This window comes from Halorarum salinum (assembly GCF_013402875.1).
Taxonomy (GTDB): Archaea; Halobacteriota; Halobacteria; order Halobacteriales; family Haloferacaceae; genus Halorarum; species Halorarum salinum.
Window position 1 is genome coordinate 345,800 of sequence record NZ_CP058579.1, and the last position, 56,196, is coordinate 401,995.

General features: G+C 69.4%; 51 protein-coding genes and 2 pseudogenes (1 of these 53 running past the window's edge). 17 read left to right on the top strand and 36 right to left on the bottom strand.

What is annotated here, in order from left to right; genetic code table 11:
* Positions 1–131, top strand: the 3' end of a protein-coding gene (locus tag HUG12_RS01585; RefSeq protein WP_179267095.1) for a hypothetical protein. 247 nt of this gene lie to the left of the window's left edge; the window shows 131 of its 378 coding nt (coding positions 248–378); its start codon lies off the left edge, out of view; it ends in the stop codon at positions 129–131.
* Positions 132–180: 49 nt separating this feature from the next.
* Here the strand turns inward: HUG12_RS01585 and HUG12_RS01590 are convergent, their stop codons facing one another.
* Positions 181–831, bottom strand: coding sequence for a helix-turn-helix domain-containing protein (locus HUG12_RS01590; protein ID WP_179267096.1), 651 nt, complete (start codon positions 829–831; stop codon positions 181–183).
* A 313-nt stretch (positions 832–1,144) separates the two neighbouring features.
* Between HUG12_RS01590 and dph5 the strand changes: the two genes are divergently transcribed.
* Positions 1,145–1,954 (top strand): diphthine synthase, encoded by an 810-nt coding sequence (dph5, locus tag HUG12_RS01595; RefSeq protein ID WP_179267097.1) that lies wholly within the window; start codon positions 1,145–1,147, stop codon positions 1,952–1,954.
* A 30-nt stretch (positions 1,955–1,984) separates the two neighbouring features.
* On the opposite strand, the gene artA is transcribed toward dph5, so the two are convergent.
* The 5 genes from artA to HUG12_RS01625 form a co-directional block, all read right to left on the bottom strand.
* Positions 1,985–3,019: an archaeosortase A gene (gene artA / locus HUG12_RS01600; protein ID WP_179267098.1), complete on the bottom strand. Its 1,035-nt coding sequence runs from the start codon at positions 3,017–3,019 to the stop codon at positions 1,985–1,987.
* A 263-nt stretch (positions 3,020–3,282) separates the two neighbouring features.
* The gene (locus HUG12_RS01605) at positions 3,283–5,853 is read right to left on the bottom strand and encodes a BGTF surface domain-containing protein (protein WP_179267099.1); all 2,571 of its coding nucleotides are present in this window, start codon (positions 5,851–5,853) and stop codon (positions 3,283–3,285) included.
* A gap of 375 nt (positions 5,854–6,228) precedes the next feature.
* The gene (glmU, locus tag HUG12_RS01615; protein WP_179267100.1) at positions 6,229–7,425 is read right to left on the bottom strand and encodes a bifunctional sugar-1-phosphate nucleotidylyltransferase/acetyltransferase; all 1,197 of its coding nucleotides are present in this window, start codon (positions 7,423–7,425) and stop codon (positions 6,229–6,231) included.
* A 184-nt stretch (positions 7,426–7,609) separates the two neighbouring features.
* Positions 7,610–7,864, bottom strand: coding sequence for a DUF2267 domain-containing protein (locus HUG12_RS01620; protein WP_218836444.1), 255 nt, complete (start codon positions 7,862–7,864; stop codon positions 7,610–7,612).
* Between the two features lie 42 nt (positions 7,865–7,906).
* A complete protein-coding gene (locus tag HUG12_RS01625; protein WP_179267101.1) occupies positions 7,907–8,116 on the bottom strand; it encodes a dodecin family protein in 210 nt (69 codons plus the stop codon).
* A gap of 218 nt (positions 8,117–8,334) precedes the next feature.
* Here HUG12_RS01625 and HUG12_RS01630 point away from each other — a divergent pair, with 218 nt between their 5' ends.
* On the top strand, positions 8,335–9,513 hold the full coding sequence (locus tag HUG12_RS01630; protein ID WP_179267102.1) for a M24 family metallopeptidase: 1,179 nt from the start codon (positions 8,335–8,337) through the stop codon (positions 9,511–9,513).
* A 103-nt stretch (positions 9,514–9,616) separates the two neighbouring features.
* Here the strand turns inward: HUG12_RS01630 and HUG12_RS01635 are convergent, their stop codons facing one another.
* A complete protein-coding gene (locus HUG12_RS01635; RefSeq protein ID WP_246308120.1) occupies positions 9,617–10,846 on the bottom strand; it encodes an ABC transporter substrate-binding protein in 1,230 nt (409 codons plus the stop codon).
* Positions 10,847–10,930: 84 nt separating this feature from the next.
* Positions 10,931–11,902, bottom strand: coding sequence for a D-2-hydroxyacid dehydrogenase (locus HUG12_RS01640; protein WP_179267103.1), 972 nt, complete (start codon positions 11,900–11,902; stop codon positions 10,931–10,933).
* A 126-nt stretch (positions 11,903–12,028) separates the two neighbouring features.
* Here HUG12_RS01640 and HUG12_RS01645 point away from each other — a divergent pair, with 126 nt between their 5' ends.
* Both HUG12_RS01645 and ilvA read left to right on the top strand, forming a co-directional pair.
* Positions 12,029–13,366, top strand: coding sequence for an amidohydrolase (locus tag HUG12_RS01645; protein ID WP_179267104.1), 1,338 nt, complete (start codon positions 12,029–12,031; stop codon positions 13,364–13,366).
* Positions 13,363–14,649 (top strand): threonine ammonia-lyase, encoded by a 1,287-nt coding sequence (gene ilvA, locus HUG12_RS01650; protein WP_179267105.1) that lies wholly within the window; start codon positions 13,363–13,365, stop codon positions 14,647–14,649. Before HUG12_RS01645 ends, ilvA begins: the two co-directional genes overlap by 4 nt.
* Positions 14,650–14,655: 6 nt before the next feature.
* Here the strand turns inward: ilvA and HUG12_RS01655 are convergent, their stop codons facing one another.
* The 4 genes from HUG12_RS01655 to HUG12_RS01670 form a co-directional block, all read right to left on the bottom strand.
* Positions 14,656–16,017 (bottom strand): aminotransferase class III-fold pyridoxal phosphate-dependent enzyme, encoded by a 1,362-nt coding sequence (locus HUG12_RS01655; protein ID WP_179267106.1) that lies wholly within the window; start codon positions 16,015–16,017, stop codon positions 14,656–14,658.
* Between the two features lie 72 nt (positions 16,018–16,089).
* The gene (locus HUG12_RS01660; RefSeq protein ID WP_179267107.1) at positions 16,090–17,742 is read right to left on the bottom strand and encodes a BCCT family transporter; all 1,653 of its coding nucleotides are present in this window, start codon (positions 17,740–17,742) and stop codon (positions 16,090–16,092) included.
* A gap of 373 nt (positions 17,743–18,115) precedes the next feature.
* The gene (locus HUG12_RS01665; protein ID WP_179267108.1) at positions 18,116–18,763 is read right to left on the bottom strand and encodes a hypothetical protein; all 648 of its coding nucleotides are present in this window, start codon (positions 18,761–18,763) and stop codon (positions 18,116–18,118) included.
* Positions 18,764–19,190: 427 nt separating this feature from the next.
* Positions 19,191–20,387: an FAD-dependent oxidoreductase gene (locus HUG12_RS01670; protein WP_179267109.1), complete on the bottom strand. Its 1,197-nt coding sequence runs from the start codon at positions 20,385–20,387 to the stop codon at positions 19,191–19,193.
* Positions 20,388–20,568: 181 nt separating this feature from the next.
* Between HUG12_RS01670 and HUG12_RS01675 the strand changes: the two genes are divergently transcribed.
* Positions 20,569–20,715: a hypothetical protein gene (locus tag HUG12_RS01675; protein ID WP_179267110.1), complete on the top strand. Its 147-nt coding sequence runs from the start codon at positions 20,569–20,571 to the stop codon at positions 20,713–20,715.
* 222 nt (positions 20,716–20,937) lie between these two features.
* The gene (locus HUG12_RS01680; RefSeq protein ID WP_179267111.1) at positions 20,938–21,618 is read left to right on the top strand and encodes a helix-turn-helix domain-containing protein; all 681 of its coding nucleotides are present in this window, start codon (positions 20,938–20,940) and stop codon (positions 21,616–21,618) included.
* A 233-nt stretch (positions 21,619–21,851) separates the two neighbouring features.
* On the opposite strand, the gene HUG12_RS01685 is transcribed toward HUG12_RS01680, so the two are convergent.
* From HUG12_RS01685 to HUG12_RS01710, 7 genes and pseudogenes are all read right to left on the bottom strand, one after another.
* Positions 21,852–22,751 carry a bile acid:sodium symporter gene (locus tag HUG12_RS01685; protein WP_179267112.1) on the bottom strand — a complete coding sequence of 300 codons (900 nt, stop codon included), beginning with the start codon at positions 22,749–22,751 and terminating at the stop codon, positions 21,852–21,854.
* 133 nt (positions 22,752–22,884) lie between these two features.
* The gene (locus tag HUG12_RS01690) at positions 22,885–24,165 is read right to left on the bottom strand and encodes an amidohydrolase (RefSeq protein ID WP_179270533.1); all 1,281 of its coding nucleotides are present in this window, start codon (positions 24,163–24,165) and stop codon (positions 22,885–22,887) included.
* Between the two features lie 143 nt (positions 24,166–24,308).
* On the bottom strand, positions 24,309–24,749 hold the full coding sequence (locus HUG12_RS01695) for a Rid family detoxifying hydrolase (RefSeq protein ID WP_179267113.1): 441 nt from the start codon (positions 24,747–24,749) through the stop codon (positions 24,309–24,311).
* Positions 24,746–26,128: an aspartate aminotransferase family protein gene (locus tag HUG12_RS01700; RefSeq protein ID WP_179267114.1), complete on the bottom strand. Its 1,383-nt coding sequence runs from the start codon at positions 26,126–26,128 to the stop codon at positions 24,746–24,748. Before HUG12_RS01700 ends, HUG12_RS01695 begins: the two co-directional genes overlap by 4 nt.
* Before the next feature lie 188 nt (positions 26,129–26,316).
* Positions 26,317–26,597, bottom strand: a pseudogene (locus HUG12_RS22160) (sensor histidine kinase); the annotation flags it as partial.
* 390 nt (positions 26,598–26,987) lie between these two features.
* A pseudogene (locus tag HUG12_RS22165) lies at positions 26,988–27,257 on the bottom strand (response regulator); the annotation flags it as partial.
* A gap of 108 nt (positions 27,258–27,365) precedes the next feature.
* On the bottom strand, positions 27,366–28,616 hold the full coding sequence (locus HUG12_RS01710) for an FG-GAP-like repeat-containing protein (protein WP_179267115.1): 1,251 nt from the start codon (positions 28,614–28,616) through the stop codon (positions 27,366–27,368).
* A 145-nt stretch (positions 28,617–28,761) separates the two neighbouring features.
* Between HUG12_RS01710 and HUG12_RS01715 the strand changes: the two genes are divergently transcribed.
* Positions 28,762–30,267 carry a hypothetical protein gene (locus HUG12_RS01715; protein ID WP_179267116.1) on the top strand — a complete coding sequence of 502 codons (1,506 nt, stop codon included), beginning with the start codon at positions 28,762–28,764 and terminating at the stop codon, positions 30,265–30,267.
* Positions 30,268–30,694: 427 nt separating this feature from the next.
* Here HUG12_RS01715 and HUG12_RS01720 read toward each other — a convergent pair whose 3' ends face one another.
* Together HUG12_RS01720 and HUG12_RS01725 are read right to left on the bottom strand one after the other, a co-directional pair.
* The gene (locus tag HUG12_RS01720) at positions 30,695–31,444 is read right to left on the bottom strand and encodes a VOC family protein (RefSeq protein ID WP_179267117.1); all 750 of its coding nucleotides are present in this window, start codon (positions 31,442–31,444) and stop codon (positions 30,695–30,697) included.
* A gap of 176 nt (positions 31,445–31,620) precedes the next feature.
* Positions 31,621–32,415, bottom strand: a complete 795-nt coding sequence (locus tag HUG12_RS01725; protein ID WP_246308122.1) for a maleate cis-trans isomerase family protein — start codon at positions 32,413–32,415, stop codon at positions 31,621–31,623.
* 111 nt (positions 32,416–32,526) lie between these two features.
* Here HUG12_RS01725 and HUG12_RS01730 point away from each other — a divergent pair, with 111 nt between their 5' ends.
* Entirely contained in the window at positions 32,527–33,459 is a 933-nt protein-coding gene (locus tag HUG12_RS01730) for a hypothetical protein (protein ID WP_179267118.1), read from the top strand.
* A gap of 51 nt (positions 33,460–33,510) precedes the next feature.
* Here the strand turns inward: HUG12_RS01730 and HUG12_RS01735 are convergent, their stop codons facing one another.
* Together HUG12_RS01735 and HUG12_RS01740 are read right to left on the bottom strand one after the other, a co-directional pair.
* Complete coding sequence (locus tag HUG12_RS01735; RefSeq protein WP_179267119.1) at positions 33,511–33,975, bottom strand: TIGR04206 family protein; 465 nt, start codon at positions 33,973–33,975, stop codon at positions 33,511–33,513.
* Positions 33,972–35,081, bottom strand: coding sequence for an OBG GTPase family GTP-binding protein (locus tag HUG12_RS01740; RefSeq protein WP_179267120.1), 1,110 nt, complete (start codon positions 35,079–35,081; stop codon positions 33,972–33,974). The genes HUG12_RS01735 and HUG12_RS01740 overlap by 4 nt, the downstream gene beginning before the upstream one ends.
* Positions 35,082–35,338: 257 nt before the next feature.
* On the opposite strand from HUG12_RS01740, the gene HUG12_RS01745 reads away from it, so the two are divergent.
* From HUG12_RS01745 to HUG12_RS01760, 4 genes are all read left to right on the top strand, one after another.
* Positions 35,339–35,542, top strand: coding sequence for a VNG_1110C family protein (locus HUG12_RS01745; RefSeq protein ID WP_179267121.1), 204 nt, complete (start codon positions 35,339–35,341; stop codon positions 35,540–35,542).
* A gap of 147 nt (positions 35,543–35,689) precedes the next feature.
* Positions 35,690–36,067: a DUF7541 family protein gene (locus HUG12_RS01750; RefSeq protein ID WP_179267122.1), complete on the top strand. Its 378-nt coding sequence runs from the start codon at positions 35,690–35,692 to the stop codon at positions 36,065–36,067.
* Between the two features lie 118 nt (positions 36,068–36,185).
* Positions 36,186–36,569 carry a DUF6684 family protein gene (locus tag HUG12_RS01755; protein WP_179267123.1) on the top strand — a complete coding sequence of 128 codons (384 nt, stop codon included), beginning with the start codon at positions 36,186–36,188 and terminating at the stop codon, positions 36,567–36,569.
* A 150-nt stretch (positions 36,570–36,719) separates the two neighbouring features.
* Positions 36,720–38,450 (top strand): cbb3-type cytochrome c oxidase subunit I, encoded by a 1,731-nt coding sequence (locus HUG12_RS01760; protein WP_179270535.1) that lies wholly within the window; start codon positions 36,720–36,722, stop codon positions 38,448–38,450.
* 305 nt (positions 38,451–38,755) lie between these two features.
* Here HUG12_RS01760 and HUG12_RS01765 read toward each other — a convergent pair whose 3' ends face one another.
* Entirely contained in the window at positions 38,756–39,310 is a 555-nt protein-coding gene (locus HUG12_RS01765) for a DUF7344 domain-containing protein (protein ID WP_179267124.1), read from the bottom strand.
* A gap of 245 nt (positions 39,311–39,555) precedes the next feature.
* Here HUG12_RS01765 and HUG12_RS01770 point away from each other — a divergent pair, with 245 nt between their 5' ends.
* A complete protein-coding gene (locus HUG12_RS01770; RefSeq protein WP_394354270.1) occupies positions 39,556–39,840 on the top strand; it encodes a DUF7520 family protein in 285 nt (94 codons plus the stop codon).
* An 87-nt stretch (positions 39,841–39,927) separates the two neighbouring features.
* A complete protein-coding gene (locus HUG12_RS01775; RefSeq protein ID WP_179267125.1) occupies positions 39,928–40,329 on the top strand; it encodes a universal stress protein in 402 nt (133 codons plus the stop codon).
* A 62-nt stretch (positions 40,330–40,391) separates the two neighbouring features.
* On the opposite strand, the gene HUG12_RS01780 is transcribed toward HUG12_RS01775, so the two are convergent.
* The 7 genes from HUG12_RS01780 to HUG12_RS01810 form a co-directional block, all read right to left on the bottom strand.
* Positions 40,392–41,084 (bottom strand): thioredoxin family protein, encoded by a 693-nt coding sequence (locus HUG12_RS01780; RefSeq protein WP_179267126.1) that lies wholly within the window; start codon positions 41,082–41,084, stop codon positions 40,392–40,394.
* On the bottom strand, positions 41,081–41,818 hold the full coding sequence (locus tag HUG12_RS01785; protein WP_179270537.1) for an ABC transporter ATP-binding protein: 738 nt from the start codon (positions 41,816–41,818) through the stop codon (positions 41,081–41,083). The genes HUG12_RS01780 and HUG12_RS01785 overlap by 4 nt, the downstream gene beginning before the upstream one ends.
* A gap of 65 nt (positions 41,819–41,883) precedes the next feature.
* Entirely contained in the window at positions 41,884–42,642 is a 759-nt protein-coding gene (locus HUG12_RS01790) for an ABC transporter ATP-binding protein (protein ID WP_179267127.1), read from the bottom strand.
* Complete coding sequence (locus HUG12_RS01795) at positions 42,642–43,742, bottom strand: branched-chain amino acid ABC transporter permease (protein ID WP_179267128.1); 1,101 nt, start codon at positions 43,740–43,742, stop codon at positions 42,642–42,644. The genes HUG12_RS01790 and HUG12_RS01795 overlap by 1 nt, the downstream gene beginning before the upstream one ends.
* A gap of 1 nt (position 43,743) precedes the next feature.
* Positions 43,744–44,715, bottom strand: a complete 972-nt coding sequence (locus HUG12_RS01800; RefSeq protein WP_179267129.1) for a branched-chain amino acid ABC transporter permease — start codon at positions 44,713–44,715, stop codon at positions 43,744–43,746.
* Positions 44,716–44,807: 92 nt separating this feature from the next.
* Positions 44,808–46,157: a substrate-binding protein gene (locus HUG12_RS01805; protein ID WP_179267130.1), complete on the bottom strand. Its 1,350-nt coding sequence runs from the start codon at positions 46,155–46,157 to the stop codon at positions 44,808–44,810.
* A gap of 325 nt (positions 46,158–46,482) precedes the next feature.
* Positions 46,483–47,157, bottom strand: a complete 675-nt coding sequence (locus tag HUG12_RS01810; RefSeq protein WP_179267131.1) for a haloacid dehalogenase type II — start codon at positions 47,155–47,157, stop codon at positions 46,483–46,485.
* Positions 47,158–47,253: 96 nt separating this feature from the next.
* On the opposite strand from HUG12_RS01810, the gene HUG12_RS01815 reads away from it, so the two are divergent.
* Positions 47,254–48,018 (top strand): GNAT family N-acetyltransferase, encoded by a 765-nt coding sequence (locus tag HUG12_RS01815; RefSeq protein ID WP_179267132.1) that lies wholly within the window; start codon positions 47,254–47,256, stop codon positions 48,016–48,018.
* Positions 48,019–48,123: 105 nt separating this feature from the next.
* Positions 48,124–48,933 (top strand): P-loop NTPase, encoded by an 810-nt coding sequence (locus HUG12_RS01820; RefSeq protein WP_179267133.1) that lies wholly within the window; start codon positions 48,124–48,126, stop codon positions 48,931–48,933.
* A 722-nt stretch (positions 48,934–49,655) separates the two neighbouring features.
* Here the strand turns inward: HUG12_RS01820 and HUG12_RS01825 are convergent.
* From HUG12_RS01825 to acs, 5 genes are all read right to left on the bottom strand, one after another.
* Positions 49,656–51,266, bottom strand: a complete 1,611-nt coding sequence (locus HUG12_RS01825; RefSeq protein ID WP_179267134.1) for a long-chain-fatty-acid--CoA ligase — start codon at positions 51,264–51,266, stop codon at positions 49,656–49,658.
* A gap of 154 nt (positions 51,267–51,420) precedes the next feature.
* Entirely contained in the window at positions 51,421–51,645 is a 225-nt protein-coding gene (locus HUG12_RS01830; RefSeq protein WP_179267135.1) for a hypothetical protein, read from the bottom strand.
* A 37-nt stretch (positions 51,646–51,682) separates the two neighbouring features.
* On the bottom strand, positions 51,683–53,359 hold the full coding sequence (locus HUG12_RS01835; RefSeq protein WP_179267136.1) for a VC_2705 family sodium/solute symporter: 1,677 nt from the start codon (positions 53,357–53,359) through the stop codon (positions 51,683–51,685).
* A complete protein-coding gene (locus tag HUG12_RS01840; RefSeq protein WP_179267137.1) occupies positions 53,356–53,793 on the bottom strand; it encodes a DUF4212 domain-containing protein in 438 nt (145 codons plus the stop codon). Before HUG12_RS01840 ends, HUG12_RS01835 begins: the two co-directional genes overlap by 4 nt.
* Positions 53,794–54,165: 372 nt before the next feature.
* Positions 54,166–56,163, bottom strand: coding sequence for an acetate--CoA ligase (acs, locus tag HUG12_RS01845; protein WP_179267138.1), 1,998 nt, complete (start codon positions 56,161–56,163; stop codon positions 54,166–54,168).
* Positions 56,164–56,196 lie beyond the last annotated feature (33 nt).

A 56,196-nucleotide genomic window follows, 5' to 3' on the forward strand; every position in this document is an offset into this window, starting at 1 on the left:
CGCTCGGCGTCGTCGCGGCGGCGATGAGCCGGCGGGGGGCCACCGTGGGGGAGACGCTCGAGGCGGTCCACGAGGCCCGGATGCGAGGGGCGCTGTACGAACCGCGCGACGACCACCTCGGCGCGGTCTAGCCAGTCGCCGCTTCGGCGCTCGGAACCGCGGCGGCCACCCCGGCGCTGGTCAGTCCTCGTCCTCGATCAGCATCGTCTCGACGAGTTCGGCGGACCCGCGTCGAATGCGCCCGCCGACGGCGGTCGGCGAGATGTCGAGCAGTTCCGCGACGTCCGACAGCGATGCCCCCCGCGGCTCGTCGAAGTAGCCCTCCTCGTAGGCAGTCACCAGCGCGGTCCGCTGGGCCGACGTGAGGTTGGTCGGCCGCCCCTCCGTCCACCCCTCCCGGCGGTACATCTGGGCCAGGTCGAACGAGATCCCCTCCTCCTCGCAGTACTCCCAGAGTTCGGCGAGCGTCTCCCGGTCGGGGAACTGGAGCCGGATCCGCCACCCGTGGGAGGTGCTCGTGGACTCGAGCGTCAGCCCGCCGAGTTCCACGGTCTTCGGCGAGACGAGTTTCGTCCCCGGGCCGTGACGCATCCGGTAGATCCGGGCGGAGTCGGACGAGGAGACGTGGCTCCACTCGCTCACCGTGTGGTCGTCCTCGAGCGCCGCGTCGAACGACTCGTCCGCGTCCTCGACGAGGAAGAAGAACATGCCCGTCCGCGGGTCGGTCGCCGACTGCGGGATGACCGTGATGGACGCCTCCGGGCAGGCGCGGATCGTCGGCGTCAGCGCGAGGTCGGGGTGGGAGACGTCGCCGACCGCGATGAGGCTCACGGCCGAACCCTCCCGCCACGGTCCGTCCCCGACGCGCGGCGCGCGCGAGCACCCGTCCCCGACGACCGCGCCGCGGGACGCCGTGAAACCGAACCCGACGCGCGATACCCTCGTTGAGACATACGAGTGTCATGGGAAACGGGCCATTTCAAGGTTCCCGCGATAGAGGTCGATTAACGGACGGGTTCGAGGCGCCGACGGCACGCCGCGGTTCCGAGCCGCCACGGCCGCTCGAAACGCCGCGCGCCGGTCGCGCTCGCCGGGGCGACCCGCAAACGAAACCGGGAAACGCCCCGCCGCCCCACAGCCGCCAATGCTCACCTTCGTCGGCCTCGGCCTCTACGACGAGCGCTCCGTCACCGTCGAGGGACGGGAGGCGCTCCGGGCGGCGGATCGGGTCTTCGCGGAGTTCTACACCAGCCGGCTGGTCGGCGCGAGCGTCGCCGACCTGGAGGCGTACCACGGCGTCGGGATCGAGGTGCGCGACCGGGCGGGCGTCGAGCGGGATCCCGAGCCGATCCTCGAGGCCGCCGAGTCCGCCGACGTCGCGTTCCTGACCGCCGGCGACACGATGATCTCGACGACCCACGTCGACCTCCGGATGCGGGCCGCCGAGCGCGGCGTCGACACGCGGGTGATCCACGGCGTCACCGCCCAGTCGGCCGCATCCTCGCTGACCGGCCTCCAGAACTATCGCTTCGGGAAGGCGGTAACGCTCCCGTTCCCGTACGCCCACGGCGCCGAGGGGCTCCCCGCGAGCGTCGTGGACGGCATCGAGGACAACCGCGAGCGGGGGCTCCACACGCTCGTGTATCTGGACATCAAGGTCGCCGGCTCCTCGCCCGCAGGGCCCGCCGAGGGCGAACCGGACGAGTTCATGACCGCGAGCGAGGCCGCGGGGATGCTCGCGGCCGACTGGGACCCCGACGCGATCGGCGTCGCGATCGCGCGCGCGGGCAGCCCGGACCCCGTCGTCGCCGCCGACACCCTCGCGACGCTCTCGGAGCGGGACTTCGGCGCGCCGCTGCACATGCTGGTGGTGCCGGGCGAGGTCCACCACCTCGAGGCCGACGCGCTGGCGACGCTCGCGGGCTGTCCGGCCGACGTCCTCCCGGAGTTCTGATCCGGTACGAAGCGGAGGGGAGCGGACGGGTTACAGCCGCCCCGACTCCGACCCGCCAGCGGGTTCGGCCGGCAGATCGACCGAGCCGTGGAGGTCGTACTCCTCGTCGGTGACGAGATACAGCACGTCCTCGACGACCGTCAGCAGTTCGGGGAGTTCCCTGACCACGAGGTAGGTGATGCCGACGAGCGCGACGACCGCGAGCACCTGGCTGATGACCCGGTCCGAGAGGAAAAAGGACACCATGTACGGGTCGGAGGAGCCGAACAGGAACAGCACCTCGTCGACGAACACCTGGAGGTACTGCTTCCCGAAGGCGATGCCGATGAACGTCGTGCGCAGCAGGTTCAGCGCCCAGATGGTCGGGATGGAGACGGCGAGCGCCCGGAGCTTTCGGGGGAGGGGGGCGCGCACGGCGGAGATGAGCCCCACGAAGATGGCCATGCTCCCCAGCCCGGTGCACGCGAGCACGATCTCGAAGACGAGTTCGTGGCCGCCCCCGGTCGTGAACCGGTAGGCGTTCGCGTAGCCGAGGACGGGCCCCTCCACGAGTTCGGGGTGGTAGCCGAGCAGTTCGATGAGCGCGCCGGTCTGGACGGTGACCGCCCGAATGAGCAGTTCCTTCGGGGCCGGGAACGTGGTCCCGAACAGCGAGACGGGCGGGACGGTCTCGAACGGGAGGTACACCAGCCCCATCCAGCCGACCGACCGGGAGAGGACGAACAGCGAGTCGCGACCCGTCAGGAGCAGTTTCGCGACCGACAGGCAGGCGGGCACGGCCGCCAGCGCGAGGATCCCCTCGACGTAGCTCTTCTGCTCGAACGCGAAGTGGGGGAACAGCACGAGCCAGAAGGCGGCGAACAGCGCCCACGCGCCGGCGACGACCGCGCGGCCCGTCCGCTCGTGGCCCGCCGGCAACCGACCCGAGCGGGCGGCCCACTCGACGCCGGCGCCGCCGAGGAACGCGAGCACGACGACCCAGGCGAACGCGTCGGTGTAGCCGTTGGGGGCCGCGAGGACGGCCTCGCGGGCGGGGGCGAACGCGCTCCCGACGGCGCTCTGCATGTGCGGGGGATGGCCCGGGTCCGGTAAAGCCCTTGTCCTGTCGGGCGGTTCGAGGGCGGCCGCGACGCGGCGGTGACGGCTTCAACGAGCGCGTTCAGCGGGGCTAAGTCGTGACTTCGACCGGTCGTCAGTAGGCGATCCGTAACGGAAACGGCTCGAGGGCGGTCCCGCCGCTCGCCGGTGGAGCGCGTCGAAAGAATGGGTCCGCAGTTCCGCGTGAAGCGGAAGCGGTGACCGGTTCCGCCGGTCAGTCGTGGTTCGCGTTAGTCGCGACGGACCGCGACGAGCGCGGCGCCGATCAGCGCGATGAGAGCCAGCACGGCCGTGAAGCCGGGCGTGGTCGTCTCGGTCGGCGTGTCGTCGCCACCGTTACCGTCGCCCTCGGTAGGCGTGGCGGTTTCCGTCGGCGTGCCGTCGTCGGTCGTCGGCGTGCCGTCGTCGGTCGTCGGCGTGCCGTCGTCCGTGCCCGGCGTGGACGTGCCGACAGACTCGACGATGTTGCCGTCGGCAGCGTCGATGTCAGCGAACGTGTTGCGGGCGCTCACTTCGAACGTGTCGCCAGCAGCGTTGTCGCTGAGGTCGAACGTACCCGAGAAGGTACCGTCAGCGTTGACGACGTTGTCGGAGGCGGTCTCGATGAACCGCGGCTCCGTGTCGTCAGTCGACTGGATCCGGATGCTGATCTCGCTACCGGGTGCGATGTTGGTCTCGCCCGTGACTTCAGCCTCTTCGGAGGCCGTCACGTTCGTCGGGTCCTCGAAGGAGCCCGTCGCCTCTTCGTAGGCGAACGAACTGTTCACCGATTCGAAGTCGTCCGAGTCAGCAGCGATACTGTTGCCGTCGCCTTCATCAACGTCGAGGAGTTTGGCGTCCTGGACGTCAAGCGTGGCGGTGAACTCGTCACCGGCCTCGAACTCGTCATCCGTGTCCTCGAACTCCACGTTGGAGTCCTCGGGGTTGAAGACGATGTAGTACTCGTCGTTCTCCCCGTCAGCGATGAGCGAGAACGCGCTCGTACTCTGGCTCACGTTGACTTCCTTCGCGTCCGCGTTGTTGCCGACAGTGCCCTCGGTCTGAACGATGCTCAGACCAAGCGAGTTGTCGTCACCCAGCGCGCTACGGAAGTCGCTGGTCGAGACGGAGCCATCGGTACCCGAGAGGAGGCCCTCGAGACCCGAGGCGGACACCTGCATGATGAGGGTGTCAGCGTTCCCATCTTCGTCACCAGCGACAAAGTCGGTCTCCGTGACGAGATCGTTCTCGAGTGCGCTCGAGAGTGCGCTGGCCTGCTCGTCGTCCTCGTTCAGGAGGTCGTCCGCGTTGTCCTCGCTCGCGCGCCAGAGGTTCATCTCGTCGGTCGAGCGCTCATCAAGCACGAGCGTGGCGAGGTCGGTTTCATCGTCCATCGCGTCGTCGACGTCAGCATCGCTGTTAGCTTCGGTCGGGCTGACGCGGATGTCGTAGTCACCGTCATCGAGGAGGTTGCCGTTCAAGGACTCTTCGCCCGTCACATTGACGGAGTCGTCGTCGCTCACAGCAGTGACGACGTTGTCAGAGTCCTGACCAGCCAGGTAGGTGTTGTACCGGACGGTCACTTCGCCGTCGGCGTCGTCGGAGTCACCGTCACCGTCGTCGACGGTGAAGTTCAGCTGGTAGTTGTCGTTCTCAAGGTCGCCGATGACGACCGTCCCAGTAGTAACTTCGTCGAGTTCGATAGTGAACTCGGCGATGTCACCCTGCTGCTGTTCAACCGTAGAGTTGACGATGGTGGCGTCACCCTCGCCGGCCTCGGTCACGTTGATCGTGTCCGTAGCCTCGGCGCTGGTGTCAGCCGACTCGAAGGTGAACTCGTATTCACCCGTGTCGATGTCGGTGTTGTTGAAGTCCGCTTCGTAGGTGCCGTCCGTGACACCCGCAAGCCGGACACTATCCTCGTCCTCGGTGGACACATCGTCGAAGCCAGTTTCCTGCTCGAACAGTGCCGCGAGGTCCTCCGCATCGAGGCCGTCAGCGGAGACGATGATGTCGTAGGACGCACGCGAGGAGTCGAACTCGACGTCGACCTGATCGTCGGACTGAACTTCGTCAGCCGCGAACTCAGCCGACCAGGTCTGGTCGGCAACCTCGAACGAAACCGTTCCGTCCTGGTTGTTACCCTGAAGTTCGTAGTTTCCGCTGTCGAGTTCCGAGGAGTCGAACTCAATGACGCCGTTGTCGTCGACGTTCAGCGACTCGACAGTCGTGGTGTCATCACCATCAACGCTCCGGAGGGTGACACTGTCGTTGCCGGTGAAGTCTTCGACAGCAACGGACTCGCCCCACAGGACCGACCCGTCGAGTTCGCTGATAGTCATGAACCGGTCAGCGTCGTACTCGTCCGAAGTCGAGTCGGTGACAGTCAGCGTTCCTGTGGTCTCAGCCCACCCGCTCTCGGTAACATCAGAATCGGCGGTGGGTTCATCCGCCTCACTCGTATTACCGTGAGCGGCGTAGACATTGTAGTCACCCTCAGAGAGGGAACTCACATCGACACCGTTGAAGTCGGTTGTCGTTGTGTTATCAGCAGCAGCGGAGGCGTAAATGTCCGTGCTACTGTTGTACGTACCGTCACCATCGACATCGATGACGTATGCTGCAGTTGCACTCGCCGTACTATCGTGGTCGACGGAGATATCCGTCGAGCCACCGTTGTTAAGATCCGCATCAGTTGCGGATACGCCGGTAGCGGCCGCAGCCGCCGACCCCGCAAACGCCACGGTCCCAGCGAAGACGCTGAAGACCATGAGCGCTGCAAGGAACAGCGCGCGTGCCTTGTCTGTATAGTCGTTTGTCATGATTGTCTGTTTTCGGTTGGCGACTTCTCCGTTCGCCCGTGCCTCCGACCGCCCGCGAGGCGGACTCGGCCTGGGATACTTGGTAGGGTCACCGTCGGGTAGGGGTAAGGGAATCATTCAACGCTCGTTATAAATGTCTTGTGGTGAAACGAGCGGCGGGACAACGCTTCACACACCCGATATCGGGCCGTTGAGCGCTTCTCGCCGATTCCTGCCGTAAGTACTTTGTGGGCGAGTCGGTTCGAACGTGGCGTTCGGATGCGAGCGAGATGGATACCACCCTACCGCGACGTAGGGGTACCTTACGAGTGCCGATCCGGCGGATAGCGGGCCGTCCGGTCGAGCGTCTCGACGGCGGCCGACCGTTCCGCGACGCTACCGATCCCGCAGCACCGACTCGCCGGGCGTCGTCGTCGCGCCAGTGCCGAGTTTCACGCCGGCGTTGAGGTTCGTGTCGATGGCGGTCTTGACGTCGTCGCCACAGACCACGCCGAACTTCCGGCGGCCCGTCGAGACCGCGCCGCCGTTCACTCGGAGCCGGACCGCCTCGCCGTCGTGGCGGAGGTTCGCCACCGTCGTCCCGGCGCCGAAGTTCACGTCCCGCCCGAGCAGGCTGTCCCCGACGTACGAGAGGTGTCCGGCCGTCGCGCCCGCCATGAGCACGCTGTTTTTCACCTCGACCGAGTGGCCCACCTTCGACCCTGACTCCAGCAGCGTCGACCCGCGGACGTAGGCGTTCGGCCCGACGTTCGCGCCCGACCGAACCAGCGCCGGCCCCTCGATCACCACGCCCGCGTCCACCGACGCGCCCTCCTCGACGACCACGGCGCCGCGCAGGTCGGCGTCCCCGTGGACCTCCCCGCGGACGTCGCGCTCCAGTTCGCTCAGCTTCCACTCGTTCGCCTCGAGCAGTTCCCAGGGCCGCCCGACGTCGAGCCAGCGGTCGAAGGGGACGGCACGAACGTCCGTCCGCTCGCACGCACGCGTGAGGACGTCGGTCAGTTCTAGCTCCCCGCGTTCGCTCTCCTCCACGTCGAGCCAGTCCTGGGCCGCGCCCGGGAAGACGTACGCCCCGGTGTTGATCAGGTCCGAGGGCGGGTCGGCCGGCTTCTCGGTGACGCCGGTCGCGACCGTCTCGTCCCCGCGCTCCTCGGTGTGGAGGACCCCGTAGTCCCCGGGGTTGTCGACGCGGTAGGAGCCGACCGCGGGCGCGACGTCGTACAGCGTCGAGAGCGACCGCTCGTCGTACAGCGCGTCGCCGTTCAGCACCGCGAACGGTCCCGGGTCGAGGCGCGGCGCCGCCGTCCGGACCGCGTCGGCCGTGCCGCGCTGCTCGGGCTGCTCGACGTACTCGACGGGCACGCCGCGGAACTCGTCCCCGAACTGCTCGCGCACCGGCGCCGCCTCGTAGCCGACGACGACGACCAGGCGGGAGGCCCCGGCCGCGACGGCGGCCGCGGCGGCGTGGGCCACCAGCGGCCGCCCCGCGACGGGGAGCATCGGCTTGGGCCGTTCCGCCGTCAGCGGTCGCATTCGGGTGCCTTCGCCCGCTGCGAGGAGCACTGTTTGCATGCACGCATGGCCGTGGCGAACCCCCTAAGCGGTTGCGGCCCCGGGCGGACCGCCCGACTGAGCCGGAGTCGCCGGCCGCGTCCCGCCGTCGTCGGTCACCCCTCGTTCGCGTCCACCGGCTCGAACAGCGGGTCGAACTCCTCGGGAATCTGACCCCGCACCCGGTTCATCTCGTTTCCCGGGGTCACCTCCCCACGAGCGCGAGCACGACCTTCGCGTGGTAGACCGCGTCCGAGCGCTCGACCTCCTCCCGCTCCGCCACGCGGTCCGCGATCTCGTCGAAGCCGAAGCGCTGGCCCGCCTCCCCGAGGAACCGGTCGACCTCCATGGGGAGGGGGCTCGCGAGGTCGTCGGCCGCCCCCTCGGTGGTCCGCTCGCCCAGCGTCGAGAGCGTGGCCCGGGCCGCCCGAACCGCCCGGCCCCCCTCCGCGAGTTCCAGCCGATGCTGGAGCTGCCCGACGAACTCGCTGGAGTTCGTCGATCAGGCCGACTCGTGGACGGGGAACGCTATCTCGACGGTCGCCTTGTACTCCGTGATCCCGCCGTCCTCGACGCTCGCGGTCCAGTCCTCCACCTCGACGCCGTGGATGTCGTCGACCGTCTCGCTCGCCTCCGCGACGGCCTGCCGGGCGGCGTCCTCCCACGATTCGTTCGACGTTCCGAGCACCTTGATGATTTTCACTACCGTCATCGTGCTGGGTGACGGCCCGGCGAGGCATTGGTATACAGTGCGTAGTGCGACTCCCAGCGGGGACGGGTCGGTTAGGCGTCGACGACGGCCACGTAGGGGCCCCCTACGGACGCGCCCGTCCGGCGACCCGGTCCGCGGCCCGATATACGGAATCCGTTCCCGATATACACGAAAAGTTTTATTCTCGCCCCCGCCGTCCTCGTACGCGACTCGGTATCATGCAACGCGACATCTTCGAGGCGAGCGAGTACGAGCGCCGGATCGAACGGACGCGCGAGCGGATGCACGAGCGGGACCTCGACGCCGTCGTCGTCTCCGACCCGGCGAACATGAACTACCTGTCGGGGTACGACGGCTGGTCGTTCTACGTCCACCAGGCGGTCGTGCTCACCGCGGAGGGCGACGAACCGGTGTGGGTCGGCCGCGAGATGGACGCGAACGGCGCGCGCGCGACGACCTGGCTCTCCGAGGAGAACATCAGGTCGTACAGCGACGACCACGTCCACTCGCCGCACGACCTCCACCCGATGGACTTCCTCGCGGACGTGCTGGCGGACCTCGACGTCGACGGCGGCCGGATCGGGCTGGAGATGGACGCGTACTACTTCACGGCGAAGTCCTACACCCGGCTCGGGTCGAACCTCCCCGAGGCGGAGTTTGAGGACACGACCCTGCTCGTGAACTGGGCACGGGTGAAGAAGTCGGAGCGCGAACTGGAGTACATGCGCGAGGCCGCCCGCATCTCCGAGGAGGCGATGGTCGCCGGACTGGACGCGATCGGGGCGGGGGTCCCCGAGTACGAGGCCGCCGCCACCATCTACGACGCGCTCATCACCGGCACCGACGGGTACGGCGGCGACTACCCCTCCATCGTCCCGCTGATGCCCTCCGGGGACCACACGGGGACGCCCCACCTCACCTGGACCGACCGGGAGTTCGAGGACGGCGACCCGGTGATCATCGAGCTGTCGGGCTGTCGACACCGGTACCACTCCCCGCTCGCGCGAACCACCTTCGTCGGCGACCCGCCGGCCGAGATCGAACGCACCGCCGACGTCGTCGTCGAGGGGATCGAGGCCGCGCTCGACGCCGCCGAACCGGGCGTCACCTGCGAGGCCGTCGAGAAGGCGTGGCGCGACACCATCGCGAAGTACGACGTCGAGAAGGAGGACCGCATCGGCTACTCGATGGGGCTGGGCTACCCGCCGGACTGGGGCGAACACACCGCGAGCATCCGGCCGGGCGACGGGACGGTGCTCGAGGAGGACATGACGTTCCACATGATCCCCGGCATCTGGGGCGACGACTTCGGGGTCGAGATCAGCGAGACGTTCCACGTCACCGCCGACGGCGCGGAGACGCTCGCGGAGTTCCCCCGTCGGCTGTTCACGGCGTAGCCCCGCGTGGCCCCGCGCCGAGGCGGGCCGGGGCCCGCCCGAAGCGTCCGTAGCGGCCCCGCCCGGATCGGACCGGCAAGGCGGACACGGCGGACCGGCGGGCCTAGAAGTCCCCGGCGACGATCGATGCGACGCGTTCGTAGTCGAACAGGCGATCGGCCTCCCCCGTGGCGGACTCGAAGCCGTTCCACTCGCCGAACGCGTCGGGGTAGAACTGCTTTGCGGCCGCCTCGGTCTGGAACAGGTTGATAATCGGTCCCTGATACGACGTGCCGCCCCTGTAGAGCCGGCCGTTCTCGACCGCCGTCAGCTTCCGTCCGACCGGATCCTCGCTCATCCGCCGTATCCGGCGTTCGAACTCCTCGGTCGAGACGTGGGAGAACCCGTACTGGAAGAGGAGCGCGTCGGGGTCGACTTCGAGGAGCTTCTCGTAGTCCCACTCCCCGTAGCTCCCCTCCATGTGGTCGTCGAACGCGCCCCGCATCCCGAGATCGCGATACTGCTTGTGTCCGTTCCCGTCGTGAACCGGGTAGGCGTAGAACGCCCCGTCCTCGAAATCGGAGTTGATCGACAGGAGCCCGACGGTCGGTCGCTCGTCCACCGGCGGGAGGTTCGACCGGATCGTCGAGCGCAGGTCGTCGTGAACGCGTTCGAACGCCTCGTACCGCTCCCGCTCGTCGAACACCTCGGCGATCGTCTCGAAGGCGTCGTACAGCGAGTAGTAGGCGTAGTCGTGCCAGTCCTCGTCGCGGCGGCGGATCGAGTTCCCGATGATCGGCCCGACGTCTCGCTCGATCGCCCCGTGGTCGTCCGCGTCCCAGTCGTCCGCGAGGCGGCTGATGAAGTTCGGGTCCATCAGATGGACGTCGCAGTCCATCTCGTAGAACGCCTCCTTGTCGAGGCCGCCCCCCGCGAAGAGTTGCGGGACGTCGTCGAAGGAGACGTCGACGCCGGGGAGGCGTTCGTAGAACGCCGTCGGCCAGTTCTCCGTGAAGACGAGCCCGCGGAGTCCGTCGAGTCGGCCGAGTGCGATGGCCATGTCGCCGTAGGTGCTGAAGTACGCCATCCACGTTTCGGGCGTCCCCTCGAAGGAGACCTCGCCCATCGGCTCCATCGTGACGGAGAATGGGCCGCGTTCGTCGGCGTCCGGCTCGGGTGACGCCGGGTCCCCCGCGTTCGGTGACGGCTCTCCCGCGTCCGTCCCCGTCGGCGTGGACTCCGACCCGGAACCACCCGTACAGCCGGCGAGCAGCGTTCCGCCGAACAGTGCGCCGCCGTACGTCACGTACTCGCGCCGCGTGGGCGCTTCGCGCCCCTCGATGTCTCGGGTCACGAATTTAGGCCCGCCTAAAGAATACAAAGTCCTTGCGGTTTTTTGGTCGGCCAAAACCGGGGGCGTCGCGCGTCGGGGCCCCGATCAGTCGTCCGCGAGGCCGGCGACGACGTTTCGCAACCCGCCGTCCCCGTCGAGCGCGACGACGTTGTCGGCGACGATGTCCGCCAGTCGGTCCCAGTGGTTCGGCGTGTGACCCCCGGTGTGGGGCGTGAGGAGGCAGTTCTCCAGGTCCCACAGCGGGTGCTCGCCCGGGAGCGGTTCGGGGTCGGTCACGTCGAGTGCGGCGCCGCGGATCGCGTTCGACTGGAGCGCCGCCACGAGCGCGTCGGTGTCGACGATGCCGCCCCGGGCGGCGTTGACGAGGACCGCGTGCGGCGGCAGCGTCGCGAACTCGGCATCCCCCACGAGCCCGCGGGTGAGGTCGTTCAGGGGGGACGCGATCACGACGTAGTCGCTACGGGCGAACGCCTCGTGGATCTCGTCCCCGTCGAACCCGACCACCTCGTCGGTCGGCCCGCCCTTCTCGGGCGTGTAGCGCACCCCGATGGTCTCCACCTCGAACCCGTCGAGCCGTTGGACGATCGCCTGTCCGATGGAGCCCAGTCCGACGACGGTGACGGTGCTGTCGGCGAACTCGTGGGACTGGAAGTGGCGCCACTCCCCGTTCTCCTTCCGGCGCCACCCCTCGTGGAGCCGACGGGCGAACACCAGCATGTTTCCGATGGACTGCTCGGCGATGCCCGGCGCGTGGATGCCGCCGGCGTTCGTGACGACGACGCCCCGGTCGACCAGTGCGGAGGTCGGCAGATGGTCGGTCCCCGCGAACGTGCAGGCGAACAGTTCCAGCCGTTCCGCCCCCGCGAGCAGGTCCTCGTCGATGCCCTTTCCGGTGACGACCCGGGCGTCCCGGACGAGTTCCCGCTCGGCCCGCGGCGTCCGCGCGAGTTCGACGCGGCGGTCGGGGAGCCGTTCCCGCAGGGTCTCGGCGTACGATTCCATCGACAACCCCTCGGTTCCCTCCCGGAGGACGACGACGTCTGGATGTTCCGACATGTGGTTGCTCCCGCGTCCCGGCGACGCGTATCTTGCGGTTCGCGGGGTCGTCCCTTATCGCTTATGTGTATTTGACATACACGAGAACTGTGTACAGTTAAGTCGATGGACGTGCCATGGACGCCCATGTCATCGGTTCGTGACCGCCTCGCCTCGCTCCGTCGCGACCTCCACCGCCACCCCGAACCGGCGTGGCGCGAGTTCCACACGACCAGCCGACTCGTCGAGGAGCTCCGCGCGATCGACCCCGACGGAATCGCGGTCGGACCGGAGGCGTACGACCCGGCGGACCGGATGGCCGTCCCCGACGACGACGCGTTCGAGCCGTGGGTCGAACGTGCGCGCGACCGCGGCGCCGACGGGGAACTGCTCGACCTGATGGCCGGCGGGAACACCGGCGCGGTCGCCTGGCTCGACCGCGGGGAGGGGCCGGTCGTCGGCCTCCGCGTCGACGTCGACGGCCTGTTCATCGAGGAATCGACCGACGGGGACCACGCCCCGGTCGCGGGGGGCTTCCGCTCCGAGGTCGACGGGACGATGCACGCCTGCGGCCACGACGCCCACATGACGTGGGGGCTCGCCGTCCTCGAGACGATCCGCGACAGCGACTTCGCGGGTCGGTTCGTCGTCTTCTTCCAGCCGGCCGAGGAGACGGGCGGCGGCGGGTGCCCGATGGCGAAGAGCCGGTTCGCGGACGACCTCGACTACCTGCTCGCGGTCCACGTCGGCCTCGACCACCCGACCGGCCGGGTGGTCGCCGGCATCCGGAAGCCGCTCGCCATGTGCCACGTCGACGCGACGATCCGGGGCACCTCCGCCCACGCGGGGAAGGCGCCCAACGAGGGGGCGAACGCCATGCAGGCGCTCGGCACCGCGATCGAGAACGTCTACGCGATCCCGCGCCACGCGGACGGGATGACCCGGGTCAACGTCGGCCGCGCGGAGGCGGGGACGGCGAGCAACGTGATCGCCGAGCGGGCCCACCTCGAGGCGGAGGCCCGCGGCGAGACGACCGAACTGATGGAGTTCACGAAGCGGGCGCTCCGGCGACGGCTCCGGACGGCCGCCGAGATGCACGGCTGCGAGGCGGCCGTCGACGTCGTCAGCGAGTCGCCCCGGGCGGACAGCGACCCGGAACTCGTCGAGTTGATCGGCGACGTCGCGGGCGGCGTCGCGGGCGTCGAGGAGGTCGTCCCGACCGCCGACTTCGGCGCGAGCGAGGACGCGACGTTCCTGATGCAGCGCGTCCAGCGGAACGGCGGGCTGGCGTCGTACCTGATCGTCGGGACGGACCACCCGACGAGCCACCACACGCCGACGTTCGACGTGGACGAGCGCAGCCTCCCCATCGGCGTCGACGTCCTCGCGGACGCCGTGCTAGCGCTCGCCGAACGGGAACCACGGCGGCAACCGGCTGGAGGCCGGGCCGGGGGCGGGACCGGAGACGGCGGTCGGGAATCGTGAACGGGAACGACCGGGGGGAAGGGGACGGGTGGCCCGCCGCCGACGACGTCGTCTCGCTCGCCGACGTCCGGGCGGCCCGGGGCCGCCTCGAGGGGGTCGTCCACCGCACGCCGCTGGACACCTCCCGGACGCTCGCGGACCTGAGCGGCGCCGCCTCCGTCGGCCTGAAACTGGAGAACGTACAGCGGACGGGGTCGTTCAAGATACGCGGGGCGTACAACCGGATGGCGGGGCTCTCGGACGCCGAGCGGGAAGCCGGCGTCGTCGCCGCGAGCGCCGGCAACCACGCCCAGGGCGTCGCGCTCGCCGGGCGGCTGCTCGACGTCGACGCGACGGTCGTCGTCCCCGAGGTGACGCCCGCAGCGAAGGTCGAGGCGACCCGGGGCTACGGCGCGGAGGTGGTCGTCGAGGGCGACATCTACGAGCGGTCCTACGAGCGCGCGCTCGAAATCGCCGAGGAGTCGGGCCGGGCGTTCGTCCACCCGTTCGACGACGCGGCGGTGATCGCCGGCCAGGGGACCGCCGGACTCGAACTCGCGGAACAGTACCCCGACCTCGACACGGTGGTCGTTCCCATCGGCGGCGGCGGGCTGATCTCGGGGGTCGCGACGGCGATGGGGGCGCTCGACGACGACGTCCGCGTCGTCGGCGTCCAGCCCGAGGGGGCGCTCCACGCGAAGCCGTCGCTCGCGGCCGACCGCATCCGCGAGCTCCCGGACGTCGACACCGTCGCGGAGGGGATCGCCGACACGCGCATGCTGGAGTCGACGTTCGCCGTCGCGCGCGAGCGCGTGGACGAGGTGGTCGCCGTCACCGACCGGGAACTCGCGGTCGCGGTGACGCTGCTGGCCGAGCGGGCCAAGACCGTCGCCGAGAGCGCGGGCGCCGCGGGGGTCGCCGCGCTGCTGTCCGACGAACCGGACGTGAGCGGCGAGCGCGTCGGCGTCCTCGTCTCGGGCGGGAACGTGAACCTCGCCGAGCACGCCGAACTCGCCCGGACCGGACTCGGCGAACTCGGCCGGTACGCGGAGGCCAGGCTGGCGGTCGACGGCTGGCCGACCGCCGTCGCCGACGTGGTCGAGACGGTGGAGGCGGAGGGTGCAGAGCTCGACGCGCTGGAGCGCGCCCGCCGGGGCGCCGACGACCGGCCGAACCGGGTGCCCGTGACGGTCGGCCTCGAGGGGAGCGGCCCCGGCCATCTCGCGGACGTGCTCGCGGCGCTCGACGCGTTGGACGACGTCGCGGTCGTCGACGCCGACGGCCCCGCGGCGGACCGCGCCTGACCGACCTCAGACCGCCGTCGGCGAGGTGGCTTCCGCCTCGACCGCATCGAGGAACAGCCCGATGCCGAGGTCGATCTCCCGCTCGGTCGCGTCGAGGGGCGGGAGCAGCCTGATCGTCTTCCGGCCGCACCCGAGCGTGAGCAGGCCGCGCTTCAGCGCCGTCCGGACGACCGCGTCCCGGCGATCGGGGGTGTCGAACTCGACGGCGAGCATCAGGCCCTTGCCGCGCACGTCGACCACGGGGTCGGGCGCGTCGTCCCGGAGCAGTTCCTTCGCCTGTCGGCCGCGCTCGGTGGCGTTCGCGAGCAGGTCGTGCTCCTCTATCGCCTCCAGCGTGAGCGCGCCCATCGCCGACGCGAGCAGGTCGCCGCCGCCGAACGTCGAGCCGAGGCGGTTCTTCTCGGACGGGAACAGCTCCTCGCTCCCGATGGTCGCGCCGACGCGCAGCGCCTTCGCCGCGGAGATGACGTCGGGTTCGATCGGGTAGTGGTCGGAGGCCCACCACTCCCCCGTGCGGCCGATGCCCGACTGGATCTCGTCGACGACGAGGGGGACGTCGTACTCGTCACAGACTGCGCCGATCTCCGCGACGAACGCCTCCGAGGGGAAGCGGTAGCCGCCGACGCCCTGGATCGGTTCGAGAACGACGAACGCGACCTCCTCCGGGGGGACGTGTCCCCCCTCCGGCGCGAGCGCGCTCCGGAGCCGCGAACTCCCGCCGGCGAAGAAGCCGCAGTCGCAGCCCTCGGGGTCGCACGTTCGGTCGGTACAGAACGGGACCGTCTCGACGCCGGCCAGTTGGGGGTAGCCCCGCGTGTACACCTCCTTCGACTTGGTGACCGACAGCGCCCCCAGCGTCCGCCCGTGGAAGCTTCCGGCGAAGGAGAAGCCGTACTTCGCGGTCGGCCGGGCGTCGTGCGTGATCTTCATCGCGTTCTCGATCGCCTCCGCGCCCGAGTTCGAGAGGAAGACGGTGTCCATCCCGTACTGGCTCGACACCTCGGTCAGTCCCTCCATCAGGTGGCTCGAGCCGGGTATCGCCGACTCGTCGGGCGTGGGGCCGGCGCCGAAGTACATGTCCTGGCCCGCGATCTTCATGGGTTCGACGAGGTCGAACTCGGCCAGCGGGTCCAGCACCTTCGGGTTGTCGTACCCGAGCGGCGCCGCGCCGATGTGGCAGGTGAAGTCCAGCAGGACGTTGCCGTCGACGTCGGTGACGAACGGACCGTCGGCCTCGGCGGTCACGTCCCAGACGAACTCGTGGGAGTACTCGCTCGGCGCGGCGCGGGCCCCATGGAACGACACCCACTCCCGGGCGTTCGGACCGGGGAGGGCCTCCGCGTCCGGCACGGCCGTGTCCCTATCCATACACAGTTTATGTGTATATCGTACATTAAAACTTGGTATGACCGGCCGGGTCGACCGGGCCCGGCCGGCCGCTCAGTCGTCGTCGCCCGGCTCCGCCCGCGTCGATCGGTCGGGGCGGGAGCCGACGATCCAGGAGTCCTCCCGGAGCAGCACCCGGCCGAACTTGGAGCCGAACTCCTTGATGAGCCCGAGCATCGCGAACAGGCAGACGAACGCGAACGGGCCGCCGGTGATGATCGCCGCCGACTGGAGCGCCGAGACGCCGCCCTCCCCGCCGAGCGTCATGAGGATGGCCGCGAACATCCCGAGGACGACCCCCCAGAACACCCGGTTGATGCTCGAGGGCCTCGCCTTCCCGCCGGTGGTCATCATCGACACCGCGAGCGTCGAGGAGTCCGCGGAGGTGATGAAGAACGTGGTCACGAGCACCATGAACGCGACCATGAACACCGACCCGAACGGGAACGCCTCGAACATGGCGAAGCCGGCGACCGAGGCGCCCTGGTCGTTGACCGGGCCGAGGATCTCCGCGACGCCGTTGTGCTGGGCCCAGACGGCCGTCCCGCCGACGACGGTGAACCACGGGATCGTCGCCGCCGACGTCGCGCCGATGCCGGTGAACGCGACCTCGCGGACGGTCCGGCCGCGCGAGATGCGGGCGATGAACAGGCCCGCGAACGGCGACCACGAGAGCGCCCACGCCCAGTAGAACACGGTCCACGCGTTCGCCCACTCGGTGCCGCCGTCGACGCCCGCGCCGGTGAACAGGCTCATCGAGACGAAGTCGTTGATCATGCCGCCGAACGCCTGCGTCCCCAGCAGCACGAGGAACACCGTCGGGCCGATGACGAACGTCGCGACCATGAGGAGCACGAACAGGATCATGTTGAAGTTCGAGAGCCGGCGGATGCCGCGGTTCACGCCGAGCACCATCGACACCGTGAACAGCAGGGTCATCGCGGTCACGACGAGGATGACGCCGGTGTTCCCGAGGTCGATCCCCCACTGGAAGTTGAGGCCGGTGATGAACTGGCTCCCGATGAACCCCAGCGAGGTCGCCACGCCCCCGATGGTCGCGAAGACGGCCATGACGTCGATGACCTTCGCGACCGGGCCGTCGAGGTTGTCACGGCCGATGATCGGCGTCAGCGCGGACGACACCCGGAGGGGCACGTCGTCGTAGTTGTAGGTGAAGTAGCCGATGGCGATCCCCATGATCGTGAAGACGGCGAGCTGGGGGAGCGCCCAGTGGAAGAGCGTCTGCTGGACGGCGATGACCATCGCCTCGCTCGTCCCGCCGGAGACGTCGAACAGCGGCGAGGGGCTGTCGTAGTAGAACAGCGCCTCGGTCGGCCCCCAGAAGACGACGCCGGCCGCGAACCCCGCCGAGTACAGCATCGCGAAGAAGGAGAGGAAGCTGTACTCGGGCGGGTCATCCCCGAACGTGATCGAGCCCCACGGGCCGACGATGAGGAACAGCAGGAACAGCACGATGAGGAAGACGATGAGCAACAGCGCCCAGTTGAGGTAGCCGAGCATCGCGTCGTTCGCGATCCCGATCCAGCGCTCCACGGTCCCCGGCGAGAGGAAGTACAGCAGGATGAGTCCGACCGTCAGCCCCGCGCCGAAGACGAACACGACGGGGTCGAGTTCCTCGCGGAACCGCGCGACTGCGCCCGGTTCTCCCCCGGGATCGGACGTCCCGCTCGCGGTCCGCTCGCTCATCCCGGCACCACCCCCGTTCCGGGACCGCGGCGGTCCGCCGAACGCGCCTCCGGTTCGTCGCGCTCCCCGGTTCTCGACCGCCCGTGCACCGTGCTGACTGGTGGCATGTCCCACCGATAGTTAGAAACCATGATAAATGTTTTCCTTTTTCGTACCTGCTATAAACGGAAAGCGTATACCTAAACGTGCGTAATCCGGTACTAATGCGGTCGAAACGGGGCGGCCGTGGCGGCAGCTCGGGCCGTGGGAACGCGGCGAACGCCGAAATGACGGGTCGGCGGGGGCGACCGAGGAGCGGGACGCGAGCGCGAACGACGGGATGGGGGCGGGACGGCGCGGCCGCGCGAAGCCGTTCTGCCCGCGGGAAGCCAGTTCAGTTCGTCAGTTCCTCGGCCGCCCGCTCGCGGGCCTCGGCGCTCTCGTCGACGTTCCGGAGGAACTCGTCGACGCTGTCCTTGATCTCCTCGCGGGCCGCGTCGGGCGAGAACTCGTCGGACATGGTGAGCAGGCGGACGAACGCCCGGAGTTCCGCGTCGGTGATCTGGGCGAACTCGTCGTTCTCGATCTTCTCGACCACCTCGTCGACGTCGATCTGGCCGACCGGGTCGACGTTGAACTCGACGTTCACCATGCGATAGTCGGAGCCCGCGAGCCGCTGTTCGGCCTTGCCGACGCCCTCCGAGAGCATGTCCTTGAACGGCGTATAGTAGCCCATCGTCCCGAGGTGGAGGAACGCGAGCATGTCGGTGATGCCCTGCGTGTACGCCTCGCGGTCCTCGTCGTCCGGGTCGAACACGGTGTTCCGGTCCCGCTCCTCGAGGTAGCCGAAGAGGATGCTGAAGTCCAGGACGGCGTTCCGCACCCGGCGGCGGATGCGGTTCCGCTTCTGCTTCTTCGAGTGGTCGGTGTAGTCGGTCTTCCGTCCGAGCAGGAAGTCGCGGTCGGAGGGCGTGAGGATGCCGCGCGGTCGCTCCGCGTCGGCCGCGGTCTCGAGCGCGTCGGGGACGTCGTCCTGGACCATACACAGATAACGTGTACTTCGACGATTAACCCTTGCGGTCGGCCCCCCGAACTGCCGACGCCGACGGGACGCTTGACGGGGCGTCGCGGCCTCACGGCCGTCTCTCCCGCCGACGGGCAGTCGTCCCACGGTCGACGGGTAGTGTGCTCGTCGAACAACCGCCACACCTCGGTCGGTGAACCGCCGGTACACCCGTCGAACAGCAGCCATGCGGTGGTCGGCGGGGAGTCGGTGCGCCGGGAGGCGGCGCTCCCGGTCCGGGAACGTACACGGTTTTGCGGCTCCCGAAAGCCTCAGCAGGTGGAATGTACTGGCCTCGTGCGTTCGATATGGGGGATGGACCGATCAGAAGTAGTCTAGCTCTGCTAGTCAGTAGAGTGCATTACCCCTGTTTCCTACGGGGGTTGTTGCATGGAGTCTCGTTCGGCTAGCCGGAGTGGTCGGACGCTCCGAGAGCGGTCTCCGGGAGCGACGTACCCGACGCTCGCTGCCGACGAGCGCGCTGAAAGAGTACGTCAGGAACGAGTCCGACCAACAGATTGCGCGTTCCTGCTCCGATTCCGGATCGGATCGATCCGAGCCTCCCGAGCAACTGCGACTCCGAGCGAATCCGGTCGGCTCTCGGTTTTCGTTCCCGTTCGTACGCCTCGAACGCGTCCGACCGATCGTCGGTCGCGGAAATGGAGTGAGCCAGCAGGAGGCCGTCCTCGATCGCCTGTGCCGCACCCTGGCCGGCGAACGGTAGCATCCCGTGTGCGGCGTCGCCGGCGAGACAGACTGCCCCACGGGACCAGCGGTCGAGCGTCGGTACCTCCTCCAGGGCAGTGACGAAGACGTCGTCGTCATCTAGTGATTCGAGCACGGAGGGGATCGGCTCGGGATACGAGGCGAACTGCTCGCGGAGTTCGGATACCGGTCTGGGGTGGTCGGCCGGAAGTGATGTCGGGGACGTGGGTGCGGTCCCGAACCAGTAGAATCGATCCTCGCCAAGCGGTGCACCGCCGGTGTAAGCTCCTTTCCCCCACACCTCGATACCCCGCATTCGGTGCTCCTCGGGCAGATCGACGGTCGCAACTGCCCGGTATGCGACACTGTCCAGCGCCCGCAGTTCGACGTCGGGGACGACGGCGTCGCGGACGGCTGAGTTGATCCCGTCCGCCCCGACGACGACGTCCGGTCGAACGCAGGTACCGTCCGCAAACTGGACGGTCGGTTCGTTGACGTCGGTCACCGCCCGGCACTTCGCTCCGGTTTCGACGTCGGTGTCCAGTTCATCGAGCAGGATGGCCTGAAGGTCACCACGGTGTATCGCCACGAACCCGTGGCCGAACTCGTCGCGTTCGAGCCGATCCAGGTCGAACCGTTTCAACACTCGCCCGCCTGGGGACCGAATGACGCTATCGCCGAGGGGAATCCCCACGTCTCTGATGCGGTCGACGATCCCGAGGTGGTCGAGGACGAGTAGTGCGTTCGTCTGCAGGAGGAGTCCGGCGCCGACCGGTCGATACTCGGATGCCGCCTCGTAGATGGTCGGTGTCGTCCCCCGCTGTTCGAGCGCGAGTGCCGTGACGAGTCCACAGATGCCTCCCCCGACGATGGCGACCTCGGGCATTTCTCGTGTCATCGTCGACTCCGACACGAATCGGTTACCGCGTTCGAGCAGGCGGGTGCGACTGTGGTACCCTCGGTGAAACGTCGATCCGACGTTCCTTCGTCGGTAGTTATCCCGGTACGTACAGCGAGTTGCGTTCGTCTCATACCGCGCTGTTCGAGGCGGATTCCCAAGCGTCGACTGCGGTGTATCCATGGTTATTCAAAAGCCGGGCTTCGTTGAAATGCGAGCATCCGACGGGCTTGCTCGTGAAACAGCCGGTAAAAACGTCATCGAGGAGGCCGAGGCTCGTTTCGAACACAGCCCCGATGGTAAGCCGTTCTTCGAGCGATTCCGCTGATACCGCCGATTAGCGTGCTTGGAATGGGATTCCTCGCCTGCGAATTGTACAGCGCTGGAGAACGGCTTCGAGAGGCCGAATCGAAAACACCAGCCGCGGTGGAACCCGAGTCAGCGCCCGAGTAGGATAGGTAGCTTCGCTTTATCGACCGACGGAAGGTCGAAACCCATCCCTGCTCGAGGGTTTCAACAACGCCAAATGCCCTCGCGGACGTCTCCCCGTATGCGATATCTCACGGTCCTCGTCCACCCCTCCGAACGAGGCTCTTTTCATCCGCTTGGGAAGCAACTCACGACCGAACCTTCGATTACGCGTGAGGCAATTCACCACGTCGAGCTGCTCGTCGACGGGACGGTGCTGTTGTTCGCCGAGGGGAGCGGTGATCGGGGGCGGTACGAGGAGATAATGCGGGAATCACCGTTCGTCGTCGACTTCCTCGTAGCCGGCGATGACCGGTGGATGGCGGTGAGTCGGTTCGAGCCGACGGAGGTATCGAGGCGTGCACTGGAACTGCAACGGGAGTTGGACATCGTTATCGAAACGCCGATCCGCTTCACCTCGGACGGCTCGCTTCGAATAACGTATCTGGGAACCGACGAGGGCTTTCGGCGGCAGTTTCGGAACGCCGTGGGGGAGGACACCTTCGCGTTCGAAATCGTCGAGAACGGCGATTACGAACCGGACGAGTCCTCGCTCACGAGGCAGTTGACGGCTCGCCAGCGAGAGGTACTCGAGGCTGCAGTCGACGTTGGGTACTACAGTAACCCTCGTCAGGCGACGCACGCGGACGTCGCTGCGGCCATTGGTATCGCACCCACGACCGTGGGAGAACACCTCCGGAAAGTCGAAGAGCGCGTATTTAGCGCGCTCGCTCGAGGCCCCCGTGACCTCTTGCCCGAGTGATCGATACCCGTACCCGTTTTGCACCTGATTCCCGCTGAGCCGTGTCAAAATTACACGTTTTCGACGAGGTTGTTCGGTCAGGGCGAAGCCGTGACACTACGAGTAGCTGGTCGACGATCAGTTGGTACGTGCAGTTCGCGGCTCCTTCATGCGGACAAGTGTTCGATGAGCGGGAGTTTCGATGAAGCCAGCTACCCGACCAGCGATACAGCGGTCCTCAGGTCGGGGAGGAGTCACGTGACGGCGTCGGCGATCGCCGCCCCGGCTAGCTGTTGCACGACGTAGTAGGTGATGATCGCGACGACGACGAGGGGCTCGGCGAACGGAAGCGCGACGAGGAGGGCGATCCCCAGGTTCTTCAGACTGCTCGCGAAGAACAGCGGGAGCACCCGCGCCCGGTCGAGACGCAGTCCGGCGCCACAGACCGTCGTGGCGACCAGTCCCAGCAGGAGGAGGAGGACGGAGACGACGACGATCGCCGCGAGGACCCGGCCGTCGATCGCGGCGGACTCGACGCCCGCGACGCTCGTGTAGATGAGCAGCAGGATGGCGAGCGTCGACCCGCCGTCGACGGCCCGCGCGGGGACCGCCCTCGCGGGGACGACCGCGGCGAGGAGCGCCCCGCCGACGATGATCGTGAGGAGGTCGACGAGGATGGCGGTCGTCGGCACGGCCGCCCGGACGTCGACCAGCCGCGTGAGAACGACCGGCGTCGCGACCGGCGCGAGCAGCAGCGAGACGATCGAGATCGTCGTCGCGAGCTGGACGTCTCCGCCCGAGAACCGGGTCCAGATGATCGCGCTCCCGACGGTGGTCGGAACCGAGAGCGCGACGGCGAACCCGAGGACGGCCCCGTCGGCGAGCAGCGCGTTCGCGACGCGCATTCCCCCGAGGGGTAACAGGACGTAGGAGATGCCGAGAGACAGGGCGACGAGGGAGCCGTAGGACGCGAACTCGACCTCGTCGAACCGCCAGCCGCGGAGCGAGCCGTAGACGAGAAGGATCACCAGCGGCGTGACGAGCGGCTCCAGGCGGGAGCCGAATCCCGGGACGAGGACGCCCGCACCGACCGCTACCGCGACGTAGCCCACGTTTCGGAACCGATCGACCGCCCCGAGCCACCGTCCAGTCACATGAAACTCCCATGCGTGGCACGTTATCGGGCCACGGACGCGCCGGGGTTCGGGACCCTCCTACAAATGTGTGGTCCCTCGAGTCGGCGTCGACGCTCGTGTCGCCGCCGTAACCGCTCCGCCGCCGTGCCCGCTACGGCTGCCGTCGCCCGATTTCGGCGACGACGTCCGCGAGGACGTCGACGCCGATGGGGAGGCTGCGCTCGTCCACGTCGAACGTCGGCGTGTGGTGGTTCGTCGGGTGGTCCGTCCCGACGACGACGTAGGAGGCGAACCCGCCGCTCTCCTGGACGCGTTCCATCAGGAACGTCGCGTCCTCGCTCGCGCCGAAGTCGGCGGTCGGGACGACCTCCTCGACGCCCGCGACGCCGCCCGCGACCTCGGCGACGAGGTCGCGGAGTCGGGGGTCGCTGTCGACGCTGGGGGACTCGCTGATGACGCGGGGTCGCACGTCGCAGTCGTGCATCTCCGCCGCTGCGTAGAGGATCCGTTCGAGTTCGGTCCGCGCGTACTCCATCAGCGCCGTCGTCTCGCCGCGGACCTCGCCGTGGATGGTGATCTCCTCGGCGACGACGTTGCTCGCGGTGCCGCCCTCGACCCTGCCGACGTTGACCCGGGTCATCCCGTCCGCGTGGCGCGGGATCGCGTACGCGTTCTGGACGGCGGTCGCCATCGCCTGCATGGCGTTCGCCCCCTCGTTGGGCGCCTTCCCCGCGTGGGCGCTCGCCCCCTCGAACGAGGCGGTGACGTGTGCCATCGCGAGCGGTTTCTCCACGCCCGCGACGACGGTTCCGGTCGGGTTGTCGAGACCGACGTGGAACCCGAGCAGGTAGTCGAGGTCGTCGACGTAGCCGCCCTCGGCCATCGGCTTCCCCCCGCCCGAGATCTCCTCGGCCGGCTGGAAGAACACGCGAAAGGTCCCGTCGAACCCGCTCGCCTTCACCGCCTCGACCGCGCCGAGCGCGATGGCGAGGTGGGCGTCGTGGCCGCAGGCGTGCATGTAGCCGTCGTGCTCGGAGCGGAACCCCTCGTCGGCCGGACGGTGACCCGGTTCGTCCGACTCGTGGAGCGAGATCGCGTCGAGGTCGACGCGGAGGCCGACGGTCGGCCCGTCGCCCCCCTCCACCGTGGCGACGACGCCGGTGTGACCCGAGCCGATCCGTTCGAGGAAGTCCTCCCGCACGCCGGCCGCGCGGGCCCGGTCGCGCCACTTCGCGAGTTCGGCGTCGTCGGGGACCGCCATCCGGTGCTCCGACGAGAGCGCGTCCCGCCCGACGGCGATCTCGTCCACGCCGATCCGCTCCAGTTCGGCGACGACGCGGCTCGTCGTCCGGAACTCACACCACCCCGGTTCCGGGTGCCGGTGGAACTCCCGGCGGAGTTCGGACAGCCGGTTGCGCACGTCGTGTGACAGCATGCGACGCGGTAGGCCGCGTGGCCACTTAATGATGATCGGTAATCGTGTACGCCGCGCTCGCGAACGGTGGACACCCCCGTCGGGAGGCCCCGCCCGGCGTCGGCGTCCCGCCGGAGTCCGGCGTCCCGACCGGCCCGCCGTCAGCCGAGGTAGGCGACGGCGTCCATCTCGACGGACACGTCGTCCGGGAGCCGCGACACCTCGACGCAGACCCGGGCCGGCGGGTCGTCGCCGAACCGGGCGCCGTACGCCTCGTTGACCGCACCGTACTCGTCCAGGTCCGTGAGGTAGACGGTGACCTTCACCACGTCGTCGAGGCCGTCGCCGCCGGCCGCCTCGACGACCGCGGCGACGTTGTCGAGGACGCGCCCGGTCTGTGCGCGGACGTTCCCCGGGACCCGTTCGTCCGTCGCCGGGTCGACCGGCCCGTAGCCGGAGACGTACAGCGTGTCGCCGGCGCGGACCCCCTGCGAGTAGGGGTTGTCGTTCCGGGGCGCGCCGTCGGTGACGACGGGAACCGTCGCCGCGTCGTCGGACCCCGCCCCCGGGTCGGACCCCGCATCCGCGTCGGGGTCGGTCATCGCGCCGTCGCCCCCGTCGCCGTGGCGTGTTCGATGGCGTCCGCGACCACGTCCATCGCCGTCTCCGCGAGGTCCTCGGTCAGCACGAGCGGCGGGAGGAGCCTGAGGACGCTCCCGTGGCGACCTGCCGTCCACACGAGGACGCCGTGCTCGAAGCAGTACTGCTGTATCTCGTCGACGGCGTCGCCGTCCGGATCGCCGTCGCCGTCGACGAACTCGGCGCCGACGAACAGGCCGCGGCCGCGCACCTCCGCGAGTCGGTCGGTGCCCTCCCCGGCCTCGCGGAGCCGGTCGCGGATGTACGAACCGAGATCGCGGGCGTGCGCCAGCAGGTCGTGGTCCTGGACGTACTCGATGGCGCGGGTGCCGGCCCGCATGCCGACGACGTGGCCGCGGTAGGTTCCGGCGTGGTCGCCCGATCCCCACGTGTCGAGGTCCTCGTGGTAGATCGTCGCCGACAGCGGGAAGCCGACGCCGCCGAGCGCCTTCGCCGAGGTCATGACGTCGGGCGTGACGCCGGCCCAGTCGCAGGCCCACCACTCGCCGGTCCGGCCCAGGCCGCTCTGGATCTCGTCGAACACGAGCGGCACGTCGTTGTCGTCGGCGACGTCGCGGAGCCCCCGGAGGAACCCCTCCGGGGGCGTGACGACGCCGCCCTCGCCCTGGATCGGCTCGACGAAGATGCCGGCCGGGTTCGCGAGGCCGCCGTACGGGTCCTCGACGATCGCCTGCACCTCCTCGAGCGCCCGGTCCACGGCCTCCTCGGGGCTCTTCCCCTGCCGGAGCGGGTACGGGTACGGCGCGTGGACGACGTCGCCGAGCAGCGGCGTGTACCGCTCCTTGAACCCGCGGTTCGACGTGAGGCTCATCGCGCCCGACGTCGCGCCGTGGTAGGCGCCGCGGAAGGCGACGAGACCGTCGCCGCCCGTGTTGTACTTCGCCAGTTTGATCGACGCCTCGATCGCGTCGCTCCCGGTCGGGCCGCCGAAGACGACCCGGTTCTCCCCCCGCAACCCGGCCGGCGCGATCTCGTCCAGTTTCCCGATCAGTTCGAGTCGTGCTTCGGTCGGGAAGTCGACGGTGTGGACGAGTTCGTCCGCCTGCTCGTGGACCGCCTCCAGGACGTACGGGTTCGCGTGGCCGACGTTGAGCACGCCGATGCCCGCGAACAGGTCGACGTACGTGTTTCCGTCGACGTCGCGAACGGTCGCCCCCATCCCTTCCTCGAACGCGACCGGGACGTCCTCGGGATAGGCGACCGCGCTGCTGTCCACGTCGCGCTGTTTCGCGAGCAACGCCCGGGAGTTCGGTCCGGGCACGTCCTCGACGTTCGGCGCGTCCTCGAAGTGCAACTCGTGGATCGGCGGTCCGGCCGTCATGGCTAGTGACATGGCGAACGGCACCAAATAACTTGTCCACGGTTTTCATACAATTCGTATACGGAATTCGTTTCCCCAGTCGGGGGGACGGGGTCGGAGGCGACGGAACGGGGTCGAGGTCGAACGGCTCCGTTCGCGCAACCGGCGGCTAGACGGCCGGTTCGACGGGTGAGGGCCCGAGGGCTCGGTCAGAACGTGACGACGCCGTCCACCTCGAACCGGGCGCCTCCCAATGCCGACCCGGTCGCGGACACCGTCCAGCCGTGCGCCTCCGCGACCTCCCGGACGATGCTCAGCCCGTAGCCGATTCCACGTCGCCCTCCGCGATCCCGGGGCCGTCGTCGGCGACGTAGAACCCCCGCCCGTCCGCGAGCGTGCCGACCCCGACCCGGACCGCGGGCCCAGCGTGTTCGACGGCGTTCCGGAGGAGGTTCTCGAGCAGTTGGTGGAGCCTGTCCGGGTCGGCCTCGGACTGCCCGACGACCGTCTTTGGCTCCTGCGTCTCCATCGCCTCCCGGTAGGCCGGGACGAACGGGTTCCCGTCGTCGCTCCCCTCGCCCCGGATCAGTTCGAGGAAGTCGTCGCCGAGGTGGTCCTCGCGCGACCCGGGGAACCCCGAGACCGCCTGCCGGTTCGCCTCGGTGATGCGCCACTCGGAGTCGACCGCGATGAAGCGGTCGGTGATGCGGCCCAGAATCCGCCGCCGTCTGCGGGTCACCTCGTCGACCTTCTCGGTCGCCCGGTAGTGGTCGACCGCCGTTCGCACGCGGTTCGCGAGCAGGTCCCAGTGGTCCTCGCCGCCCCCCTTGCGGATGTAGTCGGTGACGTCGGCCGAGATGGCCTCGCTCGCGACCGACTCGCTCCCGCGTGCGGTGTAGAGGATGACCGGAAGCGACGGGTGCTCCTCGCGGACGGTCTCCAGCAGTTCGATCCCGTTCGTGCCGGGCATCTCGTAGTCCGTGAGGGGGCACTCGACGTTCGCGAGACGGCGGGGGTCCCCGAGAACCTCCTCCGGGGACGACGCCGTCCCCATCGTCACGTCGGGGACCCGACGCTCGAACCGGGCGACGACGAGTTCGAGCGACTGGACGTCGTCGTCGACGTACGGGACCCGGCGGGAACGGGACATGGAGGGGAACTCGACAACCGCCTGATTTATCTCTACTGATCCGATGCACAGCTCTGATACCGGGGCGTGTGGCTCCCGACGGCGATCGGTCCTGGCGGTGGAACCGGGTCAGAACGGCGAGCGAGCCGAGCCGTCCAGTTCCAGCGCGACCACGCGGCCGTTCCCGTACATCACGTACACCTCGTCCGATCCGTCGCCGTCCGTGTCCGCGACCGTCGGATGGGTGTAGATGCGCTCCTCGCGGGCGTAGGTCGCCCGCACGTCCCCGGTCGCGGGGTCGACGATCGTGACCGTGCCGTCGTTCGTCGTCGCGACGAGGTCGGGGTCGCCGTCGCCGTCGAGGTCGCCCAGCACGGGCGGGGGCGTCATCCGCGTCTCCTCGGTCGTGAGCGCCGTCGTCCACTCCCCCTCCCCCGTTTCGCCGTCGAGCGACCGGAGCCGGCCGTCGGCCGCGACCGCGTACACCTCGGCTCGGCCGTCGTCGTCCCCGTCGCCGACCGCGTGGACCGCGGCGAGCGTCCCCAGGTCGCGGCGCCACCGCGTCTCGCCGGTCGCGCCGTCGAGCACCCCGACGGTCCCCTTCGTCGTCGCGACGACGACCTCCGGGGAGCCGTCGTCGTCCACGTCCGCGCTCGTCGTCCAGCCGACCGGTTCGTCGAGGCCGCTCCGGTTCCAGACGGTCCTCCCCTCGCCGTCGAGGAGGACGACCCGCCCGTCGGTGGTGCCGACCGCGAGATCCGTCCCGCCGTCGCCGGTGAAGTCGCCCGCCCGCGGCTCGCCGTTCACGACGCCGCCCACCGTGCGTTCCAAAAGGAGCGACCCGTCCGGGGCGTACACGTGGACCGTCCCGCGGACGTCGACGACAGCGATCTCGGCGCGGCCGTCGCCGGTCAGGTCGGCCACGACCGGCTTCGTGTAGCCGTACGCCGAGAGCCGCTCCCGGAACTCGACCTCGCCGGTGTGCGCGTCGAGTCCCAGCAGGTCCTCGGTCGTCGAGGCGGCGAACACCTCCGCCCGCCCGTCCCCGTCGGCGTCGGCGACCGCGGGGTCGGCGACCGCGTGGAGCGTACAGTTCGCCGGTGGAACCCCGTGGTCCCACCGCTCGGACCCGTTGCCCGCGTGAAGCGCGACGAGCCGGCACTGTTCCGTTCCGCCGGCCCCGCTGACCGGCGCGTACACCGTTCCCTCGCCGTCGACCCGGGCGGCGGCGACCGCGTGGTGGTTGGCCCTGATGTCGGTCGCCGTGTCGCTCACCCACCGCTCGGACAGCGTCGCGTCGTCCCCGAGGGCGACGGCGCCGACGGCCGCGAGGAGCGCTCCGAGGACGACGAGCAGCGCGACGGCCGTTCGCGGGCGCATGCTCCACCCTTCGGGGCGAACCGTATAAGCCGTCCCACAGCGGGCGGGCGTTCGAGAGTCGAACCACCCGCCGCCCGGGAGCGAGCGGGCGCCCCTCGGGAGCCGAACCGCGGGGCTTTTCGCCTCCACGCCGAACCTCCGGTCGATGGAGGCGGACGCACGGTCGAGCGCGCGGCCGGCCGCGAGCGCGGTCGCCGCCCTCGTCGCCGGGGCCGTCGCGCTCGCCGCGTTCGTCGGCCGGGCCGCCGCACACGACGTGAGCGCCTCGCGGTTCGACGCGCCGCTCCCGTTCCCGCTGCTGCTCGCCGGCGCGGCAGTCACGGTGCTGGCGACCGCGGCGCTGCTCGAGGGGTCCGGAAGCGTCCCGACGCTCGACCGGAGGCCGGGGGTCCGGCTCCCGACGAGGCCGACCGGGGCCCTGCGGACCGCTGCGAGGGGAGCGTTCGCCGTCGCGGTCGTCGCCGCCGTCCTCGACGGCATCCTCGGCCCGCAGGTCGCCGCCGAGAACGCCGCCACGACGTTCGTCTGGCCGGTGTGGCTCCGCGGGCTGGCGACGCTCGCGGTCCTCGTCGGCTCCGTCTGGCCGACCCTCTCGCCGTGGCTGACAGCCTACGAGCTGCTGTGCCGCCTGGAGGGCGGGCCGATCGCGATACTGGGCGAGTACCCCGACAGGCTGGCCCACTGGCCGGCCACGCTCGGGTTCGTCGCGGGCGTCGGCGTGGTGGCGACGCTGACCGTGACGCCGCAGTCCCCCCGGTCGACGGCCGGCGTCGTGGCGGGCTACGCCGCCGCGATGCTCGTCGGCGGGGTCTGCTTCGGACGCGAGTGGTTCCGCCGGGCGGACGTCCTCGCCGTCCTCTATCGGTCGTTCGGCCGCGTCGCCGTCCTCGACGAGCGCGAGGGTCGACAGTGCGAGAGCCGGCGGCGCGAGCGCGACCGGGACGATGGCGGGCGACACTCGAACGGCCCGCGCGTGTCGCTCCGGTTCCCGTGGACCGGCTGTACGACCCCCGTCGCCGACGCCTCGCTCGCGGCGTTCGTCGTTGCCGCGGTGTACACCGTGAGCTTCGACGGGTTCACGAACACGCCGGAGTTCCAGTCGCTCCTGTTCGGCACCCGGCGCGCGCTGGGCGTCGGCCCGGTCGCGAGCGTGCTCCTGTACGTCGCGGGCCTGCTCGGGTTCCTCGTCGCGTTCGCGTGCGTCGCGGCGCTCGCGGACCGACTCGGTCGGGGCACGGAACCGCGACACGGGGCGGGGAGCCGGTCGGGGGCGACGTCGTGGCGCGGCGCGACGCTCGCGTTCTCTCCGACGGTCCTCCCCATCGCGGCGGCCTACGAGGTCGCGCACAACTACCCCTACGTCCTCGGGAACCTCGGCCGGCTGGCGACGCTCTCGTTCCGGGCCGGGGGCGTCCCGGTCGGGCCGATCGAGCCGCTGGGCTGGCTTCCCATCGAGGGGTTCTGGGCGTCGCAGGTGCTCCTCGTGGTGGTCGGCCACGTCGTGGCGGTGGTCGCGGCCCACGGGGTCGCGGTCCGGCGGTACGGCGGCGGAGCGGGAGCGCGTCGCGGGCACGCCCCGCTGCTGGCGCTGATGGTCGGCTACACCGTACTCTCGCTGTGGATCGTCTCGCGGCCGGTGGTTTCGTTCTGAGTCGGGTGGCGATGCTTCGCGGTTCGAGTCGTCGTGAGGACCCTCCGTTTCGAGGTTAGTCCGGTCGTCGTGGGGGAGTTCCCGAAAGCCCCCGCGGGGGCGGGGACGTTCACGAGGCGCAGAGCGTCTCGTGAGCTCGCGAGAGCAAAGCTCTCGTGAACGGCGCGGACCGCCAAGCACCACAGCGCGACCGAAGGGAGCGCGAGGGGCGCGGCGGCCGCACCGACCCGAGCCCCGCGGGGGCTATCGAGAACGAGGCCACGGCGCACGAATCAATACAGGAGCCGACAGCGGTGGGGGCTTTCGGGAACTGTGCTGCGATGACCGAACCAGCCACGAAGCAGACAGCGGCGGGAGCTTTCACGGTCATCGCCACGGTTCCCCACGCGCCCACCGAAACACCACCCGCCAAAAGTGGATAGCGGAATCAGACCAGTTCGATCTCGTGCCCGTCCTGGTCCTTCGTGAACGCGTACCGGAAGTCGCACGACTCGGGATCGCGGTAGTCCTCCGACTCGCGCTCGAGCACCGCCTCCCAGTCCTCCTCCAGGTCGTCGACGCGGACCGCGAGGTGACCCCAGGCGTCGCCCATCTCGTAGCTCCGCCCGTCGTAGTTGTACGTGAGTTCGACCGACATCGCCTCCTCGCCGGCGTCCTCGGGCTTCATGAAGTAGTTGGCGAACGTGTCGGCCTCCCAGCGACCGGCGTGCTCGTACTCGAACGTGCGCAGCCAGTAGCCGAGCGCCTCGGCGGCGTCCTCGACGCGCATCATCGTGTGGTCGAGCGACCAGCGGGCGCCGTGGTCGCGCTGGACGATCTCGATCTCGTGGCCGTCGGGGTCCTTCACGAACGCGTAGCGGCCGCCGCAGGAGTCGGGGTCGCGGTAGTCCTCGACGCCCGCGTCCATCAGCTCCTCGTAGGCGTCGTACACGTCGTCGACGCGGACGGCGATGTGGCCCCACGCGTCGCCCATGTCGTACGTGCGGTCGTCGTGGTTGTACGTGAGTTCGAGCGTCGCGGAGTCCTCGCCCGCGTCGGCGGGCCCGAGGTGGACGTTCGTGAACGTGTCCGCGTCCCACCGGCTCTTCTCCTCGTAGCCGAAGTGACCGGTGTAGAACTCCATCGCCTCGTCGAGGTCCTCGACGCGCATCATGACGTGGTCGAGCGTGAATGCCATGTTCGATGGGTGGGCCGCGCCGTCGAAAAGGGTACCGACGTCGAACGGTTTGGCGGGGGCCGCCGGGACGGATCGTCCGTCGCCGGGTCGGTCGCCGCCGGTCGGCCAGGTCACGCCGCCGGCCGGCCACCGCGCCGTCGCGCGACCCTCCGCCGCCCCAGTTGGTCCGCCGGCGTTCAGTCGTCCGCCGCCGTCGGCACCGTCCGCTCGGACCCCTCGTTCAGGCCGCCGTCGAGCAGGCGGCCCGCGCCGGGGACCTGCGTGCTCAGGCCCAGTTCGTCGAGGATCTCGTAGGTCGTCGCGGTCGCCGCCGAGAACACTGGGAGGCCGAACCGGTCCTCGGCGGCCTGGACGGCCGCCAGCGACGGCATCTGGACGCACGAGGAGAGCACCAGCGCGTCGGCGTCGTCCGTGTTCAGCCCGTCCGCGACGTCGACGAGGTTCCGCTGGTCGAGTTCGGCGACCTCCAGGTTGTCCGGACACTCGAGCGTCTCGTAGTCGACGACCTCGACGCCGCCGCTCTCGAAGTAGTCGATCACCGTCCGCGTGAGCTCCTCCACGTACGGCGCGATCAGCGCGACGCGGTCGGCCTCCAGCCTGTCGAGCGCCCGGACGAGCGCGCCGGCGCTGGTCACGACCGGCGCGTCGCCGTCGTTCTCGACCGTCCGCTCGCGGAGTTTGGCCTCGCTCTCCTCGTGGTAACCCGGTCCCTGGGCCATGATTCCGATGAGGCAGGCGTAGGCGATGACGTCACAGCGGGCGTCCGACAGCAGCGTCGCGCAGTCCTCCGACTGCTCGTCCATGCGTTCGAGCTCCTCCTCCGTGACGCTCTGCATCCGCATCCGACTGGAGTGGAACGTGAACGACTCGCCGTAGAGCTCCGGCCGCTCGTCCAGCATCGCCGGGATCTCCGTCTCCATCGTCACGTTCGAACTCGGGACGATCACGCCGATCCGGTAGTCGTCGGTCATACGGGGGCGAGTACGGAACCGAGCGCATAGAACGTTCGGACGGGCTCTCCGGGCGTTCGGACCGGCCCGTTCCCCTCAAAGCACTTACCGTCCGGACGAGCAGCCCCGGCCATGGGACGCTCGCGACGCGACGCCCTCCGCGCGCTCGCCGTCGCCGGCGCGCCGGGGCTGGCCGGCTGTGGCGGCGGGGGCGGGGAGACCCCGACCGGCACGGGCGACTCCGGCACAGTTCGGCCGAGCGACTCGCCGACCGACCCCACGACCGACCCGACGTCGACCGACGATCCCCCCGCGGAGCTCGTGTTGCGACCGCACGAGGCCGTCCCCGACGCACCGCTCGCCGTCTTCCCGGCGGGGCTCCGCGACTGGCTCCGCGAGGCGGCCCGGACGGGCGGGTCCGTGCGGGGACACGAGTCGGTCCCCGTGTACGCGCCCGACCCGCTCGTGGCGGAGTTCCGGACCGTCGACCTCCGCACGCCGGGGGGCGAGCTCGACGGGACCTTCGAGGTCCGCGCCGAGGGCGGCCCGCGATACGAACTTCGGCTCTCGGCCGACCCCGTCGAGTCCGTCCCGACCGACGGGACGGTCACGGAGGTGTCCTCGCTCCCGGCCGACAGACGGGAACTCGCCGTGGACGCGATCGAGGGGAACTGGCCGGGCGCCTACCCCGAGACGGAACGCGGCGAGTGGGTCAGGGAGGAGTTCTTCGGGGGCCACTTCGAGCGCGAGGGGCGGACCTACCTCGGCAGCGAGGCCGAGCAGACCGACGCCGCCTTCTTCAGTACCACGGTGTGGACCGTGCTGTCGATGACGCCCGTGGAGGACGACGGGGTCGACGCGGACCCGGTCGCCCTCCGGTTCCCCGAGATCGGTCACGGCGTCCGGGCCGCCGTCGAGGACGCGCTGGCCGACTGGGAGGGAACCGGGAGGGAGGGCAGGGCGTGGCTCGAACCCGAACACCGTCCCGAGGCGGTGGCCGCGTTCGCCGCCGGGACCGGGGCGCTGCTCACCCACACGGCAGCGTTCTCGGTGGCCGTCGAGTGAGAGAGGACCGCGGGTCGAAGTTCGCCGTCGAGTCGAATCGCGCCGCCCGGGTCAGGACCGCGCCGCCCGGTACCGCCAGCCCGCGACCGCCCACGCCGCCAGGGTCCCCACCGGGTACGCAGTCCGCTCGGGCTGGACCCCGAACTCCAGCGCGACAAGGAGGTTCGTGACGCCCGCGAGCGCGAGCAGGCCCGCGGTGACGCGCGGGTCCTCGGCGTCGAGGAAGCCGATCCCCGCCGACAGCAGCGCGAGCGTCCAGAACAGCACGGCCGAGGCCCACTGGAGCAACAGCGGCGGCCCGGCGAACAGCGGGTAGTCGGAGAGCAGCGAGACGGAGAGGCGCGGATCGAACCCGACGGCGCCCCAGAGGAAACGGAGGACGAATCCGCCGCCGGTGAACGACTGGACCGACCACGGGAGGAGGCCGACGAACAGGACGGCGGCGACCACCCGGGTCGGCGTCGCGCGGGGGACGGCCTTGCGGGGGAGCGTCGCCCCGCGGGCCGAACGGGTCACTTCCGCGTGACCAGCCGGAGCACGTCCTCGTCGGCGAGTTCGTGGCCCGTGCCGACCTGCTGGTCGTCGTGCTTCGCGCTCGGGCCGGAGACGCGGGCGAAGCGGAATCGGTCCTCGAACTCGCCGCCCAGTTTCTCGCAGGCGTCCGCGACCGTGTCGCCCTCGCGCAGGACGAGCGGCTCCTCGTAGTCGACGCCGCGGCCGGGCTTGTCCATGTAGATCCGGATGAGCCCCAGGGTGTCCCAGATGCGGTCCTTCAGGCCGTCGAGCCCGAGTTCCTCCTCGGCGGAGATGAACGTCACCTCCTCGGGGTCGAGGCCGTGCTCGCGGAGCTCCGCCTCGACCGTCGGGAGGTACTCCTCGTCGATGAGGTCGGCCTTGTTCACCGCGACCATCGAGGGGAGGTACACCCGGTTGTCCATCACGCCGTCGATGAGCTCGTCGATGGTGAGGTCGTGCGGGATGGTCACGGCGGCGTTGACGAAGCCGTGCTCCCGGAGGACGCTCTTCACGGTCCCCTCGTCGAGCGAGACCGAGTCGCCCATCGTCACGCGGATGCCGTCCTTGTGCGTCTTCCGGACGGAGATGTTCGGCGGCTCCGCGTCCAGGCGGATCTTGTTCAGGTACAGTTCCTCGCGCAGGCGCTCGTACTGGTCGATCTCGAACACCGAGAGGAGGAAGACCACCAGGTCGGCGGTGCGGACGACCGAGAGCACCTCCTTCCCGCCGCCGCGCCCGCCCGCGGCGCCCTCGATGAGCCCCGGCACGTCGAGGATCTGGACGTTGGCGCCGCGGTACTGGAGCATCCCCGGGTTCACGTCGAGGGTCGTGAACTCGTAGGCGCCCGTCTCGCTGTCGGCGTTCGTGATGGCGTTGATGAGCGTGGACTTGCCGACGGAGGGGAAGCCGACGAGCGCGACCGTCGCGTCGCCGGTCTTCTCGACCGCGTAGCCCTGGCCGCCGCCGGAGGAGGACTGGTTCTCCAGCTTCTCCTTCTTCTCCGCGAGCTTCGCCTTCAGGCGACCGACGTGCTCCTCGGTCGCCTTGTTGTACGGCGTCTCGGCGATCTCCTCGCGGAGGTCCTCGATCTCCTCCTCCAGTCCCATCACCTCCGACTCGGCCGTGCGTGCGCCTAAACGCTTTCCTTCGGTTCGGTCGGGGCGGACCGTCCGTACCGGCGAGCGATCCCCGTTCGCCCGGCGAAACCGGACCCGCGCGGACCCGCCGGCACGATACGTCACTCGTACAATACGTTTTTCCGAGGGAGTATCCGCCATTTTCGGCGGATAGACGGCCCCGAACGGGCGGATGCGCGTTTCGACACGGTTATACGGCACGCTCGTAACCGTGGAGACAAGACGAGATGCCGGATCCCTCCCGTCTCCGCGACAGCACGCAGATCGTCCTCCCCTGTGACGCGCTCGACCCCGTCCGGGCGGACGTGGAGGCGGATTTCACCGTCACGGTGTTCCGAGAGGGCGACGCGATGTGCCGGATCATCGGCAGCCCCGTGGAGATCAAGGCCGTCTCCAACTACCTCTCCCGGCACGGCGTCAACGTGCCGTGAACGGCGGCGTGGCGGATGGGCATCGCGTGGCGGACGAGCGCCGCCCGGTTCGGGGCGCGTCGACGGGGGACGTGCGCCCCGGGCACGTCGAACGTGCCCGCCGTACGACACCGACAGCCTTTGATGCGACCGGGCGTAACTCCGGGCATGGACGAGAACCCGGGCCTCAGCGACCAGTACCGGATGGCCAGCCCGTGGCCGCTGTTCGTCGCGCTCGGACTGCCCATCGCGGAACTGGGGCTGCTGTTCGGGATCATCCCGCTCGCGGTCGGCGGGGTCCTCCTGTTCGGCGGCTCCATCGCCGGAATGGTCACCGAGTCCGGCTACGCCTCGACGGCGTGGCGCGCGCTCGCCGTCGTCGCGCTGTTCGCGATGGCGCTCGGCGCCGCGCTGGTGTACGCCGACCCGGCGACCGAGGTCGCGCTCGCCCCGCGCGGGTACGCCACCGTCGGCGCCGGACTGCTCATGCTGCTGGCGGGCGTCGCGGGCGAACTGTTCGACTACGAGTCCGAAATCGCCGCCTGAACGGTCCGTACACCTCGATCGGCGCGGTCCCCCGCCCCGGCGCGCGAACGGCAGGCGGTTCGGCCTCGGCTGGAGCGAACCGACAAGGTATTTTGGCCGCGCTGTGCAAAGCACACCTATGGCAACCATCTTCGACAGGGAGACCCTGCTGGACCTGACGGTCAACGTCATCCCGCTGGGCATGATCCTGATCTTCGGCGTCGGGTACCTCATCTTCAACCCGTGGGCCGACGACGGTCTCTTCGGCAACCTCCTCATGATCGGCCTGCACGCGGTCCCGTTCATCGGCCTCCTCGTCCTGACGTACGTCTCCGGGAAGGCGATCGCGGGCGACGAGCAGCGCTCGTCGGTGTACCACCAGGGCCAGGCGGCCGTCCGGGGTGCCGAGGAGAAGCACGCCGTCGAGGGGTCGGCCGAGGACGGGTCGAGCGCCGCCGGGGCCGAGACGACCGGGGAGGCCGAGTCGACCGTCACCGAGGGCGAGACGGCCCCCGAGCAGTAACGCCGGGCGGTAGCTCCGGTTCCCCGAGGGGCCCGCGGGCCCCGACGCCCGTCGCCGTCCGGCCGTCGCGCCCGACTCGAATCTTTCTTGTGCCTCCGAATTCGAGTTCCTCCCATGCAGTTAACCGGCCAACTCCTGTTGACGGTGCTCATGGGGGCGTTCCTCGTGGGCGTGGCCGTCTTCCTCGCGCGGGTGGAGGACTGGCGGTCGTACACCCCGCTGGGTGCCGGCGGGGCCGTCGGCGACTCGGGCTACGTCCACCGCGAGAAGCCCGCCGGGTTCATCCGGTGGCTCACGACGGTCGACCACAAGGACATCGGGCTCCTCTACGGGCTCTACGGGACCATCGCGTTCCTCGTCGGCGGGCTGATGGTGATGCTCATGCGCGCGGAACTCACCACGCCCGAGACGGAGGTGCTGGGCTCGGCGACGTTCTACAACTCGCTGATGACGAGCCACGGCATCACGATGCTGTTCCTGTTCGGGACGCCCATCATCGCCGCGTTCGCGAACTACCTCATCCCGCTGCTCATCGACGCGGACGACATGGCGTTCCCGCGCATCAACGCCATCGCGTTCTGGCTGCTGCCGCCGGGCGCGCTGCTCATCTGGGCCGGGTTCTTCCCGCTCCCGGACGTCATCCCCGCCCAGACGGGCTGGACGATGTACCCGCCCATCTCCGCCGGCGTCGGCAACGGGAACCAGGCGAACGTCGGCGTCGACCTGATGATGCTCGGACTCCACCTCACCGGGGTCTCGGCGACGATGGGCGCCATCAACTTCATCACGACCATCTTCACCGAGCGCGACGAGCGGGTCACCTGGGCGAACCTCGACATCTTCTCGTGGACCATCCTCACCCAGTCGGGGCTCATCCTGTTCGCGTTCCCGCTGCTCGGGAGCGCCCTGGTCATGCTGCTGCTCGACCGGAACTTCGGCACGACGTTCTTCACCGTCGGCGGGGGCGATCCGATCCTCTGGCAGCACCTGTTCTGGTTCTTCGGCCACCCCGAGGTGTACATCCTCGTGTTGCCGCCGATGGGGATCGTGAGCTACGTCCTGCCGCGGTTCGCCGGGCGGAAGCTGTTCGGGTTCAAGTTCGTCGTCTACTCGACGCTGGCGATCGGCGTGCTCTCGTTCGGCGTCTGGGCCCACCACATGTTCGCCACGGGCATCGACCCGCGCCTCCGCGCGAGCTTCATGGCCGTCTCGCTCGCCATCGCCATCCCGAGCGCGGTGAAGACGTTCAACTGGATGACGACGATGTGGAACGGGAAGCTCCGGCTCACCGCGCCAATGCTGTTCTGCATCGGCTTCGTCTCCAACTTCATCATCGGCGGCGTCACCGGGGTGTTCCTCGCGTCGGTGCCCGTCGACCTGGTGCTCCACGACACGTACTACGTCGTCGGTCACTTCCACTACATCGTGATGGGCGCCATCGCCTTCGCCGGCTTCGCCGGCATCTACTACTGGTTCCCGCTCGTCACCGGGCGCTGGTACCAGCGCCGCCTCGCGAAGATCCACTTCTGGCTGTTCATGGCCGGCACGAACGTGACGTTCTTCGCGATGGTGCTGCTGGGATACGGCGGCATGCCCCGCCGGTACGCGACGTACCTGCCCCAGTTCGCCACGCTCCACCAGATCGCCTCCCTCGGCGCGCTCATGCTGTTCGTCGGCGGGATCGTCTGGGTGTACAACCTGGGCATCTCGTGGATGGAGGGGCCCCGTGTGCAGAGCGGCGACCCGTGGCGGCTCTCGGAGAACGACCTCAACACGGCCGAGTGGGACTGGTTCGACCGCAGGCGCGAGACCGCGGTCGCCGACGGCGGCCGGGGGGACGACGACCCCGCGACCGGCGGCGGACGCGACGACGGGAACTGACGGACGGTCGGGAAGCGCGGGTCCGGCGGCGGTCGTTTTTCGGGCGGTGCGTCCCGCCGAACAGTCACGCCGCCGTAACGGGGCGAGCCGACCGTCGCGACCGTCGCCGCCGGGTGGCTACACCAGGACGAGGACGAGGCCGGTAGCGAACATGAGGAGGGCGATGCCGCCGAGGATGACGCCGAGCAGGTCCTTGTCGCTCACGACGGGGACTGGGGGCGGCGGCGGCAAAGACCCGTCGTTCCGGCCGGCGCCGTCGACCGACGTACCCCTGCCGGCCGGGCGCGTCGAGCGGCCTCGACTCGTCAGTTCGGGCTCCCACGCCAGGCCGTCGGCCAGTACCGGTCCACGAACCTGTAGACAGTTCCGACCGGCCGGGGGGCGTCCTCGGACTCCCCTCCCCGCTCGTCCCGTGTAGCCTCGGCCGGGTCGAGCGACAGGTAGGCGAACAGCCGGGCCGCCCCCGGCCCGAGTTCGACGTCCCCGCGGTCCCGGTCGTAGTCGATCACGTTCGCGTCGTCGAGTTTCGGGAGGTGACACTGGTACAGACCGATGTACACGCGCTTTCGCTGGTCCGAGGAGAGGTGGCCGGGATCGGTCCCGTTCTCCTTCGAGGCGATGTGCTCCGCGAGCTCGCCGATGGTCGTGCTCCCTCCCTCCTCGTCCAGTTTCTCCAGTATCTCACACCGGCGCTCCGCCGACAGCAACTCGAAGACGCGACCCCTGGAGAGCCCCGTCGGCCCCTCCTCGGACGTCTCCGACGGCCCGGACGGCCGTTCGGCCGTCGGCTCCGCCTCAGCGTCCGTCTCGGTCGTCCGCGAACTCGCTCCCGCCGTCTCGACCCTGGATAGTGCACTCATGAGTTACCCCTTTCATGGAACCCGTGACCTCGAGCAGGTTCGGGGGGCCGTCCCGTCGAGCCGACCCCGTACTCGAACCACGTACCATACACCCCATGGCACGATACCGAACCACAAATGTCTGTGTGAGACGCGCGTCAGACGATCGTCCGACGCGGCCGCGTTCGACCCGATCGGCCGGCTCGAACGGTCGAACGCGGGTTCGAGAGCACAAGCCATATTCGCGGGGCGGGCGAACGCCGACCGTGACCGAACCCGACGTCGGATCGATGCGCCGAACGGGAGGGCGGCGGCTTGTCCTCGTGCTGTACGCCCTGCTGGTCTTCGTCGGCGGGGCCGCCGGCGTGCTCGTCTCCGTGTTCGTCGAGGGGCTCTCCGCGCCCAGGCTGTTCGGCCTGATCGCGCTGCCGGTCTCGACGGTCGGGTTCGCCGCCTACGGGGCCGTCACCGTCGCGGTCCTCCTCGGCGTCCCGCTCCTGCTCGTCGCGTACGTCTCCGCGGACATCGACGACGCCCCCGACGACGGGTGATGCGTCCGGGTTCCACCGCGGTCCGGACGCCGGCGGGACGGTCAGTTCGGCGAAAGGACTAATCCTCGCCGGGGAGAGCGTGCGGACATGTACCACGTCGTACTCGGCGTCGACGAGAACGAGGACCGGGCGGAGGCGGGGGCTCGGGCGGTCACGAACCTCCCCGGCGACCCCGGCGAGAAGCGCGTGACGCTGCTCCACGTCTTCCAGGACAACCCCAGCGGCGCGTCGGCGACGCAGGTGGCCTCGGTCCGCGCGGCCGAGGACGTGCTGGAGGCGGCCGGCGTCGCGGTCGAGATCGACGAGTCGAGCGGCGATCCGGCCGAGGCCATCCTCGAACTCGCCGAGGAGGGCGACGCCGACGTGATCGTCGTCGGCGGGCGCAAGCGCTCGCCGGCTGGCAAGGCGCTGTTCGGCAGCGTCACCCAGACGGTCATCCTCAACGCCGACCGGCCGGTGATGGTGACCGGGATGACGACCGGGGCGTGACCGAGGGCGGCGGCCGGCCGTCGAACCGCGACGGGGAACGCGGACGGATGGGACGGGTCTACTCAGCTCCGGCCGTCGGCCCGCGCCAGCAGGTCCGCGAACTCGCCGGGCCGTAGCCGGCCGCTCTCCCGGGCCGCGAGGTCGCCGTCGCGGAACACGAGCGTCGTCGGCGCCGCGTCCACCGCGAACGCCTCGCGGAACGCGTCCGCCGATCCGCCGTCGATGCCGGCGACCGCGCCGTTCGCCGGAAGCCGGTCGAGCAGCGCGTCGAGGTCCCCCTTCATCCGGTCGCAGGGTGCACAGTCCCGACGCCAGACGAACAGGACGGCGTCGGGGTGGTCCGCGAGGAACGACTCGTAGTCGTCGTCCGCGAGTTCGCGCTGGCCGACCGGGACCGGCGAGGGCGGCGCCACCTCGACGACGATGGCCGCCATCGTCGCCAGTTCGACGGGCGGGGGCGACTCCTCGAGGAACGACCCAAGCGCGAGGTAGGCGGCCAGTTCCGCCCGGGTGACGCCGAGCTCCTCGATGCGCGTCGCCGCCTCCGCCTCGTCGACGTCGAACACCTCCGCGACCGTCCCGCGGAACCGTTCGTCGTCGACCTCCAGGTACGTGTCGCGGTACACCGCGTGGACCGACTCGAACGGCCGGGTCGCCGTCAGTTCGCCGTCGGGCGCCTCGTCGACGACGCCGGCGTCGACGAGCCGGTCCAGCAGCGCCTCGGGCTCCACGTCCGCGGGTGGAGCGTCGCTCATACGCCGAGGTACCGCTCGCGGATCTCCTCGTCGCCCCGGAGCTCCTCGGCGCCGCCGGCGAACACCAGTTCGCCCTGGTCGAGCACGTACGCCCGGTCGGCGATGTTCATCGCGGCGACGGCGTTCTGCTCGACGAGCAGGATGGTCTTGCCCGAGTCGGCGATGCGCTGGATGGCGCTCTCGACCGAGGCGATGATCTGGGGCGCGAGCCCCTCGTACGGCTCGTCGAGCATCAGCAGGTCGGTCTGCTGTTTCAGCGTGCGGGCGATCGCGAGCATCTGCTGTTCGCCGCCCGAGAGGGTGCCGGCCCGCTGGTCGGCACGCTCCTCCAGGCGCGGGAACTCCTCGTACACCTCCGCGGTGGTCATCCCGCCCTCGCCCATCGTGACGCTCCGACCGACCGTGTTCGACCGGTTGCGCGCCACGTCCGCGAGGTGGAGGTTCTCCTCGACCGAGAGGTTCGGGAAGATGCGCCGCTCCTCGGGCACCAGCGCGATGCCCATGGAGGAGACGTCCTCGGTGGCCGCGTCGGTGATGTCCTCGCCCCGGAACCGGATCTGCCCGCTCCTGACGTCCGGGGGACGCGCGCCCGCGATGGCGCGGAGCGTCGTCGTCTTCCCGGCGCCGTTGCGCCCGAGCAGCGTGCACACCTCGCCCTCCTCGACGTGCACCGAGAGGTCCCGGAGGATGTGGCTCTGGTCGTAGTAGGCGTCCACCCCCTCGAGGGTGAGCAGGTGCTCGTCGGTATCGGCCGCCTCGGTCGCGGCCGCGCTGGCGACGTCCGCCTCGGCCGGGGGGCTCAAAGCTCCACCCCCCCGAGGTACGCCTCCTGGACCGCCGCGTCGCCCTGTACCTCCTCGGGCGTCCCGTCGGCGATGATCTCGCCACGGTTCAACACGAGGATGCGGTCGGAGATGCTGAAGATGACTTCCATGTCGTGTTCCACGAGGATGAACGTGAGTCCGAGCTGCTCCTTGACCTCCTCGATGAGTTCGACCGTGTCGCTCGTCTCGTCGGGGGACATGCCCGCGGTCGGCTCGTCCATCAGGAGGAGGTCGGGTTCGCTCGCGAGCGCGATGCCGAGTTCGAGCCTGCGCTTGTCGCCGTACGGGAGGTCCTCGGCCGGCACGTCCCGCTGGCCGTGGAGGCCGACCGATTCGAGCGTCTCCCGGGTCAGTTCGGCGACGGCCGGGTAGCGGTCCCGGTGGCGCAGGAAGTTGAACCGGAACGAGCCGTGTTCGGCCGCGAGCGCGGCGATCTCCGCGTTCTCCCGGACGGTCAGCTCCGGGAAGATGGATGCGGTCTGGAACGACTTGCTGATGCCGCGCTGGACCACCTCGTGTGGCTTCTTCCCGAGGATCGACTCGCCCTTGAACCGGACATCGCCCGCGGTGGGTTCGAGCCGGCGGGTGACGAGGTTGATGAGCGTCGACTTGCCGGCCCCGTTCGGGCCGATGATGGAGACGCGCTCGCCCTCCTCGACGTCGAAGGTGACGTCGTCGGTGGCGACGAGGCCGCCGAACTCCTTCGTGAGGCCGTCGAGTTCGAGCAGCGTCATCAGCGCTCACCCCCCATGCGATCGCGGACGGCCTCGCGGACGTCCTCGACGATTCCCCAGATCCCCCGCGGGAACAGCCAGATGACGCCGACGAAGATGACCCCGAGGATGAGGTGCCACAGCGTCCCGATCGTCCCGAAGCCGCTGACGACGTTCTCGACGTAGAGGTACAGCCCCGCGCCGAGGATGGGGCCGAACAGCGAGCCCGCGCCGCCCAGCACCGTGATGATGACGATCTCGCCGCTCTCGGTCCAGTACAGCGACTCGAGCGGGACGTAGTTGCCGTGGATGGTGAACAGGCTGCCCGCGACCCCGGCGAACGCGCCCGAGATGACGAACGCCATCAGCTTGTAGCGCCGGACGTTCAGTCCGACGAACTCCGCGCGCTGTTCGTTCTCGCGGATGGCGTTCAGCACGATGCCGTACGGCGAGTTGAGGACGCGGTACGCGACCACCACGGCGAGCACGAAGAACGCCGCGACGAACACGTACAGCATCTCGCCGAGCAGGATCGAGACCGGCCAGAACACCGGGAGCCCGAGGTCGATCACGCCGAACAGCGGTTCGACGTGCACGCTCGTGAAGCCGTTCTCCCCGTTCGTGAGCGACGCCAGCGGCGAGGCCGCCATGTAGAACAGCATCTGGGCGAACGCCAGCGTCAGGATGGCGAAGTAGATGCCGCCCCGGCGCAGCGAGAGGTAGCCGAGCACCCACGACAGCAGGACGGCGAAGGTCGTCCCCGCGAGCACGACCAAGAGCGGCAGGCCAGAGACCTCCGCGCTGAAGATGCCCGCCGCGTAGGCCGCGCCGCCCCAGAAGGCGGCGTGTCCGAACGACAGCAGTCCGGTGTAGCCGAGCAGCAGGTCGAAGCCGATGGCGAAGATGCCCCAGATGAGGATGAGCGACGCCAGGCCGCGGTAGCCCTGCAGGACGTCGCTGAGGACGGGGGCGTCCGCGAACAGCCACGGGAAGACCGCGACCGCCGCGACCGTGATGGCCGCCACCGTCGCCTCGTTGCCCTGGACCGTCCGCCAGCGGTCGTAGAGGCCGGCGCCGACGAACGTCTCCTCCTCCGTCGACGTTCCGACTTCGTCGCTCACGTCAGGACACCTCCTCGCTGCCGAACAGCCCCTCCGGGCGCAACAGCAGCACGACCGCCGCGAGCGCGTAGATTCCGACCTGCGACCAGGCCGACCAGGAGAGGGCTCCGCCGATCACGGGGATGCTCGCCAGCGGCGCGCCCACCAGGATGGCGTACACCATCCCGACGGCCGCCCCGCCGACGACGGCCCCCCGGATGGAGCCGACCCCGCCGATGACGACGACGAGGAACGCCGGGACGAGCGTCTCCATGCCGATGCTCGGGTTGACGTTCTCCAGCGGCGCGCCGACGACGCCCGCGACGCCCGCGAGCGCCGCGCCGATGGCGAACATCACGATGTACGGCCGGGTCAGCTTGATGCCGAGCAGTTGCACCATCTCCGGGTCCCGCGTGCCGGCGCGGACGACCAGCCCGAAGTCGGTGTACTCGACCAGCAGGAAGACGAGGAGGACGAGCACCGCCGTGATGGCGATGACGTAGAGCCGCCACTTCGGAAAGTTGCCGACGACGGGGAGCGCGACGGGGCCCGACGCCCAGCCGGGCCGCCTGAAGTTGATGCTCTGGCCGCCGAACAGCACCCGGACCGCCTCCTGGACGATGATGGCGAGCCCGAACGTGACGAGGATCTGGTCGAGGTCCGACCGGTCGTAGAACGGCCGGGCGAGATACCGCTCCATCGCCAGCCCCACGACGAACACCAGTGCCGGGACGATGACCAGCGCGGGGAGGAACCCCCATCCGAGGCCGACCGTGTCGTAGCCGTACCGCTGGAGCAGGCCGTTGCTGAGCGACACCTCGTTCGCGATCAGGAGGCCGGCGTAGGCGCCGACGAGATACAGCGCGCCGTGCGCGAAGTTGACGAACTTGAGGGTGCCCAGGATGATGGAGAGGCCGATGGCGACCAGGATGTAGATCGCCCCGGCCTGCAGCCCGTTGAGGAACACCCCGAGGAGGTCGGCGAACAGGCTCACGCCGCCGCTCCCCCACAGTGTGTGAGATTTTCTATCATGATCGTGGGTGTATCGTACACGAATATCAATGTGGCGAGTGAACCGCGGTCGGGTTATTCGGAGCCGTCGTCGCCGAGTTCACAGTCGGCTGCCGGGCCCTCGTCACACGCGTAGCCGACGTCGTCCCGGGAGGTGACGTTCACCACTTCGAAGAACTGACCGTCGCCCTGTTCGGACTCCGGGAGCCCGCGGACGATCGGGATGTCGCGCTGGGCCTGGTGGTCGCACGCCCGCATCGTCTCGGCGCCCATCCCGATGTTGTCGTACTCGTAGCCCTCCAGCTGGCTGATGACCTCCGGCGGGTAGAACGTCCCCGCCCGCTCGGCGGCCGCGGCGTACTGGAGCGTCTGGGCGTATGCGATCTGTGCCGGCCCGGACGGGACCCGCCCGTTGTACGCCTCCCCGAACGCCTCGGTGAACGTGTTCGACGGACCGTTGTCGATCTGGGAGTCCCACGCGATGGTGCCGTAGATGCCCTCGATGGCCTGGGACGCGCCCTGCGCCATCGGCCGGTTGTACAGCGGCATCACGATCTCCATGTCCTGGTCGATGCCGGCCTCGACGGCCTGCGAGAGGGAGTTCGCCCCGTCGAGTCCGTAGTGGTTGAGGAACAGCGCGTCCGCGCCGGAGCTCGCCGCCTCCGAGAGGTACGACTGGTAGTCGCTCTCCCCGAGCGGGGTGGCGACGCTGTCGACCTCGGACCAGCCGGCCTCCTCGAAGAACATCCGCATCGACTCCTGCTGGGTCTGTCCCCAGCTGTAGTCGGCGTACAGCTGGTAGAAGGAGAGGTCGCTGCCGTAGTCCTCGGTGACGACCGGCGCGAGCGCCTGTCCGGTCATGTACGCGTTGAACATCTCCCGGAAGCCGTACCGCTGGCAGTCCTTCCCGGTGGTGTCGTTCGAGTGGGTCAGACAGCACATGAACAGCACCCGCTCCTCCTGGGCGAGCCCCTGCATGGCGATGGCAGTCGCGCTGGAGGAGCCGCCCGAGAACATGATGACGTCGTCGCGCTCGATCATCCGCGAGGCTGACTCGCGGGCGGTGTCGGCGTCGGTCGCGGTGTCGCCCTCCACGTAGTCGACCTCGTAGTCGAGGACGCCGTCGCCCGAGAGGTCCCCGAAGTCGTCGACCCAGCCGCCGCCGTTGTTCAGGTGTTCGACGGCCAGCTGGTACGCGCGGAGTTCGTCCTCGCCCTCGGAGGAGTACGGGCCGGTGGTCGGCACGTTGAAGCCGAACGTCACCGTGTCCCCCTCGACCGGGTAGTTCCCGAGCGCGGGGTACTCGGAGTCCCCGCCGCCGCCGCCGCCGGTACAGCCGGCCAGTCCCGCGAGTCCGACCGCGCCGGCCGCGCCCGAGGTCTTCAGCACGTCGCGCCTGGTTAGTGATTCGCTATCGCGCGCCATGCAACTACCCGTGGGAACTTCGTTAATGAACGTTCCGTGTATATTCCCTTAGTTAGTGATAATACTGATAATATGTCTTCTGAAGATTCTGCATGATAATCATTATCACACTGCCGTCGTTTTAGTACGGCGATCGGCGTGAAAAATAAGGAACGTTCGTGATGGTCTCGCCCGGATGACGCGCGATTCGCCGGAACGGTCCAGGGTTCCACGTTTAAATTCATCGGCTGAGGCCGTGCCGACGGACGGCTTCGCCCGGCGGTCGGTCGGTTCGTCGGACTGGACGAGTTCGTCGAGCCGAGCCCGGGGAATTCGTCGAGTCTGGCTAGGCGAGTTCGCCCGCGACGTCGGCGAGCGACGACGCCGTGAGCGACGGTTCGGGGCCGGCCCGCTCGAACGGATCGTTCCTCCGGTTCACCCATGCCGTCCGCATTCCCGCGTTCCCGGCGCCGGCGACGTCCCAGGCGTTCCCCGAGACGAGTCGGCATTCGCCCACGTCCCGGCCCGTGCGTTCGGCGGCGTTCTCGTACACGGCGGGGTCCGGCTTGAACGAGTCCACCTCGTCGGCGCTGATGACCTCGTCGAGGTGGGGCGCCAGCCCGGCGTTCCCGGCGAGCGTCCCCAGCATCTCCGGGTTCCCGTTCGAGAGCGCCGTCACCGTGTGTCCGGCCTCCGACAGCCGAGTCAGCGCCTCGACTGCGTCGGGGAACGGGTCGAGGCGCTCGTAGGCGGCGAGCACGCGCTCGCGGGTCGGTTCGTCCGCCGCCACGCCCCACTGGTCGAGCGCGTAGCCGAGCGCGTCCCGCGTGACGTCCCAGAACGGACGGTAGTCGTCCATCAACGCGACCTGGTAGGCGTACTGGAGCTGCTTCGCGCGCCAGGTCGCGTCCAGTTCGGCGACCAGCGCGTCGGACACGGCGAGTTCCGCCGCGAGCGTCTCCCGGACGCTGCTCGTGTCACACAGCGTCCCGTACATGTCGAAACACAACGTCTCCGCCATACGGGCCGTTCTCGACCCCGACACAAAGACGCACGGTCCCCGGCAGCGCCGGCGACCGCCGCATAGCTTTAGGCGTAGTCCGTGCTAACCAACTACATGAATCTGCGTGAAGCAACCCCCGAGGACGTGGACGGCGTCCGGACCGTCGCCCGCGCGTCGCTGGAGGCGTCGTACGGCCACGCCGTCCCGACGGAGGCCATCGGGGAGGCCGTGGAGGCGTGGTACGACGCCGGGGACCTCGCCGACGAACTGGCCGACGAGGACGTCGTGTTCGTCGTCGCCGAGGACGCGGAGGGGTCCGGCCGCGTCGCCGGGTTCGCCCAGAGCTACGTCGTGGACCGCCGGGAGCCGATCGGCGCGATCGACTGGCTCCACGTCCACCCCGACTACCGGGAGCGGGGCGTCGGCACCGACCTCCTCCGGCGGGTCGAGTCGGAGCTGCACGACCGCGGGGCGACCCGGATCGAGGGGCGGGTGCTCGTGGCGAACGAGGCGGGGACGGGGTTCTACGAGGAGGAGGGGTTCACCGAGGGGGACGAACGCACCGTCGAGATCGGCGACGAGTCGTTCCGCGAGCGCCGGTACACGAAGCTCCTCGAGGAGGACGGCGAGGCGGAGCGGATCGAACCGCTCACGACCGCCGACGGGAGCACGCTGTACGTCGCCTACGACGAGGCCGAACGCGCCTCCAAGGCGCCGTTCTACGCGACGTACGCGGAGGCCGACCGGACGACCCGCGAGGGGTACCGCTGTGGCAACTGCGGGAGCGTCTCGATCCTGATGGACTCGATGGGGACGGTGTCGTGTCCCGACTGCGGGAACCGTCGGAAGCCGGTGCGGTGGGACGCGGCGTACCTCTGAACGGCCGCCGGCGGAGGGGACCGCCGGGGCCGCGGAGCGTTCGGTCGTATCACGTTCGATACTCGGAGCGTCGTGATTAAGCCGGGGCGGTCCGCCGTCGACGGTATGGACGGACGGGTGCTCGCCGTCGTCGGCGCGAAGGGCGGCGTCGGGAAGACGACGACGAGCCTCAACCTCGCGGCCGCGCTCGCGGAGGACGGGCGCGCGGTGGCGGTCGTGGAGGCGGACCTGGCGATGGCGAACGCCGTCGACTTCCTCGACGTGGACGTCGAGAGCGGACGCACGTTCCACGACGTGCTCGCGGGCGGCGCGGGGGTCGACGAGGCCACCTACCCCGCGGCGGGGGGGTTCGACGTGGTGCCGAGCGGGACGGAACTGGACGGCTTCGTGAGCGCGGACCTCGACCGCTTCCCCGGCGCGCTCGACGCGCTGAAGGCGCGCTACGACGCCGTCGTCGTCGACACCGGCGCCGGGGTCAGCCGCGAGACGGTCGTGCCGACGAAGCTCGCGGACGCCTCGGTGCTCGTCTCGACGCCCCGGGTCGCCTCGGTGCGGGACGCGGACAAGACGATGACCGTCGCCGAGCGCGCGGGCGCGCCGGTGGGCGGCGTCGTGCTCACGAAGTCCGGCACCGGGCGCTCGCCCCCCGCGCGGCGCATCGCCCGGTTCCTCGACACGGACCTGCTCGGGCACGTCCCCCACGACGAGGCCATCCCCGAGTCCCAGGACGCCGGCCAGCCGGCGGTCGCGTACGCGCCCGACAGCGACGCCGCGATGGCCTACCGCGGCGTGGCGGACGCGCTGCGGCGCCGCCCGGACATGCTCGGCATGACCGTCGGCGGCGGCTCGAGCGGGTTCCGGTTCGGGAGCGGCGCGAGCGCGGACGGCGGGACTGCGGGGGACGTGTTTCGGTGATTCGGATCGTTTTGCGAGACGGCTGGTGTCGGACAAATTACGGCGATTTTCTCGCTGGGTCTCGATCCCGGAGCCCATCCGGATGCCGGGGAGTAGTTCCCGAAAGTCCCCGCAATTCTCGGCTAGGGATCGAGTCCAAGTCCCTTCAGAACGTCTGGAAAGCCCCCGGCGTTCTCGGCTCCCGCGGCCCGCTCTGCGCTCCTCGTCACTCGGCCTTCGGCCTCGTTCCTGCGGTGCTTGAGGGACCGGGATTCGCCGAGAACGCCGGCCCCTTTCAGTCCCACCCACACCGCACCACAGCCTCCCCAGCCGATTCGTTCCCTTCGGTCGCTCATCCCTCGCGCGCATCCGGCTGGCACGGAGGCCAGCCGGCACGCGCCACCGCACCGACTGTACCATGGTTCGAGACGCCGAAGGCGTCTGGTCAGCAGTGAGAACTCTTCGAGTTCTCACCGCATCACGAGGGACGCTTTGCGTCCCTCGAACGACAGCGGCCGCACCGACTCGAGCCCCGCGGGGGCTTTCGAGAACTACGACACGACGAAGCCACCCGCATCGAAACTGGCAACCACGGGGGCTGTCTGGAACTGTTCGACGACGACCGAACCAACCACGACAAAGCCGGCCGATTGCCACAGTCGACAGGACGAGGCAGTCGTCACGGCAAAATCCCGCCGGCGAAGAGAAGGACCCGTCAGAACTCGAAGCTCACCGAATCGGACTCACCCCTCACCGACCATCCGATCCTCGCCCTCCCACTCCTGCTGCCGAAGCTCGTACTTCTGGATCTTCCCGGTCGCCGTCTTGGGCAACTGCTTCACGAACTCGACGTGCTTCGGGACCTTGAACGACGCGAGCCGCCCCCGACAGAACGCCAGCAACTCGCCCTCGCTCGTGCCCGGGTCCGCCAGGTCGCCGTTCGCGGGGACGACGAACGCCTTGGGCGTCTCGCCCCACTCCTCGCTCGGCACCGGGATGACCGCGACGTCGCCGACCGCGTCGTGGGAGAACAGCGCGTCCTCCAGTTCGATCGAGGAGATGTTCTCCCCGCCCGAGATGATGATGTCCTTCTTGCGGTCCTGGATGGTGATCATGCCGCGGTCGTCGACGACCGCGAGGTCGCCCATGTGGTAGTACCCCTCCACGCGGTCGTCGAACGCCTCCTCGGTGGCCTCGGGCTTCTCCCAGTAGCCGTCCATCACCTGGTTGCCGCGAACGACGATCTCGCCGACCGTCTCGCCGTCCTCGGCCACGTCCTCGCCGTCCTCGTCGACGACGCGGATCTCCGTGCCGAGGTAGCCGAAGCCCTGCGTCTTCTTCACCGCGAAGCGGTCGTCCGAGTCGTCCTCGAAGTAGCGCCGGGCGTCCGAGGTGGTGATGAGCGGGCCGGTCTCGGTGGCGCCGTACACGTGCTTGAGGTACCAGCCGAACTCGTCCTCGATCGTCCGGACGGTCGCCTCCGGCGGGGCCGCGCCCGCGGTGGCGACCCGGACGTCCTGCCCGGCGTCGACGGCGCCGCCGTGTTCGTCGTGGTGGTCCCCGAGCATCTTGAGCACCGTCGGCGCCGCACAGAAGTACGTCACGTCCTCGTTCCGGAGGCGGTCGAACGCCTCGGCGGCGTCGACCCCGCGGGTGCAGACGTGTCTGGCGCCCATCCCCGTGACCGCGTAGAGGTGGCCCCAGCCGTTCACGTGGAACATCGGCAGCGTCCAGAGGTAGGTATCGTCGTCGCGCAGCTCCTGGTGGACCGCGATGGTGTAGGCGTGGAGCGTCTCGGTTCGGTGGGTCCGGCAGACGCCCTTCGGGTCGCCCGTCGTCCCGGAGGTGTAGTTGATGGTGATCACCTCGTCCTCGCTCATCACCGGGCGCTCGTACCCGCCCGCGTCCGCGAGGACCTCGTCGAACGCCTCCCAGTCACCCTCGACGGCGTCGGCGTCGTTCGTGATGAACGTCTCGGTCGGAACGCTGTCGCGGACGGCCTCGATGCGGTCGGCGTACTCGGCGTCGGCGTAGATGGCCGTCACCCCGGCGTCGTTCAGGATGTACTCGAAGTCCGACTCCACGAGCCGGTAGTTCAGGGGCGTGTGGACCGCGCCGGCCTGGAAGCTCCCGTAGGCGGCCTCGAGGTGGTAGTGCGTGTTCGGGTCGAGGACGGCGACTCGGTCGCCCTTCCCGACGCCGCGCTCCTGCAGCGCGGCGGCGAAGCCGTCCGCCCGCTCGCCGAGTTCGTCGTACGTGTATCGCGTCCCGTCGACGGCGAGGACCGCCTCCCGGTCCCCGTAGTTCCGGCGGGCGCGGTCGAGAAAGTCCGTCACTAGCAGCGGTTTCTCCATGCTCGCCCGGAACTTCCGGGACGTTCGTGATAATCGTTGTGGGGTTGGTAACGGGTGACGTGAAGCGAGGAAAAGGTCGAGGGCACTTTCAGCGGACGCGTCCGCCCCGCGAACGGGCCGGTGGCTGGCCCGCGGAGGTGCGTCGGCGGGGAACTCAGCTCGCGCCCCGCGCCTCCCTCGCGGCGTCCAGCGACCAGAAGAAGCCGTAGTAGGCGAGGACGCCGCCGAACATCGCGAGGTAGTAGGCCCATCGTGGCCCCTGGAGCCACTCGAAGACGAGCGAGACGGCCGTCACCCACGTCATGGCGAACACGAGGTCGACGAACATGCCCGAGCGGTTCTCCCGGACGTGGTCGCCGATCGCCTCGAGCCGGCTCATCGGCGGCGGGGACGCGCGGCGGCGCGCTCGGACACTGTCAGTCGTCCCCCGGTTCGCCGCCGTCGGTCGCCGCGACGTCCTCGGCGGACTGCATCCTCGTCATCGGCTCGGGGCTGTGACACTGCCGCACCAGGCGCTTGGTCTCCATGTCGGGTTCATCCGTCACCAGCGAGACCCCGATGGTGACGGCGAACACGACCGGGACGGCGATCAACGCCGACCCGATCGCGGGCACCGCCGCCGCCAGCGTCGCCGAGTAGGGCTCGCCGGAGCCGACGTACGTCGGCAGCACCTCGTTTATCATCGGGACGGTCCAGACGATCAGGCCGGTCGTCATCCCCGCCAGCGCGCCCTGCCGGTTCGTGTTCTCCCACCAGAGCCCGAGGAAGAACATCGGGAACAGGACCGCGCCGGCCAGCGAGAACGCGTACGAGACCAGCGCGGCGATCGGCGCCGCGGGGTCGAGCGCCGCGAGCGTCGTGACGACGCCGAGCGCGACGATGCTCGCTCGTCCGACCAGCACCTGCCGGCGCTGGCTCGCGTCCTCGTTCACGATGTTCGCGTAGATGTCGTGGGAGATGGCCGAGGAGCCGGCGATGAACAGGCCCGACACCGTCGCGATCGCCGCGGCGATGCCCCCGGCCGCGACGAGTCCGACGAACCACTCGGGCAACTCCGCCAGCTGGGTCGCCAGCACGACGATGACGTCGCCCGCGGCGGAGGTCATGCCTGGGTCGCCGTACACCGCGCCGATGTTCCGCGAGTACAGGTCGGTCCCGAACGCCGCGAACGCCGGCGCCGAGAGGTACAGCAGGCAGATGAAGAACAGCCCCCAGACGGTCGACCAGCGGGCGGTCCGCTCGTTCTCGACCGTGTAGAACCGGACGAGCACGTGTGGCAGCCCGCAGGTCCCGACGACCAGCGAGAACGCCGTCGCGATCCAGAGGTAGTAGCTCTCGTTGACGAACGGCTCGCTGAACTCCGAGCTGAGCGAGCCGATCATCGCGCCGTACTCGATCTGGGGCAGGGCCGTCGAGTAGCCCTGCGAGAGGCCGACCGCGTACAGGCCGACGAGGAACGCGACGATGAGGATGACGTACTGGACCGCCATGTTCTTCGTCGCCCCCATCATCCCCGAGAGGGTCAGGTAGCCGACCGTGATCGCCATCATCAGGACGACCATCGACTGGTAGCCGCTCAGCCCGGGAATGCCGACGTCGCCGAAGATGTAGAGCCCGACCAGTCCCATGCCGCGCGCCTGCCCGATGGCGTAGACGAACCCGATAAGGAACGTCGTGACCGCCGCGATGGCGCGGGCGGCGTCGGAGTTGAAGCGGTCGCCGACGAAGTCGGGGGCCGTGTACTTCCCGAACCGGCGCATCTGCGCGGCCAGGAAGATGAGGAGGATGAAGTAGCCCGCCGACCAGCCGACGACGAACGCGAGGCCGTAGAACCCCGACAGCGCGATGAGCGCCGCCATCCCCAGGTACGAGGCGGCCGACATCCAGTTGGCGCCGATGGCCATTCCGTTCTCGACGTTCCCGATGGACCGGCCGGCGACCCACATCTCCTCGGTGTCGGCCACGCGGAACGCGTATCCGATGCCCAGGAACAGGGCCAGCATCGCGACGACCAGGACGGCCGGTGCGAGCTTGAACGAGACGTTCAGCCCCTCCGGAAGGAGGCCGCTCTGGAGGAACGCGCCTGCGGTCATTCGTCGGCGCCCCCGTCCGCGGCGACCGCGCTCCCGTCGCCGGCCGCCGTCCCGGGACCCCGTCCGTGTTCGATGCCGTACTTCTCGTCGAGCCGGTCACGCTTTCGCGCGTACCAGAACGACAGCACCAGCGCGCCGCCGGGCGCCCCGATCGCGACCAGGAAGTAGTGCAGCGGGAAGCCGAGCACCGGCATCCTGGCGGTCATGGGGCCGGGCGCGACGAACGTCAGCGTCACCGGGCCGAAGACGACGAGCGCCCAGGCGACGAAGCCGGTCCAGACCACGCGGAGGTGGTCCCGCATGAACGGCGTGCTAGGGTTCAGAAGGTTCACCTCGCGTTCGAGGTAGTTCGTGTCGCGGTGGTTCCGGGCGGCCCCTGTAACGGTTCCTCCGTCGGTTTCGGTCGAGGCGTCTCCCCCCTCTCCGTCGACCATCCGATGGAAAATCGGGATCGTTCATTATAATTTCTCCGGCCGTCGAATCTGTAGTAACTCGAACGTGTTCGAACGAAGCCGTCGGGACGAAACCCATCCCTCGACGACGCTTCCCCGACGGGTGGCCGTTCGCCGGAGTCGAGTTCACGGACGGGAGTTCGACGGGTCTGACCCGGGCCGACGGGGAGTCCGACCCCGCGTCGGCCGTCCACGCCTCCCTACCTTCACACGGACGTCCGTCCCGAAACCCCTCCTCGCCCGTGGCGCGATTCCCGCTCGGCGTCGGATCGCGCACCCTCGATCGTCTCCCTTTCGACGTCCACCGGGCGCAGGGACGCCGAGCGAACCGCCGAAGAATATCGACCGGGTCGCCTACTCCTCCTGGACCTTCACCCGGATGTCCTCCACCACGTCCGGGTTCCGCAGCGTCGAGGTGTCGCCCAGTTCGTCCTCGTTGGCGATGTCCTCCAGCAGGCGGCGCATGATCTTCCCGGAGCGGGTCTTCGGGAGTTCGGGCGTGAAGACGACGTCCTCGGGCCGCGCGATGGGGCCAATGGCGTCCTCGACGCCCTCGACGATGCGGTCGCTCATCTCCTCGGAGCCCTCGTAGCCGTCCTCGAGGATGACGTAGGCGTAGACGGCCTCGCCCTTCACGGGGTGGTTGCCGCCGACGACCGCGGCCTCGGCGACGCCCTCGACGCCGACGATGGCCGACTCGATCTCCATCGTCCCCAGGCGGTGCCCGGAGACGTTGATCACGTCGTCGACCCGGCCGAGCACGGTGATGTAGCCGTCGTCGTCGATCTTGGCGCCGTCCTCGGGGAAGTACACCCAGTCGTCGGGGTCGTCCGAGTCGACGTCGGAGTACTCCTTCCAGTACTCCTCGATGAAGCGCTCGTCGTTGTTGTACAGCGTCCGGAGCATCCCGGGCCAGGGCTTGTTGACCGTGAGGTAGCCCGCGCGGCCGGCCTCCACCTCCTCGCCGTTCGTGTCGACGATCCGCGCGTCGATGCCCGGCAGCGGCGGCCCCGCGGAGCCGGGCTTCATGTTCTTCACGCCCGGCAGGGTGGTGACCATCATGCCGCCGGTCTCGGTCTGCCACCAGGTGTCGACGACGGGGCAGGACTCGTCGCCGATGTGCTTGTAGTACCACTTCCACGCGCGCGGGTTGATGGGCTCGCCGACGGTGCCCAGCAGGCGGAGGCTGGAGAGGTCGTGCCGCTCGGGGAACTGGGAGCCCCACTTCATGAACGCGCGGATGGCGGTCGGCGCGGTGTAGAGCTGGTTCACCCCGTACTCCTCGATGATCTCCCAGAGGCGGTCGCGCTCGGGGTAGTCGGGGGTGCCCTCGTACATCACGGAGGTCGTGCCGAGCGCGAGCGGCCCGTACACGATGTACGAGTGGCCGGTGATCCAGCCGATGTCGGCCGCACAGAAGTACGTGTCATCCGGCTTCACGTCGAGCACTGCGTGGGAGGTCCAGGCGGCCCACGCGAGGTAGCCGGCGGTGGTGTGCTTGACGCCCTTCGGCTGGCCCGTGGTGCCCGAGGTGTACATGAGGAACAGCATGTCCTCGGCGTCCCGTCCCACCGGGTCGACGGTCGCGCCGGACTGCTCCTCGACGAGCGCGTCGTAGTCGTGCTGGTTCCCGGCCAGGTCGTGGCCGAAGTCGTCGCCGTTCGGGCCGAGTCGGTCGACGACCACCACGTCCGAGACGTCGCCCTCGACCATCGAGAGCCCCTCGTTGGCCTTGTCGAGGTGGTCGAGCGGGTCGCCCCGGCGGTAGTAGCCGTCGCAGGTGACGAGGTACTCCGAGTCCGCCGAGTCCATCCGGGTGGCGAGCGCCTCCGCCGAGAAGCCGGCGAAGACCACCGAGTGGGGCGCGCCGATGCGGGCGCACGCCAGCATGGCGACGGGCAGTTCGGGCACCATCGGCATGTACATCGTCACGACGTCGTCCTCGCCGACGCCCCGCTCCCGCAGCGCCGCCGCGAACTCGTTCACCTCGCGGTGGAGCTCCTCGTAGGTGAACGTCCGGTCGTCCTCGTCGGTCGGCTCGCCGATCCACTCGATGGCGACCTCCTCGCCCCGCTCCTCGAGGTGCCGGTCGAGACAGTTCGCCGAGGCGTTCAGCGACCCGCCGGTGAACCACTCGTAGAACGGCGGGTTCGAGTCGTCGAGCACCTGATCGTACCCCTCGTCCCAGTCGAGCATCCCGGCCGCTCCCTCCCAGCACTCCGGCCAGTTCTCCTCGAACTCGTCGTAAATGCCAGCGTCGGAGACGTTCGCCTGTTCGACGAACTCCGCCGGCGGCTCGAACTCCTCCTGCTCCTCGAGCCGGGCCTCCAGTTGCACGTCATCGTCTGACATACTCATTGAAAGGTGGGAATAGACCGTGATAAA

What these genes read in the sequence shown, in the direction of transcription:
- dph5 (WP_179267097.1), top strand. Translation starts at nt 1,145, where the DNA reads ATGCTCACCTTCGTCGGCCTCGGCCTCTACGACGAGCGCTCCGTCACC.
- artA (WP_179267098.1), bottom strand. Translation starts at nt 3,019, where the DNA reads ATGCAGAGCGCCGTCGGGAGCGCGTTCGCCCCCGCCCGCGAGGCCGTC.
- HUG12_RS01605 (WP_179267099.1), bottom strand. Translation starts at nt 5,853, where the DNA reads ATGACAAACGACTATACAGACAAGGCACGCGCGCTGTTCCTTGCAGCG.
- glmU (WP_179267100.1), bottom strand. Translation starts at nt 7,425, where the DNA reads ATGCAAACAGTGCTCCTCGCAGCGGGCGAAGGCACCCGAATGCGACCG.
- HUG12_RS01625 (WP_179267101.1), bottom strand. Translation starts at nt 8,116, where the DNA reads ATGACGGTAGTGAAAATCATCAAGGTGCTCGGAACGTCGAACGAATCG.
- HUG12_RS01630 (WP_179267102.1), top strand. Translation starts at nt 8,335, where the DNA reads ATGCAACGCGACATCTTCGAGGCGAGCGAGTACGAGCGCCGGATCGAA.
- HUG12_RS01640 (WP_179267103.1), bottom strand. Translation starts at nt 11,902, where the DNA reads ATGTCGGAACATCCAGACGTCGTCGTCCTCCGGGAGGGAACCGAGGGG.
- HUG12_RS01645 (WP_179267104.1), top strand. Translation starts at nt 12,029, where the DNA reads ATGTCATCGGTTCGTGACCGCCTCGCCTCGCTCCGTCGCGACCTCCAC.
- HUG12_RS01655 (WP_179267106.1), bottom strand. Translation starts at nt 16,017, where the DNA reads ATGGATAGGGACACGGCCGTGCCGGACGCGGAGGCCCTCCCCGGTCCG.
- HUG12_RS01660 (WP_179267107.1), bottom strand. Translation starts at nt 17,742, where the DNA reads ATGAGCGAGCGGACCGCGAGCGGGACGTCCGATCCCGGGGGAGAACCG.
- HUG12_RS01665 (WP_179267108.1), bottom strand. Translation starts at nt 18,763, where the DNA reads ATGGTCCAGGACGACGTCCCCGACGCGCTCGAGACCGCGGCCGACGCG.
- HUG12_RS01670 (WP_179267109.1), bottom strand. Translation starts at nt 20,387, where the DNA reads ATGACACGAGAAATGCCCGAGGTCGCCATCGTCGGGGGAGGCATCTGT.
- HUG12_RS01675 (WP_179267110.1), top strand. Translation starts at nt 20,569, where the DNA reads ATGGTTATTCAAAAGCCGGGCTTCGTTGAAATGCGAGCATCCGACGGG.
- HUG12_RS01680 (WP_179267111.1), top strand. Translation starts at nt 20,938, where the DNA reads ATGCGATATCTCACGGTCCTCGTCCACCCCTCCGAACGAGGCTCTTTT.
- HUG12_RS01695 (WP_179267113.1), bottom strand. Translation starts at nt 24,749, where the DNA reads ATGACCGACCCCGACGCGGATGCGGGGTCCGACCCGGGGGCGGGGTCC.
- HUG12_RS01700 (WP_179267114.1), bottom strand. Translation starts at nt 26,128, where the DNA reads ATGACGGCCGGACCGCCGATCCACGAGTTGCACTTCGAGGACGCGCCG.
- HUG12_RS01710 (WP_179267115.1), bottom strand. Translation starts at nt 28,616, where the DNA reads ATGCGCCCGCGAACGGCCGTCGCGCTGCTCGTCGTCCTCGGAGCGCTC.
- HUG12_RS01715 (WP_179267116.1), top strand. Translation starts at nt 28,762, where the DNA reads ATGGAGGCGGACGCACGGTCGAGCGCGCGGCCGGCCGCGAGCGCGGTC.
- HUG12_RS01720 (WP_179267117.1), bottom strand. Translation starts at nt 31,444, where the DNA reads ATGGCATTCACGCTCGACCACGTCATGATGCGCGTCGAGGACCTCGAC.
- HUG12_RS01725 (WP_246308122.1), bottom strand. Translation starts at nt 32,415, where the DNA reads ATGACCGACGACTACCGGATCGGCGTGATCGTCCCGAGTTCGAACGTG.
- HUG12_RS01730 (WP_179267118.1), top strand. Translation starts at nt 32,527, where the DNA reads ATGGGACGCTCGCGACGCGACGCCCTCCGCGCGCTCGCCGTCGCCGGC.
- HUG12_RS01740 (WP_179267120.1), bottom strand. Translation starts at nt 35,081, where the DNA reads ATGGGACTGGAGGAGGAGATCGAGGACCTCCGCGAGGAGATCGCCGAG.
- HUG12_RS01745 (WP_179267121.1), top strand. Translation starts at nt 35,339, where the DNA reads ATGCCGGATCCCTCCCGTCTCCGCGACAGCACGCAGATCGTCCTCCCC.
- HUG12_RS01750 (WP_179267122.1), top strand. Translation starts at nt 35,690, where the DNA reads ATGGACGAGAACCCGGGCCTCAGCGACCAGTACCGGATGGCCAGCCCG.
- HUG12_RS01755 (WP_179267123.1), top strand. Translation starts at nt 36,186, where the DNA reads ATGGCAACCATCTTCGACAGGGAGACCCTGCTGGACCTGACGGTCAAC.
- HUG12_RS01760 (WP_179270535.1), top strand. Translation starts at nt 36,720, where the DNA reads ATGGGGGCGTTCCTCGTGGGCGTGGCCGTCTTCCTCGCGCGGGTGGAG.
- HUG12_RS01765 (WP_179267124.1), bottom strand. Translation starts at nt 39,310, where the DNA reads ATGAGTGCACTATCCAGGGTCGAGACGGCGGGAGCGAGTTCGCGGACG.
- HUG12_RS01775 (WP_179267125.1), top strand. Translation starts at nt 39,928, where the DNA reads ATGTACCACGTCGTACTCGGCGTCGACGAGAACGAGGACCGGGCGGAG.
- HUG12_RS01780 (WP_179267126.1), bottom strand. Translation starts at nt 41,084, where the DNA reads ATGAGCGACGCTCCACCCGCGGACGTGGAGCCCGAGGCGCTGCTGGAC.
- HUG12_RS01790 (WP_179267127.1), bottom strand. Translation starts at nt 42,642, where the DNA reads ATGACGCTGCTCGAACTCGACGGCCTCACGAAGGAGTTCGGCGGCCTC.
- HUG12_RS01805 (WP_179267130.1), bottom strand. Translation starts at nt 46,157, where the DNA reads ATGGCGCGCGATAGCGAATCACTAACCAGGCGCGACGTGCTGAAGACC.
- HUG12_RS01810 (WP_179267131.1), bottom strand. Translation starts at nt 47,157, where the DNA reads ATGGCGGAGACGTTGTGTTTCGACATGTACGGGACGCTGTGTGACACG.
- HUG12_RS01815 (WP_179267132.1), top strand. Translation starts at nt 47,254, where the DNA reads ATGAATCTGCGTGAAGCAACCCCCGAGGACGTGGACGGCGTCCGGACC.
- HUG12_RS01820 (WP_179267133.1), top strand. Translation starts at nt 48,124, where the DNA reads ATGGACGGACGGGTGCTCGCCGTCGTCGGCGCGAAGGGCGGCGTCGGG.
- HUG12_RS01825 (WP_179267134.1), bottom strand. Translation starts at nt 51,266, where the DNA reads ATGGAGAAACCGCTGCTAGTGACGGACTTTCTCGACCGCGCCCGCCGG.
- HUG12_RS01830 (WP_179267135.1), bottom strand. Translation starts at nt 51,645, where the DNA reads ATGAGCCGGCTCGAGGCGATCGGCGACCACGTCCGGGAGAACCGCTCG.
- HUG12_RS01835 (WP_179267136.1), bottom strand. Translation starts at nt 53,359, where the DNA reads ATGACCGCAGGCGCGTTCCTCCAGAGCGGCCTCCTTCCGGAGGGGCTG.
- HUG12_RS01840 (WP_179267137.1), bottom strand. Translation starts at nt 53,793, where the DNA reads ATGGTCGACGGAGAGGGGGGAGACGCCTCGACCGAAACCGACGGAGGA.
- acs (WP_179267138.1), bottom strand. Translation starts at nt 56,163, where the DNA reads ATGTCAGACGATGACGTGCAACTGGAGGCCCGGCTCGAGGAGCAGGAG.